The 57,671-nt window shown below is 55.5% G+C and carries 43 protein-coding genes (2 of these 43 cut by a window edge); 28 read left to right on the plus strand and 15 right to left on the minus strand.

Going from position 1 to position 57,671, the window contains the following annotated elements; translation table 11 throughout:
• The 18 genes from VO84_RS15860 to VO84_RS15950 form a co-directional block, all read left to right on the plus strand.
• Positions 1-431, plus strand: the final stretch of a protein-coding gene (locus VO84_RS15860) for a hypothetical protein (RefSeq protein WP_157439919.1). Its footprint begins 850 nt before the window's first position; the window shows 431 of its 1,281 coding nt (coding positions 851-1,281); its start codon lies beyond the left edge, outside the window; its stop codon occupies positions 429-431.
• 8 nt (positions 432-439) lie between these two features.
• Positions 440-2,320: an asparagine synthase (glutamine-hydrolyzing) gene (gene asnB / locus VO84_RS15865; RefSeq protein WP_058188534.1), complete on the plus strand. Its 1,881-nt coding sequence runs from the start codon at positions 440-442 to the stop codon at positions 2,318-2,320.
• Between the two features lie 188 nt (positions 2,321-2,508).
• Entirely contained in the window at positions 2,509-3,750 is a 1,242-nt protein-coding gene (locus VO84_RS15870) for a glycosyltransferase family 4 protein (protein WP_058188535.1), read from the plus strand.
• Positions 3,751-3,804: 54 nt separating this feature from the next.
• Entirely contained in the window at positions 3,805-5,145 is a 1,341-nt protein-coding gene (locus VO84_RS15875) for a nucleotide sugar dehydrogenase (RefSeq protein WP_231737986.1), read from the plus strand.
• A 225-nt stretch (positions 5,146-5,370) separates the two neighbouring features.
• Positions 5,371-6,597 carry a glycosyltransferase family 4 protein gene (locus VO84_RS15885; protein WP_058188537.1) on the plus strand — a complete coding sequence of 409 codons (1,227 nt, stop codon included), beginning with the start codon at positions 5,371-5,373 and terminating at the stop codon, positions 6,595-6,597.
• A 171-nt stretch (positions 6,598-6,768) separates the two neighbouring features.
• Positions 6,769-8,229 (plus strand): polysaccharide deacetylase family protein, encoded by a 1,461-nt coding sequence (locus VO84_RS15890; protein ID WP_157439920.1) that lies wholly within the window; start codon positions 6,769-6,771, stop codon positions 8,227-8,229.
• A gap of 111 nt (positions 8,230-8,340) precedes the next feature.
• Positions 8,341-9,522 (plus strand): FAD-dependent oxidoreductase, encoded by a 1,182-nt coding sequence (locus VO84_RS15895; protein ID WP_197414055.1) that lies wholly within the window; start codon positions 8,341-8,343, stop codon positions 9,520-9,522.
• An 87-nt stretch (positions 9,523-9,609) separates the two neighbouring features.
• A complete protein-coding gene (locus tag VO84_RS15900; protein WP_197414056.1) occupies positions 9,610-10,743 on the plus strand; it encodes a carboxylate--amine ligase in 1,134 nt (377 codons plus the stop codon).
• A gap of 429 nt (positions 10,744-11,172) precedes the next feature.
• Positions 11,173-11,847 (plus strand): iron-containing redox enzyme family protein, encoded by a 675-nt coding sequence (locus tag VO84_RS15905; RefSeq protein ID WP_058188541.1) that lies wholly within the window; start codon positions 11,173-11,175, stop codon positions 11,845-11,847.
• Between the two features lie 261 nt (positions 11,848-12,108).
• Positions 12,109-12,351, plus strand: a complete 243-nt coding sequence (locus tag VO84_RS15910) for a phosphopantetheine-binding protein (RefSeq protein ID WP_058188542.1) — start codon at positions 12,109-12,111, stop codon at positions 12,349-12,351.
• A gap of 29 nt (positions 12,352-12,380) precedes the next feature.
• Positions 12,381-13,049, plus strand: a complete 669-nt coding sequence (locus VO84_RS15915; protein WP_197414057.1) for an acyltransferase — start codon at positions 12,381-12,383, stop codon at positions 13,047-13,049.
• 69 nt (positions 13,050-13,118) lie between these two features.
• A complete protein-coding gene (locus tag VO84_RS15920; RefSeq protein ID WP_058188544.1) occupies positions 13,119-14,528 on the plus strand; it encodes a class I adenylate-forming enzyme family protein in 1,410 nt (469 codons plus the stop codon).
• Positions 14,521-15,249, plus strand: coding sequence for an SDR family NAD(P)-dependent oxidoreductase (locus VO84_RS15925; RefSeq protein WP_058188545.1), 729 nt, complete (start codon positions 14,521-14,523; stop codon positions 15,247-15,249). Before VO84_RS15920 ends, VO84_RS15925 begins: the two co-directional genes overlap by 8 nt.
• Positions 15,246-17,051, plus strand: a complete 1,806-nt coding sequence (locus VO84_RS15930) for a long-chain-acyl-CoA synthetase (protein WP_058188546.1) — start codon at positions 15,246-15,248, stop codon at positions 17,049-17,051. The genes VO84_RS15925 and VO84_RS15930 overlap by 4 nt, the downstream gene beginning before the upstream one ends.
• Before the next feature lie 130 nt (positions 17,052-17,181).
• On the plus strand, positions 17,182-18,564 hold the full coding sequence (locus VO84_RS15935; RefSeq protein ID WP_058188547.1) for a pyridoxal phosphate-dependent decarboxylase family protein: 1,383 nt from the start codon (positions 17,182-17,184) through the stop codon (positions 18,562-18,564).
• Between the two features lie 71 nt (positions 18,565-18,635).
• Positions 18,636-19,916 carry an O-acetylhomoserine aminocarboxypropyltransferase/cysteine synthase family protein gene (locus VO84_RS15940; RefSeq protein WP_058188548.1) on the plus strand — a complete coding sequence of 427 codons (1,281 nt, stop codon included), beginning with the start codon at positions 18,636-18,638 and terminating at the stop codon, positions 19,914-19,916.
• 34 nt (positions 19,917-19,950) lie between these two features.
• Positions 19,951-21,042, plus strand: a complete 1,092-nt coding sequence (metA, locus tag VO84_RS15945; protein ID WP_058188549.1) for a homoserine O-succinyltransferase MetA — start codon at positions 19,951-19,953, stop codon at positions 21,040-21,042.
• Positions 21,043-21,154: 112 nt separating this feature from the next.
• Entirely contained in the window at positions 21,155-22,414 is a 1,260-nt protein-coding gene (locus VO84_RS15950) for a prenyltransferase/squalene oxidase repeat-containing protein (protein ID WP_058188550.1), read from the plus strand.
• 21 nt (positions 22,415-22,435) lie between these two features.
• Here the strand turns inward: VO84_RS15950 and VO84_RS15955 are convergent, their stop codons facing one another.
• Together VO84_RS15955 and VO84_RS15960 are read right to left on the minus strand one after the other, a co-directional pair.
• Positions 22,436-23,809: an aminotransferase family protein gene (locus tag VO84_RS15955; protein ID WP_058188551.1), complete on the minus strand. Its 1,374-nt coding sequence runs from the start codon at positions 23,807-23,809 to the stop codon at positions 22,436-22,438.
• A gap of 219 nt (positions 23,810-24,028) precedes the next feature.
• The gene (locus tag VO84_RS15960) at positions 24,029-27,244 is read right to left on the minus strand and encodes a choice-of-anchor D domain-containing protein (protein ID WP_058188552.1); all 3,216 of its coding nucleotides are present in this window, start codon (positions 27,242-27,244) and stop codon (positions 24,029-24,031) included.
• A gap of 1,870 nt (positions 27,245-29,114) precedes the next feature.
• Here VO84_RS15960 and VO84_RS15965 point away from each other — a divergent pair.
• Together VO84_RS15965 and VO84_RS22900 are read left to right on the plus strand one after the other, a co-directional pair.
• Positions 29,115-29,585 carry a type II secretion system protein gene (locus tag VO84_RS15965; protein WP_058188553.1) on the plus strand — a complete coding sequence of 157 codons (471 nt, stop codon included), beginning with the start codon at positions 29,115-29,117 and terminating at the stop codon, positions 29,583-29,585.
• Positions 29,586-29,587: 2 nt separating this feature from the next.
• Entirely contained in the window at positions 29,588-31,927 is a 2,340-nt protein-coding gene (locus VO84_RS22900; RefSeq protein ID WP_197414059.1) for an SDR family NAD(P)-dependent oxidoreductase, read from the plus strand.
• Here VO84_RS22900 and VO84_RS15975 read toward each other — a convergent pair.
• Both VO84_RS15975 and VO84_RS15980 read right to left on the minus strand, forming a co-directional pair.
• Positions 31,885-32,571 carry an urea amidolyase associated protein UAAP2 gene (locus VO84_RS15975; protein ID WP_231737988.1) on the minus strand — a complete coding sequence of 229 codons (687 nt, stop codon included), beginning with the start codon at positions 32,569-32,571 and terminating at the stop codon, positions 31,885-31,887. The genes VO84_RS22900 and VO84_RS15975 overlap by 43 nt on opposite strands.
• Before the next feature lie 83 nt (positions 32,572-32,654).
• Entirely contained in the window at positions 32,655-33,680 is a 1,026-nt protein-coding gene (locus tag VO84_RS15980; protein ID WP_058188554.1) for a Vgb family protein, read from the minus strand.
• A gap of 542 nt (positions 33,681-34,222) precedes the next feature.
• On the opposite strand from VO84_RS15980, the gene VO84_RS15985 reads away from it, so the two are divergent.
• From VO84_RS15985 to VO84_RS15995, 3 genes are all read left to right on the plus strand, one after another.
• Positions 34,223-36,088, plus strand: a complete 1,866-nt coding sequence (locus tag VO84_RS15985) for a CRTAC1 family protein (protein ID WP_408033309.1) — start codon at positions 34,223-34,225, stop codon at positions 36,086-36,088.
• A gap of 61 nt (positions 36,089-36,149) precedes the next feature.
• The gene (locus VO84_RS15990; RefSeq protein WP_058188556.1) at positions 36,150-38,525 is read left to right on the plus strand and encodes a tetratricopeptide repeat protein; all 2,376 of its coding nucleotides are present in this window, start codon (positions 36,150-36,152) and stop codon (positions 38,523-38,525) included.
• Positions 38,512-39,075 (plus strand): hypothetical protein, encoded by a 564-nt coding sequence (locus VO84_RS15995; protein ID WP_058188557.1) that lies wholly within the window; start codon positions 38,512-38,514, stop codon positions 39,073-39,075. Before VO84_RS15990 ends, VO84_RS15995 begins: the two co-directional genes overlap by 14 nt.
• 22 nt (positions 39,076-39,097) lie before the next feature.
• Here the strand turns inward: VO84_RS15995 and holA are convergent, their stop codons facing one another.
• The 3 genes from holA to VO84_RS16010 form a co-directional block, all read right to left on the minus strand.
• Entirely contained in the window at positions 39,098-40,261 is a 1,164-nt protein-coding gene (holA, locus tag VO84_RS16000; RefSeq protein WP_058188558.1) for a DNA polymerase III subunit delta, read from the minus strand.
• 101 nt (positions 40,262-40,362) lie between these two features.
• A complete protein-coding gene (locus tag VO84_RS16005; protein WP_058188559.1) occupies positions 40,363-41,982 on the minus strand; it encodes an ArnT family glycosyltransferase in 1,620 nt (539 codons plus the stop codon).
• Between the two features lie 110 nt (positions 41,983-42,092).
• Positions 42,093-43,196: an ABC transporter permease gene (locus tag VO84_RS16010; RefSeq protein WP_058188560.1), complete on the minus strand. Its 1,104-nt coding sequence runs from the start codon at positions 43,194-43,196 to the stop codon at positions 42,093-42,095.
• Between the two features lie 283 nt (positions 43,197-43,479).
• On the opposite strand from VO84_RS16010, the gene VO84_RS16015 reads away from it, so the two are divergent.
• From VO84_RS16015 to VO84_RS16025, 3 genes are all read left to right on the plus strand, one after another.
• Positions 43,480-44,001 (plus strand): helix-turn-helix domain-containing protein, encoded by a 522-nt coding sequence (locus VO84_RS16015; RefSeq protein ID WP_058188561.1) that lies wholly within the window; start codon positions 43,480-43,482, stop codon positions 43,999-44,001.
• A 195-nt stretch (positions 44,002-44,196) separates the two neighbouring features.
• Positions 44,197-45,363, plus strand: coding sequence for a methionine adenosyltransferase (gene metK, locus VO84_RS16020; protein ID WP_058188562.1), 1,167 nt, complete (start codon positions 44,197-44,199; stop codon positions 45,361-45,363).
• Positions 45,364-45,486: 123 nt separating this feature from the next.
• Positions 45,487-46,239, plus strand: a complete 753-nt coding sequence (locus VO84_RS16025; protein ID WP_058188563.1) for a carbonic anhydrase — start codon at positions 45,487-45,489, stop codon at positions 46,237-46,239.
• Between the two features lie 128 nt (positions 46,240-46,367).
• Here VO84_RS16025 and VO84_RS22595 read toward each other — a convergent pair whose 3' ends face one another.
• The 7 genes from VO84_RS22595 to rnc form a co-directional block, all read right to left on the minus strand.
• On the minus strand, positions 46,368-46,526 hold the full coding sequence (locus tag VO84_RS22595; RefSeq protein WP_157439922.1) for a hypothetical protein: 159 nt from the start codon (positions 46,524-46,526) through the stop codon (positions 46,368-46,370).
• A gap of 41 nt (positions 46,527-46,567) precedes the next feature.
• Positions 46,568-46,960, minus strand: a complete 393-nt coding sequence (locus VO84_RS16030) for a hypothetical protein (RefSeq protein WP_058188564.1) — start codon at positions 46,958-46,960, stop codon at positions 46,568-46,570.
• Between the two features lie 496 nt (positions 46,961-47,456).
• Positions 47,457-48,158: an HAD family hydrolase gene (locus VO84_RS16035; RefSeq protein ID WP_058188565.1), complete on the minus strand. Its 702-nt coding sequence runs from the start codon at positions 48,156-48,158 to the stop codon at positions 47,457-47,459.
• A 299-nt stretch (positions 48,159-48,457) separates the two neighbouring features.
• Positions 48,458-51,052, minus strand: a complete 2,595-nt coding sequence (locus VO84_RS16040) for an AsmA family protein (RefSeq protein WP_058188566.1) — start codon at positions 51,050-51,052, stop codon at positions 48,458-48,460.
• An 89-nt stretch (positions 51,053-51,141) separates the two neighbouring features.
• The gene (gene lepB, locus VO84_RS16045; RefSeq protein WP_058188567.1) at positions 51,142-51,960 is read right to left on the minus strand and encodes a signal peptidase I; all 819 of its coding nucleotides are present in this window, start codon (positions 51,958-51,960) and stop codon (positions 51,142-51,144) included.
• A gap of 52 nt (positions 51,961-52,012) precedes the next feature.
• A complete protein-coding gene (gene lepB, locus VO84_RS16050) occupies positions 52,013-52,792 on the minus strand; it encodes a signal peptidase I (protein WP_058188568.1) in 780 nt (259 codons plus the stop codon).
• Positions 52,789-53,637 (minus strand): ribonuclease III, encoded by an 849-nt coding sequence (gene rnc / locus VO84_RS16055; protein WP_058188569.1) that lies wholly within the window; start codon positions 53,635-53,637, stop codon positions 52,789-52,791. The genes lepB (VO84_RS16050) and rnc overlap by 4 nt, the downstream gene beginning before the upstream one ends.
• A gap of 142 nt (positions 53,638-53,779) precedes the next feature.
• Between rnc and VO84_RS16060 the strand changes: the two genes are divergently transcribed.
• Positions 53,780-54,130, plus strand: a complete 351-nt coding sequence (locus tag VO84_RS16060; protein ID WP_058188570.1) for a PadR family transcriptional regulator — start codon at positions 53,780-53,782, stop codon at positions 54,128-54,130.
• Positions 54,127-56,796 carry an ABC transporter permease gene (locus VO84_RS16065; protein WP_058188571.1) on the plus strand — a complete coding sequence of 890 codons (2,670 nt, stop codon included), beginning with the start codon at positions 54,127-54,129 and terminating at the stop codon, positions 56,794-56,796. The genes VO84_RS16060 and VO84_RS16065 overlap by 4 nt, the downstream gene beginning before the upstream one ends.
• Before the next feature lie 60 nt (positions 56,797-56,856).
• Here VO84_RS16065 and VO84_RS16070 read toward each other — a convergent pair whose 3' ends face one another.
• Positions 56,857-57,671 carry the end of a hypothetical protein gene (locus VO84_RS16070; RefSeq protein ID WP_058188572.1) on the minus strand. Its footprint extends 964 nt past the window's final position, so 815 of the gene's 1,779 nt are visible here — the last part of the coding sequence; its start codon lies off the right edge, out of view; its stop codon occupies positions 56,857-56,859.

Below are 57,671 nucleotides of genomic sequence, written 5' to 3' on the forward strand. Positions count from 1 at the left end.
GCTTTGTCATGAAAGCCCTTGCCAAAATCGAAGCGCTGACCGGCAATGCGGAATGCACGCAAGCAATCGAGCGCGGCGTCGATTTTTATGTGCGTAACCTCTTTGATGAACACGGTGTGCCTAAGCCTTTCGCAAAACCACCTCGGCTAATTGTGTATCGCCGTGAGTTGTACGACTATGCCGAGTGCATCAATCTCGGTATGTTGCTCAGGGGTCGTTTCGAAAAACTGGATCTGCTGGTTGACGGCGTTGTGAACCAAGTTCTGACGATTTGGCAACGTCCAAATGGCTCGTTCCGATCGCGACAACTGCTGTTCGGATGGGATAACGTTCCGATGCATCGCTGGGCGCAGGCTCAGCTGTTTCGTAGTCTGTCTCTGCTCCTGCTGAAAAGTGATCAGCACAAAAATATTTCAGGCGCGAGGGCATAAGTTTAGATATGTGCGGAATATGCGGACAATTTAATTATGGCCGGCAAGCTCCGGTCCTGCTGCGCGAGGTACAACAGATGGCGCGCAGTATTATTCATCGCGGCCCCGACGACGAAGGCTACTACGTTAACGACCGGATTGGATTAGGCTTCCGCCGTCTCTCGATTATCGATATTGAGGGCGGCCATCAGCCAATGTCCGATGCTGAGGAAACAGTGCGCGTAGTCTTCAACGGGGAGATATACAACTTCCCAGAGTTGCGCCGCGAACTTGAAAGCTTTGGCCATGTCTTCCGCACTCGCTCTGATACCGAGGTGATCGTTCTCGGCTACAAACAATGGGGCGACGATGTTCTCAATCATCTGAATGGAATGTTCGGGCTCGCGATCTGGGATGAACGCAAACGCCGACTGCTGATTGCACGCGATCCCTTCGGCATCAAGCCAATCTATTACAAGATTAAAGATGGCAGCGTATGGTTTGGTTCGGAGATTCGAACTATTCTGGCCACGGCAAAGGATAATCCTGAACCAGACCCTACCGCGCTGAATCTTTTTCTTAGGTATCGCTTTACTCCCTCGCCTTATACGGTTTTCAAGGGGATAAGCAAGCTCGCCGCCGGAACGATGCTGATTTTCGAGGATGGCAAGTCGAGTCAGCGCCGCTGGTACCGCAACAATCCCCACCCATTCTCTCCGATGAAATCCGAAGCTGAGGCTCGCGAGGAGTTACTGGAGATTTACAAGCGTTCCGTCAAGAGACATCTGCTCAGTGACGTGCCGGTAGGATTGCTACTGAGTGGCGGCATAGATTCCTCGTTACTTCTGGCGCTCATGAACCTATATGGGAAGTCGTGGCGTACATTCACAGTTGGGTACGGTAAAACTTTTGCGGATGACGAACTGAGCGATGCGGCGCAGACTGCCGCTGAGTTCAACGCCATGCATACAGAGGTTTTGCTCGACCGGAAGACCTTCGAGGATTCATTGCCACGGGTGGTGGAGTTCATGGAAGAGCCTGTTGCCACTCCCTCGGTTTTGCCGATGTTTTTTGTCTGTGAGCGGGCCCGGCGCGATGTGAAGGTAGCACTGATCGGGCAAGGCCCCGACGAACTGTTTGGCGGATATCGCCGGCATCTGGGAACTCGTTATGGCCAGATCTGGGGCACTATGCCTAAATGGGTACGAGGACCGATTTCTTCCATGGTTGAGGCGCTACCCAGGAATGAAACCTTGAAGCGTGGCGTGCGCTCACTGGATACGCCGGATCGCCTGCGGCGATATCAGCAGGTTCTTTCACTCCTGCCTGATGGACAGATCGATGGCCTCTTCAAATCGAATATTCTGCCCCCTGCGCCAGGAGACGAAATTCTGAAGTCGTGGGGCGACTTCTCCGATCTGATGGACCACACCGATGAACTGGGTGGCCTGCAGTTCATTGAAATGCGCTCTACTCTGCCGGATGAACTACTAATGTATGGCGATAAGCTGTCCATGGCTCACAGCCTGGAAGTGCGTGTACCTTATCTCGACAAGGAGGTCGTCGAGTTTGGCGAAAGGCTGTCTGCGGGCTTTAAAGTGCGCAATGGCGTGGGCAAATGGATTCACCGGGAAGTCTGCAAGTCCTTCCTTCCTGCATCGATTATGCGCCGCAAAAAACGTGGCTTCGCCATGAATGTTGTGGACGAATGGTTCCGGGCTGAGCAGTCGAAGAAAATGGAAGGAATGCTGCTGGATCCCCAGTCACATATATTCGACTATCTGCAGTCTGCAGCCGTTCGGGCACTTCTGGATCAACATCGCTCCGGCGCGAGCGATCATCACAAAATTCTCTTCAGTTTGGTTGTTTTGGAAGAGTGGCTCCGTGGTAGCGTGGTGCCTGCGGTTTGAGAAGTGCATCGATAGTGGAATTGAATCTAGACAATTAGTTCACTTAACATTGTCTGAAGCTATCCGGTGTTCGGTGTTGGCTGATCCAGCGACTTCAAAATGAAGAACGCAAGGGTTGGTTATTCGACGACCTCCATTGTGTGGTTATGCACCATTGATCTCCTAACAGATACAGACTTATGAGTGGTATGCCAACTCTAGTTGAAGACATTTCGGTTCCTGCTAATCTGTCCGTCCGACAGGCCCCATTAGAGGTCTCCTTGCTGACGGGCGGAGTCGATCGGCCGTATGCCCAAGGTCTGGCGATGGCTCTGATTGCTAAAGGCGTTCGTCTGGACGTTATTGGCAGCGATTATGTTGATAGTCCGGAAATGCAAACTACGTCCGGGCTGCATTTTTTCAATCTATGGCCGCCCCAGTCGGCGAATCGCACAGCGGTCGGCAAGCTTTCGAGAGTGCTGCGGCATTATGCCAGCCTTATTCGGTACACCGCAGCGGCAAAGCCGAAAGTCTTTCACATCCTCTGGAACAGCAAGGTCCAGTTTTTTGATAGAACTCTTCTGATGCTCTACTACAAAGCTATGGGTAAGAAGGTTGCACTCACAGCGCATAATGTCAATGAAGCTAAGAGAGACGGAAAAGATTCATTTCTAAATCGTCTGACGCTGCGGATGCAGTACTGGCTGACGGACCACATATTCGTGCATACACAAAAGATGAAGGATGAACTTATCTCCGACTTCGGAGTACGCGACCGTGTAATCACTGTGATTCGGCATCCCATCAACGATGCTTTTCCCGATACAAGTATGACTCCTGCTGAGGCAAAGAAAAAACTGGGCTTGCAGAGTCACGACAAGGCGTTACTTTGCTTTGGCAGAATCAAGCCGTATAAAGGCATTGAGCACATGTTGGAGACATTTAGGATCCTGGCCAAACAAGACAGGAGCTACCGTCTCATCATTGCGGGCGAGGCCGAAAAAAGAAACGAGGACTATCTCAACGAAATCAAGCGGCTGATTCCGTCAGAGCTGATGCACGACGAGCGGATCCTTCTTAAGGCCCAGTTCATTCCCGATGAAGATGTCGAGCTTTATCTGAAAGCCGCCGACGTGATGGTTCTACCCTACAACCAAATCTTTCAAAGTGGCGTGCTTTTCCTCGGCTACAGTTTCGGATTGCCAGTAGTTGCGACGGATGTTGGCTCATTCAAAGAAGAAGTTATTGAGGCTAGAACAGGATTCATGGCTCAACCGGGCGATCCGGCAGATCTGGCTAGAGCGATCAACGACTACTTCTCTAGTGATCTCTATAAGGATCTAGGGAAGACGCGGACGGAAATCAAGGAACACGCCGACACGCATCACTCATGGACCGCCGTCGCCGAACTGACACGGAATGCCTATAGTAGTAGCCTGAAGAAAAACTAGAAAAGCGGAAGACTTCTTTGCATCGGTTGATAAGGTGTATGCAAAGAAAAACGAATGATTGAGCATACGGGGAAGGAAGATACGTTGAGAATCAGTGTGTTTGGTTTGGGATATGTTGGCACGGTTTCTGCTGGCTGCCTTGCGTACGACGGTCATGAAGTAATCGGTGTGGATCCAGTCCAAGGCAAAGTTGACATCATAAATGCCGGACAATCACCGATCATCGAAACGGAAATCGGAGAAGTTATCTCTGAGACCGTTCGCACCGGTCGGCTCCGCGCAACAAATGATGTGAACGAAGCTATCAATAACACAGATTTGTCGTTTATTTGCGTAGGAACTCCAAGTCTGCCGAACGGCAATCTCGATCTCGCCTATGTTCTGCGAGTTTGCGAAATGATCGGCGAGGTCCTGAAGAAGAAGGCAGGGAATCACACAGTCGTTATTCGTAGCACAATTCTTCCGGGGACAATGCGGCGGATTGTAATCCCCACATTGGAAGAGCACTCAGGCAAACAGGCCGGCGTCGACTTCTATGTCTGCAATAACCCTGAGTTTTTGCGGGAAGGCTCGGCAGTAAAGGATTTTCGCAGCCCACCGAAGACGGTCATTGGCCAGCTTAATGAAGCTGGTGGCGAACTCCTGGCAAGCCTGTACTCAGGACTTGATGCGCCACTCATTCGGACCGATCTGGAAACCGCTGAGATGGTGAAATATGTGGACAATAGCTGGCACGCGCTCAAGATTGGCTTCGCGAATGAAATCGGAAACCTCAGCAAAGTTCTCGCGATTGATGCGCACGAAGTAATGAAGATTTTTTGTCAAGACCAAAAACTGAATATCTCTCCGGCTTATCTCACTCCTGGTTTTGCGTTTGGGGGATCCTGTCTTCCAAAAGACCTGCGCGCGCTGAACTACAAAGCAAAGGTAAGTGATCTGGAACTTCCAATTATCTCTTCGATACTGCCAAGCAATGAAATGCAGGTGAATCGGGGGCTGCAAATCATCCTAGGGAAGGGGAAAAAGAGAATCGGAGTTCTCGGTTTCAGCTTTAAGGCTGGAACAGATGACCTGCGCGAAAGTCCAATGATTGAAATCATTGAGCGGCTGCTGGGCAAAGGGTATGAGCTGCGCATTTACGACAAGAATGTCAGTGTCGCAAGCCTGGTTGGAGCCAACCGAGATTTCATCCTGAATAAGATTCCCCATATATCACGTCTGATGGTTGATAAAATCGAAGATGTGCTGGATTTTGCGGAGACCATTGTTGTAGGAAACCGAGCTCAGGAATTCGTTGGCGTAACTGAAAGAGTTCGGCCGGGCCAAACGGTTGTGGATTTTGTGCGAATAGCCGAACAGAGGAGTGAGAACGGCTACGATGGTATTTGCTGGTGAATTCCTTGACTGTTACTCAAGGAATGCAGACTTGATATTCACATGCATATTCAAGCTTTTGATCTGATCAAACTTGCCGCAGCAAATGAGACCTACATCGTAAGTGGTCAGCACTGTAGCCAAGACAAGCATAGGCAGCAGATTCTGCAATCTACCGCGGTGGCCAATAATATATCGCGTCTCTGCAGGACTCGACATGAAATTTCATAAACAGACGAGGTATATGTGAGAGAGAAGGTTCTCATCATCGTTGAAAACGCACCCGTTCCGCTGGACCCACGTGTCTGGAAGGAAGCGCTTGCGTTAAACGAGGCAAACTATGATGTAACGGTTTTGTCTCCCAAGTACAAAGGCTATACGAAGGGCTATGAGTTAATAGATGGAATTCATATCTACCGTCACCCTATGCCGAAAGAAGGAAATGGGGCATTTGCATATATATGGGAATATTGCTGTGCTCTGTTCTGGGAATTCTTGCTCTCGTGGTGGATTTATTTCCGACGCGGATTCAATGTGATACAGGCGTGCAATCCGCCAGACACTATTTTCCTGATTGCCCTGCCGTTCAAGCTTTTTGGCGTTAAGTTTATTTTTGATCACCATGATGTCAATCCAGAATTGTATCTGGCGAAATACGAAAGAAAAGACTTTCTGTATAAGGTTCTAGTGTGGCTGGAGAAAATGACCTTCCTAGCCAGCGATGTCGTTATCGCAACAAACGATACCTACAAGGAGATCGCGGTGACACGGGGCCGTAAAGCACCCGAGCGCGTGTTTGTTGTTCGCAATGGACCGAACCTGACAACGTTTCGACCGGTCGCCCCAAATCCCTCGCTAAAGTACGGGAAACCTTACCTAGTTGGATATGTTGGCGTTATGAGTGCTCAGGATGGCCTGGACATCCTTTTAGGCGTGGCGGAGTATATCAAGGCACTGGGAAGGCTAGACGTTCACTTCACTTGTGTAGGCAGTGGTCCAGCTTTCGTGGAACTACAGCAAATGGTCATCGAAAAGAACATTGCTGATATTGTGAACTTCACAGGGAGGATTCCAGATAAAGATCTCCTTGAAATTCTTTCCACAGCGGATATCTGTGTCAATCCCGATAAACCATGCCGTATGAATGATATTTCAACCATGATCAAGATCATGGAATACATGGCTATGGGGAAGCCGATTGTCCAGTTTGACCTTAAGGAAGGAAGAATAAGCGCACAGGACGCGTCACTGTATTGCGACAAAGAGAACCAAGTCGCGGATTTTGCAGACAAGATACTATGGTTAGTTGATCATCCGGAAGAGAGGCAACGGATGGGAAAATTTGGCTATACGCGCGTCCAGACGGAGCTTGCGTGGAGCTACTCCGTCGGGAATTTGCTTGCTGCCTATGAGAAGGTTTTTAGCGAAAAACGCAGGAAAAGTACGCTGCAGAGCAGCCCCTCGGAGCTATGAATAGAGATTCGAAGCGCGACTGGAGTACAAATTGGACATGGGAACATTTTATTACTGAAGAAACGCGGAATATAAAGTCTGGAACTGATTAGGTCTGCTTTCGTTTAAGCAGGCATCGGTCTGTGATCGTGTCAATTGTCATTCAAGTTAATGATGTAACGCTCTGATGCATTGCGCAACTATAACCACGATGTCTATCCGAAGTCGTCATTCAATTTTGCTAACGAGATGAACAATTACTTAACTGATTATTACCGCTGCCCGGAACAATATGCGCACCTTGCATTGAAAGAGAGTCCCCTTGTGTCACGCGGGTACTTTCGCTTCGGAGACTGCGGCACATACTTTGGAAAATATCATGGGCGGCAACTTGCGTCACGTGCCACAGAGACGCTTCACGATGGCCTCAGCGATGCTGTGATCGAAGAGGGCTCAGTCTCTCTTTGTTTCGATCCCGCCGAGGTTATCGAAAATCTTCGGCAGGAACTCTATGCAGAGGATGACAGCGAGGGATTATCCTCTTTAGTAGCTCAGGCCTACTATTTTGTGCGACCGTTGCTCCCTGTAAGCGTGCGAAGCAAGCTTCAAAAGTTCCGTTTGAGAGGATGGAACAAGCTGAAGTTTCCGCAGTGGCCGGTAGATTGCTCGGTGGATCTTTTGCTTGAGCGCTTATTGCTGTTATCTTTACGGGCCAACAAAATCGAGCGAATCCCTTTTATCTGGTTCTGGCCTGAAGGGAAATCAAGCTGTGCCATCGTGACGCACGACGTCGAAACGAAGGTCGGAAGAGACTTCTGCCGAGTGCTGATGGATATCAATGACTCATTTGGAATCAAGGCATCGTTTCAGGTTGTTCCAGAGGAACGTTACGACGTCCCGATGGAATATTTGGATTCCATCCGCCAGCGTGGATTCGAAGTTGTTGTGCATGATCTGAACCACGACGGTCGCTTGTATAAGAACCGCAAGCAGTTCCTGGAGCGCGTAGCAAAGATTAATTCCTATGGCAGACAGTTTGGGGCAAAAGGATTTCGCGCAGGAGTTCTTTACCGGAAGCAACCGTGGTACGACGCGTTCGAGTTCTCCTACGATATGTCTGTTCCGAATGTGGCACACCTTGATCCGCAGCGAGGAGGCTGTTGCACGGTGATGCCATATTTTCTTGGAAATATCCTGGAGATACCTGTAACTACAATTCAGGATTACACACTGTTCAACATCCTGCATGATTATTCAATCGATATATGGAGAGAGCAAATTAGCCTTATTATGGCGCGTCATGGGCTGATGAGCTTCATCGTGCATCCAGACTATGTTATGGGGCAGCAAGAGAACGGGACATACCAATCCTTGTTAAAGCATTTGGCAACGTTGAGAGACGAAAAATCTCTGTGGATTACTACACCTGGGGAAGTTGACAGTTGGTGGAGGCAGAGAACGCAGATGCGAGTAGTCGAAAAGCAAGATGGTTGGGGTATCGAGGGTCCAGGCAAGGAACGTGCCGTCCTCGCGTGGGCAAGTGAAAGAGATGGACGACTTGTAGTGAGCCTGGAAGGAGCAAATGAACCCGATTTGCAATATCCTTCGAAGGCTGCAGAGCAGAACTGGCAGTCGGAAACCACTTCAAGATAAAAAATCTATTGTTTATAGATGTTTTTCCTCATCCGACCTAACGAAAGTAGTCTTAGCTCAGATCCGGCTATATATCTCGTACGAAGCAGAGAGGGAGAGAAGGACAGGGAGATGGCAGGTAGTTCACCAGACATTGACATAGCTATTATTGGTGCGGGTCCCTATGGATTATCTGCGGCAGCTCACCTGCGTGAGGCGGGGATAGAGGCCCGGATATTCGGCAAACCCATGGAATTTTGGGCCGACAAAATGCCGGCAGGAATGCTTCTGCGGTCACCGAGGCCGGCTTCAACGATTTCAGACCCCAGGTCCAAATTCACTCTGGAAGCATATGAATCGGCGAATAATATAACGCCGGCTCAGCGCACTTCATTGGAGACATTTGTAGGTTACGGAAAATGGTTCGTGCAACAGATAGGCTCTGAGCTTGACCAACGAAATATAGGCACGGTCAAAAAAGAGAATTCCACGTTCAAGCTTGTGCTTGAGGACGGTGCTCAACTCACGGCCCGCTGTGTGGTGGTGGCAGCAGGTGTCGGAAATTTCCGCAGGACTCCTGCGACGTATGCGAAGTTATCTGAAAAGGCTTGCTCGCATTGTTACGACGGTCGCAAGTTAGTCGGCTTAGGGAAGCGCGTAGCGATAATCGGTGCAGGGCAGAGTGCCTTGGAATGCGCGGCGTTGCTTGGGGAGGCTGGTGCGGAGGTGGAAGTGATTGCCCGAATTCCCATGCTTCGCTGGATTGGAATGCATCCTAAGCTACATCGACTCGGACCGATCTCCAAGATGCTCTATTCGAAGCATGACATTGGTCCAATCGGGATTAGTCGGCTAGTTGCTTACCCGAATATGCTTTATCATTTTCCATTGGGGTGGAGAGATCGCATCCGAACTCGTGCGGTGCGTTCAGCAGGTGCTCCGTGGTTAATTCCAAGGCTTGGTAATGCAAAGATTACGACTGGGCGCAATATCGTTTCTGTTACCGAAATAGGGGACGAGGTCAAGCTCGTGCTTGATGACGGCAGCGAAAGGCGGGTAGATCACGTGCTGCTGGGTACCGGATATAGCGTGGATATTACGAAATATAGGTTTCTCGCCACAGACCTGATACAGGCGATCGAACAGTTCAACGGATATCCTAAGGTTAGACGGGGATTACTTAGTTCGGTGCCGGGACTGCACTTCCTCGGAGCACCAGCAGCGCGGAGTTTTGGTCCACTACTTAACTTTGTTACCGGGACGGAATTTGCATCGAATGAACTGGTCTCCAATTTATCCCGGAAGCTGAACTGAGGAGCGCACATTCAGAACGCGGATAAAACGGAGATTTCAGCAGGAAAGGCCGTGGGGGCGGTTGTTGTCGGTGGAGATCATTCCGGCTTGGCAATTGCGCGCAGCTTGGGCCGACGTGGGATTCCTGTATACATTTTGGACAGCCAATACTGCATCGCGTCGTGTTCGAAATATGCCACGCGCGTAGAGAAGGCGCCCAATATCTTGAATGAGCGCGAAACTCTTGATGCTGTGTTGGAGTTGGGATGGAAATTCCAGCTCCAGGGCTGGGTTCTGTTCCCGACGCGAGACGAAACTGTCGCTGCATTTTCACGACATCGGGACGAGCTCGCCGAGTTCTTCAGGGTTACGACCGGAGAATGGGCGAGTGTGGAATGGGCCTGGGACAAAGCGAAAACTTACGAGTTGGCGGAGAGACTTGATATTCCCTGTCCGAAGACCTTCGTTCTGAATGGGATCAGTGAATTGCAATCGCTCCATTCGCGATTGCCGCTGGCGATTAAACCGGCCATCAAGGAGAACTTTTTTTATGCGACGGGCGCAAAGGCATGGCGAGCAAATACCGCGAAGGAGCTTGAGCAGCTCTACGAAAATGCTAGCCGCCATATCTCGACACAAGAGATACTGGTGCAAGAGATTATTCCCGGGGATGGGCGCGAACAGTATTCCTACTGCGCCTTCTATCAGAATGGACGCCCACATAGTACGCTGATTGCGCGTAGGGCACGGCAGCATCCGCGCGAGTTCGGCCGGGCCGCGACGTACGTGGAGACTGTTGAAAAGCCGATAATTGAGGACCTCTCCGAAAGATTCCTGGGCGCGATTAAATACCATGGCTTAGTGGAGATCGAGTATAAGCGGGATCCGCGGGACGGAAAGTACAAACTTCTGGACGTGAATGCGCGACCATGGGGATTTCACGGCCTTGGGGCTGCATGTGGAGTAGATTTCCCCTATTTGGCATATGCAGATCAGATGGGCTTGCCGATTGAACCGGCGCGAGCGAAGTCCGGGGTAGGCTGGGTGAGGATGCTTACTGACGTACCGACGGCGCTAGCTGACCTTGCGCATGGCTGCCTTAATCTACGCACATATATCCAGTCGATGCGTGCTGCACGTATAGAATCAGTATTTAGCTGGGATGATCCATTGCCGTGGCTGGCGGAGATCGTTATGCTTCCGTATTTTGTGTCCAGGAAGTACGCACAGACAGCTCGTTGATTTTTCAGAGTGCACACGATATTTTCCACGCATTCGGTGGCGACTATAGAACGTTCTTACCACTCCAAGCTGCGCTGTACATCTAAGCCGCGTTAATACCGAATCTGCCGCAAGCCGGGACGATGCGCGCTCTGCTGTCCGCATTTTCTAGGTTACGCTCGGTCGCCCGATACCGGCTAACATGCGGTAGTTCGATTCGGGATCCAGATCGAGAATGCATAACACTTTTTGGTACTTGGGTTTTTTACCTAAACGGGTTCATCATAGATAAGGTTCTGTCAGCACATTCTGAGACGAGGGCATAGCTGCTGTTTTCAATTTCAGCCCTTGTCAGGTTTCTGACGCAGGAAAGTCTGCACCGGCTATTGCATGGTTCATCGCGATGGCTTTTTATCCATAAGTTTCAACCAAGCCAAGGAGGCTTTGCGTATGAGCACCGTTGCAACACCAGATCAGCTACAGGTTCAGGGACTTGAACTCGAAGTTCAGCAGAAGAGTGAGAGCATTATTGATGAGATGATCGCTTCTCTGCCCGATGTCCACAAGTTAACCAGTTCTGAGCGGCGCGGAATCATTGCCCGCTATAGCTCTGTTCTCGAGGGCAACTTCATCTATTGGATGACAGCTACTCTCATGGCAGCCAAGGCCACAGAAGTAGGGCCCATCCTTCTTGACAACCTTCTCGAAGAAGTACGCGATGCTCATCCAAACATGTTGCGGAAATTCGCGATAGGCGCGAACGCTTTTCCGAACGACCAGGATGCGCTCTCCGCGAATGAAGAGCTGATGGATGTTCGTGTCTTCCTTGGCCGCCTGAATGGAGTTCAGTCACTGGTGACGATGGGCTTCTTTGAAGGATTTATCCAGAAATTCATGCCATTTCTCGCCAGTCTTGCAGCGGCAAACGGATCCACCGAGATGGAATATACGGATGTGCATGGAGTTTGTGACATTGAGCACACCGCAGGGCTTTTCCGGGCGCTCGGCCTAGAAATGGCAGCCAATCCGGCTGCCCCAGGGACGGATCTGTATGAGGGAGTCTATCTTCTTCGCACACTGATTGAACGTACCATCGATCCTAAGTCAGCACCGGTTTCTGCTTAATTAGCAGATCAGAGCAGATGATGTAGTTAGCAACGGCGTAAAGTAGCCTCCGAACGAGAGAACGGGTATTTTGCAAGGGCTGTGCAAAGCTGATAAAGCGGATAACCTTGTCAAGTACCCTCTCTGCGCGTTGCCACATAGGTCTGATACAGTCAGATTTCTGCCCGATAATGCTTAATTGTTCTCAAACATAACTTATGAATTGCTGTATCATAGGTTTCCTTGAGCAAATCAAATCTAAAACGAAGAGGACATTAGCCCGTGAGCACACGCGCTGAAATTGTTGAGCAGTTCGAAAAAGTTGCGCAAGAGCACAGCCGTTCAATACCTCCTCTGACTGACGATCTGCCGCTTGTCGGATGCGGACTGGACTCTCTCTGTTTCGCCATTCTTGTCACCCGCCTGGAAGACAAGTTAGGCGTAGACCCATTCGCTGCTGAAGATACTCTCTTTCCGGTAACCTTTGGCGAGTTCATTCAGCTATATGAAACTTCTGCGAGATAGCGATGAGTGCTTCTACCGGGGAGTCAGTATTGTCGAAGACTCATGCTGTTGAGCCGGATAGTGAGGCCAATGACGCGTCGTCGACACGCCGCGCCGACGTAGAGAATAGTGCCCAAGTCGGCCCCAACGTGGATGCGCTGCAAGAAATCAGTGGCGATTGGCAGGAACCTGAAGAAGGCTCGCTACGAGGGTCATTTGGGCGGATACTCCAGATTCTGGCTAGAAGCATGCCAGGAGCAAAGACTTTGCGCGTAATGCTGCACCGCGCCCGCGGAGTAAAAATCGGAAAAGGGGTATGGATCGGATACGATGTGGTTCTGGATACAGCACGTCCCGACCTCATTACCATCGAAGATGGTGTGGCCATTAGTATGCGTGCGACTATTATTGCGCACTTCAAGGAATTTCGAGGCGTCCGGATTGAGCGAGAGGCATTTATCGGTCCAGGTGTAATTATTCTTCCCAACGTCGTAATTGGCCGTGGAGCTGTTGTTGCAGCGGGAAGTGTAGTGTCTCAATCGGTGCCTCCGATGACTGTGGTTCAAGGAAATCCAGCGGTGCCAATTGCCCGTTGCGGGGTTGCATTCAGGCAGGATATCTCGCTAAAAAAATTTTCCAGAAATCTCAAGCCACTGTCGGTGTCAAAGTCGGTCCCATCGAAGGATGCAGGCAGCATTCAATCCACTCCTGTAAAGTGAAGCAGTTGGAGAGTTTTCCTCGATTCATCTGTGCTTGATTTCCTCTATTTCCAGGTTTTGGAGAAATCTATGTCTGTGACAACACCGCAAGGTAGAGTTATAAGCTTATCCGGCCTTCTGCGAGATTCGGGCTGTGCGCCTGGCAACTTCATCCAAGACCCTGAACAGCGTATTGAATGGCTAGACCTGCTCGAAGGGTCTGTCCTGTATAGCCGTGGCGATGAGCTTCAGGGTCGTTCTGTGCTGATTGCGGTCCAGAGCCAACTGGCAACTATTGCTGCGTTGATGGAATTGGATGGCATTGCGCAGCGGGTCGTTTTATGCCCACCGGATCTACAATTCGAACACCTTCCCTATGTGATTGATACCGCACAGGTGGACGGAATAGTGACAGACCAGGTAATGGCGCAACTGGGTAAGCCGCGTTCTTTGCTTTTCAGTGCGCTCAGCCGAAGCATCCAGCCTCGCGAAAATTATGAACGGGAAGAAAAAGAGACGGAATGGGTCCTGATGACATCAGGAACCACGGGCTTGCCGAAACTTGTTGCTCATACTCTCGGGAGTCTGACGGCTGCAATTCAACCTCGAGGTGCGATGAGCACACAGGTGGTTTGGAGCACTTTCTATGACATTCGTAGATATGGTGGCCTCCAGATCCTACTCCGTGCGGCTCGAACTGGAGCATCATTGGTTCTTCCCGGAACAGCTGAATCCACTGCCGATTTCCTGACACGCGCCGCTTCCTTAGGGGTAACTCATATATCCGGAACGCCTTCGCATTGGCGGCGTGCACTGATGTCTCCCGCAGCCCATCAGCTCAAGCCCAAATATGTTCGTCTCTCAGGCGAGGCCATCGATCAGGCCATTCTCAACAATTTGCGATCCGCATATCCTGAAGCACGGATCGTGCATGCGTTCGCCTCCACAGAGGCGGGAGTGGCCTTTGAAGTGACGGATGGAGCTCCCGGATTCCCGGAAGACATTCTGGAGGCGAATCCAAGCGTAGACATGCATGTGCAGGATGGCACACTGAGAATTCGCTCGGCAGGAACCGCAAGTCGCTATCTTGGGGACAATGCACCGGTGCTGAAGAATCAAGATGGATTTGTGGATACCAACGATCTTCTTGAATTGCGGGAAGGCCGATACTATTTCGCCGGTCGACGTGACGGCGTGATTAATGTGGGCGGCCTCAAGGTCTACCCTGAGCAGGTAGAAGCAGTCATCTCCAGGCACCCTGATGTGCAAATGTGTGTCGTCCGTGCGCAGAAAAGCCGCATCACGGGCGCACTGGTTGTTGCGGATGTGGTTTTGCGAAAAGACTGCACGCCGATAGAGCATGACGAGTCCCTGATTCAAGCGGATATCTTGCAGCTTTGCCGAGAGCAGTTACCCGCCTACAAGGTGCCTGCAACCATCAATATTGTTCCGATGCTGGGACTGGGTGGGGCTGGGAAGGTTTTGCGCCGGAATGCGTAATGTACTGGTGACGGGCGCGAGTCGAGGTTTGGGGCTTGGGATTGCCCGCCTGCTCACTTCCGCAGGATATCGAGTCATTGGCGTTGCGCGCAATGACAATAGCGAGTTTGCTGAGGCACGAGCAGAAGCTGTCAATCCCGGTTCCTTTGTCTTTCATTGCCTTGATCTTGCCGAAATTGAAAAGATTCCATCCTTCGTATCTCAGTTGCGCAAGGACCATGGGCCAATCTATGGGCTCGTAAACAATGCAGGCATCAGCTTTGAGGGGGCGTTAGCCATGATGCCGACGGCACAGATAGAACGGCTTGTGCGCCTGAATACTCTTTCGCCGATGGTTCTCACGAAATATGTAGTCCGAAGCATGATGAGTCAGGGTGAAGGCCGCATTGTGAATCTGTCATCGATTATCGCGTCCACCGGCTACAAGGGACTCTCTGTTTACGGTGCAACAAAATCTTCTCTCCTCGGCTTTTCCCGATCGCTGGCGCGTGAGGTAGGCGAGATGGGCATCAATGTCAATTCTGTAGCACCTGGTTTTGTTGATACCGAACTCACGCACAGCCTTGACGAAGAAAGTCGGAACAAGATTGCGCGGCGCAGCGCTCTTCGCCGGTTGACTGAAGTGAAAGATGTGGCGAACGCCGTGGAGTATCTTCTGAGCGATAAAGCGAAGAACATTACCGGAACTGTGATCACGGTGGATGCTGGGAGCACGGCGTGACTCAAAGCGTTTTGGCTGCATCCGAACAAGCAGAGAAGCCAGCACGGGCATGGTTGCGGGCCCTTGAGCGGACGGCGGACATTTCTCGGAATCCCCATCGCCTGCTCTCGTCGATGCTGGAAGAACTAGCCGACAGATTCGGGGGTGCTCCTGCCCTGCTGTCAGATCGGGAGTGTTTCACTTACTCGGAAGTCCTTGCAAGGGCAAACCAGTACACGCGATGGGCACTCGAGCAGGGTCTGAAAAAGGGCGAAGCCGTAGGTCTGTTGATGACGAACCGGCCCGAATATTTTGCCTGCTGGCTTGGAGTTGCGGCGGCAGGTGGCGTAGTAGCCTTGCTTAACACCAACCTTGTCGGCCCATCGTTGTCCCATTGCATCAACGTTGCGCAGCCTAAGCATTTGATCGTATCGGGTGAATTCGTTGATTCCCTAACGACAGCGCTGACGGGCCTTTCATGTGAACCGCAAATCTGGATGCACGGAGCTAGCTACGGATCACTCCCGCGCATCGATCACTACATTCAGGAGCTGCCGGCCAACAATCTGACGGATACAGAGAAGCCAAAGCTCTCTATCGATGATGTAGCGCTCTATATCTATACGTCTGGCACAACCGGCTTGCCAAAGGCGGCTAATGTCAGTCATGCGCGCATTCTGCAGTGGTCCCAATGGTTTGCTGGAATGCTCCACGTTCAGCCAGATGACCGAATATATAACTGCTTACCGATGTATCACAGCATTGGCGGGGTACTTGTTCCCGGCGCTGCGTTGGCGAGCGGAGGCAGCGTTGTGGTTCGTGAGTCCTTTTCGGTCAGCCAGTTTTGGAATGATGTAGTCCGTTGGGATTGCACGATGTTTCAATACATCGGGGAATTCTGCCGGTACCTGCTTCACGCACCGCAGGGATCAAACGATCTGAATCATCGCATCCGGATAGCCTGCGGTAATGGCATGTCAGCAGATACCTGGCGTTTGTTTCAGGAACGGTTTCACATTCCGAGAATTCTCGAATTTTATGCCTCCACTGAAGGCGCGTTGTCCTTATTCAATGTAGAGGGAGAACCGGGTGCAATTGGCCGCGTCCCGCCCTACCTGGCGCATCGATTTTCGCCGGTTCTGACAAAGTTTGATCCTGAGCGTGCGGAGTTGGTGCGCAATGCGCAGGGGTTTTGCATTCCGTGTGCGACCAATGAAGCAGGAGAAGCTCTTGCTCGGATAGTCAAAGATCCATCGCAGGTAGGCAGCCGGTTTGAAGGCTACACGGACACAGGGGCATCTGAAAGCAAGTTGTTACGGGACGTTTTTGAGCCTGGCGATGTATGGTTTCGCACTGGCGATCTGATGCGAAGGAACGAAAAGGGATTTTTCTACTTTGTCGATCGCATCGGCGAGACGTTTCGATGGAAGGGCGAGAATGTTGCAACTACTGAAGTCGCCGAAGTCCTTCGTGCATTTCCGGGCGTCAAGCATGCAATTGTTTATGGTGTAAAAATTGCGGGCGCAGAGGGTAGGATCGGCATGGCTGCACTCACTGTCGACGGCGTTCCGGACCTGGAAGCACTTCGGCAACACTGGGTACAGCGTCTCCCATCGTACGCGCGTCCAGCATTCATTCGCCTTCAGGATGACTTCGAGACAACCGGAACATTTAAGTATTCAAAGAACGAATTGATACGCCAGGGATACAATCCGGATCTGACAGCCGATGCTGTCTATTTCGTTAATCCGGCGATGCAAGCGCTACACCTGCTCAACCGGGATCTGTACGAGCGGATACAAGCCGGGCAGATCCGCTTGTGACTGAAGCCGCTTTCTTAGCTTTGCGGTAGCTTTAGAAAAATCCGCGCAGATGAGTATGCGCACAAAAAAGAATGAAGCTGCATATTCATTCGCATAAGACACCCGCAAGAACTGTCAGCCTAACTAATCCATGTTTATTGATCCAATCCGGCATGAGTTTGAAACAACGCAGGCCCTCATCGATGAAGGGCCGGTTTGGCCGAATGTTTCTCCTGAAGAAGTTCGAGAGCATCTTGTGGCCCGATACGATTTCAGCCGGGCGATTCCTCTGGAAGATGTTGCCGCTGATGTAGAAGAAATGCTGCGCCGCTGGCAAGTGCAGATCACGCATCCTCGTTACTTGGGCTTATTCAACCCCAGCATTAGCTTTGCTTCCGTCATTGCGGACGCATTGGTTGCTACCTATAATCCACAGCTTGCGGCTTGGCGGACTGCGCCGGCACCTAACGAAATTGAGCGGCATACGCTTGGCTGGCTTGCAACCAAGTTTGGTCTGCCTTCTAATGCACTCGCCACTTTCACCAGCGGCGGGGCGGAGGCAAACCTCTCTGCTGTCGTCACCGCCTTAACTCATGCGTTTCCCGACTACAGTGATAATGGTCTCAGAAGCCTAGCTGCTACTCCTGTCATTTATCTCTCAGCGGAAGCGCATCATTCCTTTAGCAAAATTGTCCACATGGTGGGTCTCGGGCGCAAATCCCTGCGAGCGTTGCCGACTGACCTCGATCTAAGGATGAACCCTCGCGCTCTTGCTCGTGAGATCAGCGAAGATCGTGCAAATGGATTTGCTCCCCTGATGGTAGTTGGAACCGCCGGTACGACTGCCGCCGGCGCAATTGATCCCTTGCAGGAACTTGCTCAGCTCTGTCGGGATGAGGGGATGTGGTTTCATGTAGATGCTGCATGGGGTGGAGCGGCGATTCTCGCGCCTTCGCTGCGAAACCATATTGCCGGCATTGAGTTCGCAGATTCGATTACTTGCGATGCTCACAAGTGGTTCTCTGTCTCTATGGCCTGCGGAATGTTCTTCTGCCGTTATCCAGAGACAGTGGCGCGTGCCTTTCGAGCGACCGCCTCTTATATGCCGGGCAGCGCTGGCACCACAACCTTCGATCCATATACAAATTCAGTTCAGTGGTCGCGCAGATTCACGGGGCTGAAACTCTTTATGAGCCTCGCTGAACGTGGTGAATCTGGTCAGGCAGCCATGATCGAGCACCAGGCTCGAATGGGCGAAGTTCTGAGAGAATCGCTTTCCGCCGCCGGCTGGCGAATCGTAAACAAAACACCCTTGCCGGTGGTCTGTTTCACAAGGGATGGCCTTGATATTCCAGGTTTTCTATCAGATCTTCGCAATGAACAGACTGCCTGGATGTCTGAGGCCCATATCAATGGTACGTCCGCTGTACGCGCATGTATTTCCAGTTTCAAAACCACAGAAGGCGACATACATGATGTTGTTCGTGATATCACTCGCCTCGCGGCGAAACAGGGCATTCATGCCGCCGGGTAATCTCCTGCGCATTGGCAGAAGACAACGACACGCTATAAACGATGCCCTCGTTTTTTGCGTGCAGGAATAAGATGAAACCAGAGACTATCGCTATTCACAGCGGCTATCAGGTGGATCCGACAACAAAGTCTGTCGCCGTCCCAATCTATCAAACCGTGGCGTATGCATTTGACAGCGCTGAGCACGCTGCGGCACTTTTCAACCTGGAAGCAGAAGGCTATCGATACACCAGAATCGGAAATCCGACGACAGATGTTCTGGAGCGGCGCATTACCGCCCTGGAAGGAGGCGTGGCAGCACAGTGTCTCGCCAGTGGGCAGGCAGCTGTCTCGTACGCACTCTTCAACGTTAGCTCGCTCGGCAGCAACATTGTCTCTGTTCCCCAGTTGTATGGCACCACGCACACGCTGCTTGCCCATCTGCTTCCACAGCAGGGAACTCAGGTGCGCTTTGCGAGTTCCGATCAGCCGGAAGCTATCGAATCTCTGATCGATGAGCAAACGCGTGCCGTCTACTGTGAGAGCGTCGGTAATCCCGCGGGGAATGTCTGCGACATAGAGGCGCTAGCTGAAGTGGCTCACGCGCACGGCGTGCCGCTGATCGTCGATAACACCGTGGCAACGCCCATCCTTCTTCGTCCGATTGATTACGGCGCTGATATCGTAGTGCACTCACTTACGAAATTTCTTGGCGGCCACGGAACGACACTCGGGGGTGCGATTGTCGACAGTGGCAACTTCCCCTGGAAAGAATATGCAGCACGGTTTCCGATGTTCACTCAGCCCGACGCCTCTTATCACGGCCTGGTTTACACCGAGCACTACGGAAAGGCCGCCTTCATTGGGCGCTGCAAGAGTCTTTATCAACGGACTACAGGGGCAGTACTCTCGCCCTTTAGTGCATTTTTGCTGTTGCAGGGGATAGAGACGGTTGCGCTGAGAGTAGAACGCCACGTGGAAAACGGGCGGCGTGTTGCAGAATTTCTGCGCGACCATCCGCAGGTCGAATGGGTCAATTATCCAGGCTTCGCTGAAAACAGATATCACCTTCTGGCGAAAAAATATCTGGGAGGACGTGCTTGCTCGCTTATATCCTTCGGGATCAAGGGCGGCTTTCCTGCTGCAGTCAAATTTCATGACGCGCTCAACCTGGTCACCAGGCTGGTGAATCTCGGCGATGCCAAGTCTCTCGCTTGCCATCCAGCTTCCACAACGCACCGTCAGATGTCGCCGGAAGAGCAGCGCAGTGCGGGCGTCACTCCGGAAATGCTTCGCCTGAGTGTAGGCATTGAGCACATAGACGATATCGTTGCCGATCTCGAGCAGGCGCTCGAAGCTGCAGCGCGCAGCTAATTTACACGCCTCTCTGCAGCCTCAGGAGAACTTCATGCCAGTTACGATGGCTCTGCCTTCTTCGAACACGAATTATTCACGCTGTAGTGTAGGTTGTGCCAGCCCGTCGGCTGAGTGCATTGACCGCAAGAGCAGAAATCTGGCAATTGGGCTGGTGAATAATATGCCGGATGGAGCTCTTCTTGCCACGGAGCAGCAGTTTTTCTCTCTGCTGAATGCTGCCTCTGGCGAGTTATCTGTCAGTCTTTCGCTCTACTCTCTGCCGAGTATCCCCCGCAGTCCATCGGCACAGAGCCATATCGACCAAAGTTACAAGAGCGTTGAATCGCTATGGGACACGGAACTGGATGGCCTGATTGTCACGGGAAGAGAACCAATCGCCGCCAATCTGTCCGATGAACCTTACTGGCAGAGTTTTGTCAGTCTTCTAGAGTGGGCTCGCGAGAAGACCTATTCCACAGTCTGGTCATGTCTGGCAGCACATGCTGCTGTTCTGCATATGGACGGTATTCAGCGCGTAAGAAGCGCTCAAAAGCACAGTGGGATTCTCGATAGCACCGGAGTCGCAGGGCACCCGATCACAGCAAATCTTCCCGCGCAGTTTCGACTGCCGCACTCCCGCTGGAATGGCTTGCGGGAGACAGATCTTACTAATTCCGGCTACCAGGTGCTTATCCGGACTGACGGATCGGGCGCTGACTCCTTCATCAAGCAGGAGCAGAGCCTGTTCCTTTTCTTTCAAAGTCATCCTGAGTATCAATTAGATAGTCTTCTAATGGAATATCGTCGCGATGCAATCCGGTTTATTCGTGGGGAAACGGGTAACTATCCGAATGTTCCTCAAGCCTACTTCGATCTTCAGACTGAGCAGGCGTTAGTGGATTTGCAACGCGAGGTCACTGCGCGACCGCTTGACGGAAGCTTTGCGCGTCTTGAAAGAATACTGTCCTCGGTTGAAGTGAAGAACAGCTGGCACGGGATTGCCGAGACCCTTTACAGTAACTGGCTGCAATATATGTCCGCTGAGAAAAGGGCATGTATGCAGAAAAAATATGCCGAAATAGAGACACCCTTGAGTTCGTCGCAGCAGTCAATGCAAGATCCAGCGGCGCTCATTTCGCGATAGTAGAGAATTTCTTTTAGCAAGTAATAGTATGGAGTCACGGGCCTCATGATTTTCGCTGCCATACAGGCGAAGATCATGGGGCATTGATTTTTGGGGTTCACGCGAGGAAAGCATGAAGCGAATACTCCTTTATACAATTTCGATCGTAGTCCTTGGCACTTTGGGCTTAGTGCTTTGGGCCGCTTTCCGCGTTCGCGCTTCGTCAACACAGGCTGACGGCTCCGGCCGTAGCGAATGGAGCCCCGCTGCAGCAGCAAGCTATCTCGATGATCGAGAAGCCTGGTGGCAGGGATGGAAGCCGGCGCAACTGGAAAAGGGAACTGTCTGTATTTCCTGTCATACAGTTGTTCCGTATGCCTTCGTCCGTCCGATGCTTCGTCGGCAGTTGGGCGAAGCCGCGTTAACGCCTTATGAAACGAAGATGCTTGGAAGCATTGAGACTCGGGTGAATGAGTGGTCTCGAATGAAACCGTACTACACCGATGCCGCTCATGCTATGCCCTCGCATTCCACGGAAGCAGTACTCAATGCAGTGATTCTGGCAGCATATGGCGGCGGGAATCAGCAGTCTGACCCGTTGGTTCACCGGGCCTTTGACAATGCATGGGCGTTGCAAAAAACAGATGGTGAAAACATTGGTGCCTGGGACTGGCAGAATTTTCATGAAGCGCCCTGGGAGTCGTCCGAATCCGGATACCAGGGAGCCGCGATGATGGCAATTGCTGTGGGAATGGCGTCCGGGCAGAGTGGCAACGACACTGCGACACGCGAACACGTCCAGCACCTGCGCGAGTACTTGCTCAAGAACTATTCCGTTCAGCCTGCATTGAATCAAATCTATGTTTTGTGGGCCTCCGCTGAGATGCCTGGACTCCTCAGCGATGTTCAGCGCAAAGACTTGGTGCAAAAGATCACTGGTCTGCAAAATGAGGACGGTGGATGGTCATTGTCGGCTCTGGACAGGCAGGAGGCCCTGAAGTCTGCAGTGCTGGGCCTGTTCAAGCGCGCTGATCGTGTGGATGGCAGCGACGGATGTGCCACAGGACTTGCTGTCCTTGGTATGAAAAAAGCCGGCGTCAGTTCGACGTATCCTGCTTTACAGCGCGGGTTGGAGTGGCTCAGAACACATCAATCGCAGAAGGGCAGTTGGTGGGCATCATCCATGAATGGATTTCGTGATCCTGCCAGCGGGATGGGGCATTTCATGAGCGACGCCGCAACCGGATATGCAGTTCTGGCGCTGGAAGAGGCCGAAGACCAGGTGATTAAGCCGGATTCCATTCACAGCGGAGATGCCGCGAATATGGGAACGACTGCAATCTTGCGGCAGGCCGCACCTTTACCAAAGCATGTTTTAAGGCTGCCTATGTAAGGGAGGTCCCTGACTCGGCTGCTAGCGGCGAAGCACGGTTTCTACCGACTCCTTTGTCACTTCTACCATCTGATGGATCTGCTCTTCATTGATAATCAGCGGCGGCGCAAAGAGTACCTCGTCGCCCGGTAGGGGATGCTCGCCAATAACTGGGCGGGTGCGTGTGATGACCCCTCGATTTATCATCTCTATCCTTAACTGCGCGCCAAAATCTTTTTGGGCAGAGAAATTCTTCCGAGTCTTGCGATCCTCCACAAACTCCACCGCGGCGAGCAGTCCTTTCCCTCCGCGAATATCACCTGCATTTGGATGATCTTCGAACGCATCTTTGAGTAGTGTCAGCAGAAGGTCGCCCATTCTTGCTGTGTTTTCGAGCAGGCCTTCGCGGTCGATGATTTCGATGTTCCGGAGAGCGACGGCACAGCAAGGCGGATGACCTGAATTTGTATAGCCGTGCATCCAGCGGTTTGCCGGCTCGACGGAATCGAGCGCGTCCTTGATCTTCTGATGGACGATAATTCCGCTGAGCGGCAGATATCCAGAGGTCACGCCCTTCGCGAAGGACAGAATGTCTGGCCTGACGTCCCAGTGTTCCAGACCAAACCAGCGCCCCGTTCGCCCAAAGCCCGTAATAATTTCATCAGCAATCATCAGCACGTCGTAGCGTGTGCATATTTCGCGTATGCGCGGCCAGTAATCGTCTGTGGGATAAATTGCGCCACCTGCGCCATGAATCGGCTCGCCGATGAACGCAGCGATTGTATCGGGCCCCTCCCGCAGGATCGCTTCCTCCAACTCGCGAGCTGCCGCCTCGCCAACCGTTATGCCCGTTTTAACTTCTTCGGAACGGAATGGATAACAGGTTGGGATATGAATGAAGCCGGGCACCAGAGGGCTAAACATCTTTTTGTATCCTGCCATGCCCGTAGCGGTCATCGCCTGTAAGGTCACTCCGTGATACCCATGGATGCGGGAGATGATCTTGACCTTATCGGGCTTGCCAGATACTTTCCAGTAATAGCGAGCCGTTTTGAATGCCGATTCATTTGCTTCGGCTCCGCCCGAGCTAAAGAATACTGCTCCCATTGAGGGCGCTAATTTAATCAGGCGTTCTGCCAGTTCGATCGAAGGTATTGTTGTCGATCCTGCGTACCCTGAGTAGTATGCCAATCGTTTCATCTGGTCAGCGGCAACCTCTGCCAACTCGCCCCGTCCATGACCTACATTTACGTTCCAGAGTCCTGACAGGCCGTCGATATATTCCCGGCCTTCCGTGTCTCGGACATATATTCCGTTTCCACTCTCAAAAATCAAGCTGTCAGTGGTTTCAACCGGATGATGTAGTGAGTGAATCTGATGCTGCCGATCCAACCTTGCCAGGTCCTTGGTAAGCATTCAGAAAATCCCTTCTTCTACCTTGTACTGTGGCGATAATACTAGGCTAATCGCTATCCGGTGGGCAATTATTTGAGCCGTTGTAGAAGTTGTAAGTGGAGTTGTCAATTCTGTCGAAAAGGAGGAATTCTTTTTTGGAATTGCCGGGCAGATGTCCAGAGCAAAAAAATGGCAGGGACTGTTCGTGAGAACCATCCCTGCCGTGAGTGAAATCAGCGTTTACGGAATTATCGCGTTGAATGTGCCGGAAGGCGCGCTCTGATTGCCTATTGAATCGACACTCACAACGTAATACATGTAAGAACTTCCATTTACTACTGTGGTATCTGTGTAGTTGGTTGAGGCATCCAGAGAGGGATTCACAATAGAGTACGAGGAAGTGCCGGAGACTGCGCGGTAGACGTTATAGCCAACCACTGCGACGGAAGTGCTTTCCGGCGCCACCCAGTTAAGACTTACTTCGAAAGGTACCGCCTGACCTGTCCCGCTCAAGGCAACGGTCGAGGATGTTCCCGTCGAAGAGTTGCTGGTCAGAATTACCGAGCCGCTTGTCGCGCCTGCAACGGTGGGATCAAAGCCGACCGTGAGAACGGCCGTTTGTCCGGCAGTGAGCGTTAACGGAAAGCTTGCCCCGGAGAGAGTGAAGCCGGTGCCGCTTATGGTTGCGGCGCTTATCGTCAGCGAAGCCGTACCCGATGAGGTGAGCGTCACTGACTGAGAAGCAGTGGAAGCTACGTTTACTGCTCCGAAGCTCACGCTGGTCGAGCTCAAGGTCAGCTTGGCTACTCCCGCGCCCAGGCTGAGCGAAAAACTCTTCGCCGTACCGGCGACAGTGGCCGCCAGCGTTGCCGTTTGGGCCGAGCTTACCGAGGAGATCGCCGCCTGGAAGCTGGCGCTGGTCGTGCCGGCTGCAACGGTCACCGAGGTCGGCACCGTTACCGCCGTCGAGCTACTCGACAAGCCGACTACCTGACCGCCTGTCGGGGCGGCCGCGTTGAGGGCCACCGTGCAGCTATCCGTTGCCGCGCCTGTTTCCGAAGCGCTGGCACAGCTCAGGCTACTCGGTATCGCTTGTCCCGTTCCGCTCAGAGCAATGGTCGAAGTTGTTCCCGTGGAAGAGTTGCTGGTTAAGGTTAATGTGCCGCTCGCTGTGCCGGCTGTGGTGGGCTTATAGCCGATTGCGAGGGTGGCCGACTGTCCGGCAGTGAGCGTCAATGGAAAGGTTGCTCCGGAGACAGTGAAGCCTGTGCCGCTCACGGATTCTGCGCTTACCGTCACCGAGCCTGTGCCTGATGAGGTCAGCGTGACTGATTGGGAAGCCGCCGCCGCCACGTTTACTGTTCCGAAGCTTACGCTGGTTGCGCCTACGGTAAGTGTGGGTTTCGTTGTTGCGCCCAGGCTGATCGAATAACTCTTCACCGTCGTGCCTTCGGTGGCCGAAAGCGTTGCCGTTTGCGCGGTGCTCACTGCCGCGATGGTCGCTGTGAAGCTGGCCTTGGCGTAGCCGGCAGGGACGGTCATCGAAGATGGCACCGTTGCTGCTGTCGAACTACTCGACAGGTTGACTACCTGACCGCCGGTCGGCGCAGATGCATTGAGTGTAATCGAGCAGCTATCCGTCGTTGCGGTTGTTTCCGAAGCACTGCTGCAGCTCAGGCTGCTCAGTGCCGCCAGTCCGGTTCCGCTCAGAGCAATGGTCGAAGTTGTTCCCGTGGAAGAGTTGCTGGTTAAAGTTATCGAGCCGCTTGCTGCGCCGGCCGTGGTGGGACTAAATTTGATTGCGAGGGTGGCTGACTGTCCGGAAGTGAGCGTCAATGGGAAGCTTGCTCCGGAAAGAGTGAAACCAGTGCCTTTCAAAGATTCAGCGCTTATTGTTACCGAGCCTGTGCCCGATGAGGTCAGCGTGACCGATTTCGAAGCAGTCGCCCATACATTGATCGTTCCGAAGGTTACGCTAGTCGCGCTTACGGCCAGTGTGGATGTCGCTACCTTGCTCAGGTTGATCGAATAACTCTGCGTCGTCGTACCTGAGGTGGCCTTGAGCGTTGCCGTCTGCGTGGTGCTTACTGCTGCGACAGTAGCCGAGAAACTGGCGCTGGTGGCGCCTGCGGCGACGGTCACGGAAGACGGCACCGTCACAGCTGAGGTACTGCTCGATAAGCTTACTGCCTGACCACCGGCGCCTGCGGCTCCATTGAGCATTACCGTGCAGATGTCCGTCGTTGCTTTCGTCTCCGAGGCGGTGGCACAGCTCAGGCTGCTTAGGAGCGCTTGTCCGGTCCCGTTCAGACTGATAGCCGAGGTTGTTCCTGTAGAAGAATTGCTGGTCAGGGCGAGCTTTCCGCTCGCAGCCCCGGCACTCGCAGGACTAAACTGAATACCCAGTGTTGCCGTCTGACCTGCACTCAGTGTGAATGGCAGTTTGGGTCCGGAGAAGATGAAGCCGGCACCACTTATCGAGATAGCGCTCACCGTCACCGAACCTGTGCCCGCTGAGGTCAGCGTGACGTGCTGATCGCCGCCCCCCCCAACATTCACTGTACCGAAGCTGAGGCTGGTTGCGCTTAGCGACAGCGTAGACGGCGCTGCTGGGCCAAGAGCGATCGAATAAGTCTGCGTCGTCGCGCCTAAACTTGCCTTGAGCGTTGCCGTCTGAACGGTGCTCACGGCGGCGATGGCAGCTGAAAAGCTGGCGCTGGTGGCCCCTGCTGGAACGATCACCGAAGATGGCACAGCCACTGCGGATATGCTGCTAGCCAGGCTTACGGCCTGGCCGCCGACCGGTGCGGGTACGTTGAGCGTCACCGAGCAGGTATCCGTTGCAGCTTTCGTCATCGAAGAGCTGGCACAACTCAGGCTGCGCAGTAGTGCCTGTCCTGTCCCGCTCACATTTATGCTCGAGGTGGTCCCCGTGGCGGAATCGCTGGTCAGGGTGAGCGCCCCGTTCACTACACCGGCGCTCGTAGGACTAAACTGAATGCCCAGTGTTGCCGTCTGACCTGCACTCAGTGTGAATGGCAGCTTAGGTCCGGAGAAGACGAAGCCGGCGCCACTCATTGATGCCGCGCTCACCGTCACCGAGCCTGTGCCCGAGGCGCCCACCGTAAGGGACTGATCGGCACCTCCCCCAACACTCACTGTTCCGAAGTTGAGGCTGGTGGAACTCAGCGTCAGCGTAGATGTCGCCGCGTCACTGGTTCCAGATGGATTGCCCGTCGCGGTGCTCTTCGGGAGGGCCGCGCAACCCGTTACCGTCAGGTTTGCCAGGACAAGACTGCACAGGAGAGCCAGGAATGTAATCCTGGAGCATTTAATGGAACAGAAACTTGTACGGGCCAGCGCATTATTGCGCAGTGCAGAAAAGTTTCGAATATACGATGCGGCCAAATTGGAGCCATAACCGCACAAAAAGGGAAAATCGGATCTCTCTAACATAAGTTTCTCCTGAAGACGATGTCCGCCAAGACAGAACAGCAAACCGTGAAACGCTGTAATTAGGCATATCGAACGATTGGGTCACACTCATCAGCTTTTTGTTACTTCAGTCATCAACTATTTATTACCAACTCCCCAATAGTACCACAAAAAATAGCACTACAGTTCTACCTCAAGGTAACTTGGGTAATTTTTGGAGCTGCATGATGAGTTAAAACGAGTTAAAACCAAGGAGGGGGATTATTTTTTTTCTTTTAACGTCATTTCGCCGTGGATTTCTGGACCTGTCTCTTCGAAAACCATGGTTACTTCAGGAAAGTGACTTGAAAATTATGACCAAAGAGCTGTGTTTCCGGACATTCGCATAGGTATTAAAACCAAGTAATAAAGCGCTGAACAATTGCCAGGTATGGCAACATTTGCGCGGCCCACTCAAACTGCTTGAACCTGCAAACTAGGAATATGAGCGACAGGTGTTTATGAAGTATGTGTACAACTAAAGGGGAGTACAACGCAAGCGAATTTTAGGTTAAGACTGTTCGCATTTGATTCGCATAGACATAAGGGGATAAACGAGTCCTCCGACACGCAGAAGAGGCAGCCGGTTTTTACCGGGCTGCCTTTTGTTTTTTGTGCGGTATTTCGAGGCTATATTCCTGCTGCATGAGCAAAGCTTTCATTTTCAGATAGACACCGTTCGTTCAGCCGAAGCAACTACATTCTCTGAGTAGCCTGCGGCGATTACGTGAACTTCATACGAGCGATTCGGCACGCTGTATTTTCTCGAATGGTGTGATCGCGGGCGAAATTTGTGCGAACCACATCAGTAAACTTTCCGGAGATACGCTGTGCGTCCCTTATGTCACCGCATCTGGCAAGTCCATCCGTGATGAGCCACAGTCCCGTGTTTCCAGCGCGATGTTCCGCGGTCATCCAGAGATGGAGGTCTGGACGGAGGCGCCTGGATTGGATTTCTGCTGGTGAGACTGACATGCGACGAGCAGACATGTTGCGCAGAATGCGATTTGAAGGGCAAGAGCCTGCAGCTTCGACATATTCTCATGGCCTCAGAACTATGTGACGGAACGCATTGCTTTACAAAGTCAGATGCCGCCGAGGCTTTGAATCATAGACCTTGTGAAAAATTGAACTGTCTCATATTGAGAGACGCAATAATTTCACTTTTTATCATTAAGCCTTTTATTATCATTCAGATAGATAATTTTTGGATCTCGGGGTATGTCCGCTGTGCGCGGTGAAAATTCGTGTTTTATGTGAGTCTAATTCTTGTAACCCGTTCTGAATCAATGTATTGCGGGTGATTTTTGTGAAAAACGGAGTGTCTTAATGTCACCTTAGTGTGGTCTTAATGCGGCTTATTGCAGTCGGTTGCGATTTCTGAGCTGTTTACTATTTAAATATAGGAAGTTGGTTGCCAAATTTATAAAAAAATTTGCACTTTTGCCTGTAAGCGATTGTTTCTGAGATGGTTAGGAGCAATTTTCTGTGCGCCCCGGTGTGTTCGCCTTTTGTGCGTTTTTGATGGGAGCTGATCGATAAAAACTTCATTGAAAACTGAAAACGAAACGGCCCGAATCCAAGGATCGGGCCGCTATTTTTGTCTACTGATTTCAAGTATGACAGATTCCGCGAAATAATATGCAAATTGGGCGAAGTTTTTGGGGCTTTGAAATCAATGGCTTAGAAAGTATCTTTCGCTTGAGGGCTTGACAGGGAAATGAGTGGCTGCGGTTTCGCTCCGGAGCGCAAAGCGGAATGGGTCTAATTTTCGTCAGTTATAAAGGGTCATTCGGCACTGGAGCACTACGATGCGCGTACAGTGGCTTCCTGCCGATCGGGGAATGAGCACATGCCAAAGAAGCTTCACAACAAGACCAATGGACAGATGGGCCTGACCCTGGTGGAACTGGTGGTCACGGCCGGGATTCTTGCCATTCTGGCGACGTGCGCGGTGCCGATTACCCGGTATGCAATCAAGCGGGAGCAGGAGCGCGAGCTCAAATACGCCCTTGTGCAGATGCGCGCTGCGATTGACGAATATAAGAGGGCCGCGGATGCCGGAGCCTTCCAGATCAAATTAGATAGCCTGGGTTATCCGCCCGATCTCGATACGCTTGTGACGGGCGTTGAGATACAGAATAAAAAGGTGAAGTTCCTGAAGCGGATTCCGGTCGACCCCATCACGCATCAAGCGGAGTGGGGCATGCGATCCATGCAGGATGAGCCGACGACTGATTCCTGGGGCGGCCAGAATGTCTTCGATGTGCATTCCAAGTCGGACGGTGTGGGCCTGAATGGAATTCACTACCGGGAGTGGTGAAGATGGGCTTTGCCGATCCGTTCCCCTCATGGCCGCACTTTGATGAAGAACTTGTTGCGGCGGCTGAGTCTGTTCTGCGCTCGGGCAGGGTGAATTACTGGACGGGGCAGGAGGGCATGCAGTTTGAGCGCGAGTTTGCAGACTTTACAGGCTGCGCTCATGCACTGGCTGTAGCGAATGGCACGGTGGCGCTTGAGGTTGCGCTGCGTGCGCTTGGGATCGGTCCAGGCGATGAAGTGATCACTACTTCTCGAACCTTTATTGCCAGCGCGGGGGCAGTTGTGGCTGTGGGCGCGCGTCCGGTGTTTGTGGATGTGGACCCGTGGTCGCAGACCCTTTTGGTTGAGGCGATCGGCAACGCAGTTACAGCGGCGACACGGGCGATTCTTGCGGTGCATCTGAGCGGATGGCCCTGCGATATGCCGGCCATTACTGCCGTTGCGCGGAAGCATGGCCTGCGGGTGGTGGAAGACTGCGCGCAGGCGCAGGGAGCAACGCTCGATGGCAGACAGGTCGGGTCCTTTGGCGACGTTGCGGCATTTTCGTTCTGCCAGGACAAGATCATGACCACAGCCGGCGAAGGCGGCATGGTCTGCACCTCAGATGAGGGGCTGTGGAAGAAGATTTGGGCTTACCGCGATCATGGCAAGGACTTTGATGCGGTGCATTCGGAACCTAAGTCCGCGAGCTTTCGCTGGGTGCATGAGTCCTTTGGCAGCAACTTGCGGATGACGGAAGTGCAGTCGGCCGTTGGGCGGGTGGCTCTGCGGAAGGTGCCGGAGTGGATTGAGCGTCGACGGGCGAATGCGGCTTACCTGGCGGAGCGGCTGGGCGGAATTGCTGGTTTGCGCGTTCCGGCAGTGCCCAGACATGTGGGCCATGCGTATTACCGGTTCTATGCGTTTGTGCGCAGCGAAATGCTGGCTGAGGGCTATAGCCGCGACCGCATTCTCGAAGAGCTTGGGGCAGAGGGCATTCCATGCGGCAGCGGAAGCTGCAGCGAGGTTTATCTTGAAAAGGCATTTCCGGTGGAGTGGCGTCCGCCCGAGCGTCTTGCCATTGCACGGGAGCTTGGCGAAAGCAGCATTGCGTTTCCTGTTCATCCGACGCTTGGCCAGCGGCATATGGAGCGCATTTGCGATGCAGTGGAGCTGATGCTGGGACGGGCTGCGAAACACCGGCCCGGGAGTGATGGAGTTGTGCCGCGCGAGGCTTCGATTCAGCGGGCTATGAAGCTGGACGAGCTATCTAGCCTCGATACTGTGCCTGCGGAGTTGAATTGGGAGTACACAGGGGAGCACACAGGCCTGCGTGACCGCGTTGTGATGGTGACTGGAGCGGCCGGATCCATCGGCTCTGAGCTGTGTGCGCAGATTCTTCGCTCGGGGCCGGCGAAGCTTGTATGTCTCGATCAGGCCGAGACGCCGCTTTTTCATCTGCAGGAGAGACTGCGGGATCATGCGGGAGTTGAAAAGACTTTTGTTGTGGCTGACATTACTGACCGCGAGACCATGCGGCATCATCTGGTGCAGCATGGCGTTGGTGTGATCTTTCATGCCGCGGCGTACAAACATGTGTCGCTCTGCGAGGAGAATCCATATGAGGCGTTGAAGAACAATGTCTTTGGGTTGATGGATCTGCTTACATGCGCGGATGAGTGCGGATGCGATGATTTTGTGCTCATCTCCACGGATAAGGCTGTGAAGCCAGGTGGCGTGATGGGCTGTACGAAGCGCCTGGGAGAGATGGTGCTGGGGTCGAGGCCGTTTGCGCACATGCGGTGCATCTCTGTGCGCTTTGGCAATGTATTTGGATCGCAGGGAAGCGTGGTTCCGATCTTTCAGGAGCAGATTCGCCGCGGGATGCCGGTCACGGTTACGCATCGGGAGATGACGCGTTACTTCATGACGATTCCGGAGGCGGCGCACCTGCTTGTGCAGGCATATGGCGTGGGAGATCACGGCGACATTCTTGTGCTCGACATGGGCGAGCCTGTGCGCATTGTGGATCTGGCGGGAAGGCTGATTCGCGGTTTCGGCAAGAGTGAAAACGAAGTGGAGATTGAATACATTGGCATGAGGCCCGGAGAAAAGCTGCATGAAGAGCTGTTCTACGACTCAGAGACGGCGGAGCCTACTTCTGCTGTCAAGATTCAACGCGCAAAGTGCTTTCCAGCTGCGTGGCAGCAGTTGTCCGGAGAGTTGCGCGAACTGCGCGCGTGCTCGCTGACGCGGGATCACGATCGCGTTCGAGAGAAGCTGAAGCAGATCATTCCTGAGTACATGTGGGTTGCGCCGGATTATTTGGACCAGACGACGATTTCTGCCGGAGTGGGATTGTAGGCGTTGCAGGGATTGTTCAACTGCGGGCAGTTGGAGATGAGCATCAACACATCGATCTCGGCGCGCAGCTCGACGTACTTGCCTGCTTCCGAGACGCCGTCCTCAAAGGCGAGGCCGCCGTCGGGCGTGACGGGGACGTTCATGAAGAAGTTGATGTTCGCTGTTATGTCGTGTTTGCTGAACTCGATTCCTGTGGATTCAGCCCACTGAAATGCGCCCATCATGAAACTTTGGCGGCAGGCGTGCATGGGCTTTTTTTCGATGGCGTAACGAACCTGGTTCGACTCCTGGGCGCATGCGCCGCCGAGAGTGTCGTGACGGCCGCAGGTGTCGTCCACGATCGTGAGGAGTGCGTTGCCGTTGGTGGAAAGCAGCTTTGTTCCAGTTGTGAGATAGATGTTCTGCTGTTCGCGGATGGTGTCCTGTGCGCTGTAGCGGTCTGCCGTGTCATGTGCGTTGTAAAACAGGGTGTCGACGGCCTGGTTTCCTTCAAGGTCCACAATCCGCACCCGCTGACCCTTCTCAATGACGCGCGCAAAGTAGTCGCCGGCTTCCACGATGGCGCGAAAGACGGGTTCGGCCTGCTGTGTGATCTGCAGAGATGCGGCTGATTCGGTGATGGAAAGACTTATGGGGTTGGGCAAGGCCTACTCCTTCTTTATGGAAGGGAATTGAACAAACCGTGCGGGGTGGGGCAAATCTCCACGCAAAGATGGCAGTGTAGCAGCTACTTCTGGTCTGGCGGAATCCTCCATACATTTTGCTGCATGAGGTTGGAGAGCCACACGGAGCCGTGGCCGAATCGAACGCCGTCTCCTCCCTTGCCTGCCCATTGCTTTACGACCGCATTGGTCTTTGGATCTACCTGCGTTAGTGGAAAATCGAAGAGCGCGGCCCAGATAGAGCCAGCGCCGAAGGTGATCTCGCCGCCTTCGCCCTGCAGGCCGCACGGAATGCTGGCTACAACCTTGGCGGACTTTTCATCGACGCGGGTGATGGTTCCGTCGCCCTGGTTGAGCGTCCAGATGGAGCCGGCTCCGGAGGTGAGGAAACGCGGCTTGGGACCGACGGGGATGGTGGCTACGATCTTGTTCGCCCTGGGGTCTACCTTGATCAGCGAATCGTGCTCAAAGGAGGAGACCCAGATGAAGCCGTCCGCGAAGAGCGGGTTTTCCGAGCCGGAAGGGAGTTCGATGGATGCTGCAACCTTGTTTGTTGCGGGATCGATGCGGACGAGCGTGGAGGGTTTGGAGACGATCCAGACGGAGCCTTCGCCAACCGTGATGCCGCCTTCGGAGTTGGCGGGGACGACGGAGATGGTGGCTACGGGCTTGGCGGTGGCGGGATCGATGCGAAGAAGGACGTGATCTCCGCAGCTTGGAACCCAGATGGAGTCGAATCCGTCCGCCAATCCGGAGCAGGGGCGCTTTACGTCGGCGGTCAGGCCTACGGTATTGGTGGCGGGCACGAGCTGGACGACGTGGTTCAGGCGCGCGGAAGAGACCCAGACGGCATCCTTGGTGACTACGCTCCAGTCGGGGCTGCCTGCGACGGGAAAGACAGCGCCGGCGTGCAGATCGGCGAGTGGCCGCGAGACGCCGGGCTTATTGACGCCGGTTGCTACGACTCGCGGGGGACGGTTTGCCGGTGCGGCAGCCGGGGGCGATGCGGGCGTTTGAGCGGCGCTGATAGCGCAGACGGCAAGCGCCATCATGCAGGCGGGTCTGAGATAAGTGGCTTTCGACAACGGCATACGTGCGAGATCTCCACGAAAAATTGGGCGAAAGAGAACCAGATAACTGACTGAGTGCACAAAAATATCACGCGATGGCTATAGACCGCCGGGAAAGGGAATTGCTTTTTCTACTTAACCAACCAGGCCAAAAGGATCGCGTAAATATGGATATTTTCTATTGGCGGGATAGAGGAAAGAGAGCCGATAGCGATTATCTATGTTCCTCATTAGCCTTATTCATGCGAGTTTTGCTGCAGCGGAGCGGTTTGGCAGCCACCTTTCGGCTATTCCTGCCTGTATGTCTGGAGGGGTAGAATGCAATCGGCTTAAAGTCGACTCAAAGCATGCTTTTTCGCCGGTTTCTTATGCCGCGCGGTGTTTTGCTGTTGCGTTTTCTCCATCCATCGGATGAATGCGTTATCCGTCAAAGAGATGGTGACAGTGCAAGTGCGCATCAGGAAGAATCCGAAGCTAGAGACTCCCCAGCTCGTGAGGTCATTTGAATGAGGTTGTGTGCCGCAAGGTTTTCTCTGCAAGTTCTGGCTGTAGCCGGGGCGCTCGTGACGTTGTATCCACTGTGCGCTCGGGCGCAGCAGACTGAGCCGCCTGCGCAGGCGCCGCTTTATGGCGGAAAAGGCAATACCACATCTCCGCCGCAGGGCGGGTCTGCCACGGCAGGTGTCTTTGCTCCGGTGCTGGACTCAGAGAAGCGGCCGATTACCGCCGGCGGATTCGTGAAGACGGGCCCGGTTGTTTTCGAGGATATTTCGCAGAAATCCGGGCTTGCCAGCTGGAAGCACAAGATGGGAACGCCGGAGAAGCCTTACATCCTGGAAGCTATCGGCTCAGGTGTGGCACTCCTTGATTACGATCACGATGGCTGGCTGGACATTTACATTGTCAACGGCTCCACGCGCGACGCGCTCGACGGCAAAGAAGCTGCGCCCAAGGCCGCGCTCTTCCATAACAATCATGACGGTACGTTTACGAACGTTGCCGACAAGGCCGGCGTAACGAACGAGCGCTGGGGCTTTGGCGTGGCTGTGGGCGACTACGACAACGACGGCTGGCCTGATCTGTACGTGGCCAACTACGGCAAGAACCGGCTTTATCACAACAACCACGACGGCACGTTTACGGATGTGGCGGAGCAGGCCGGAGTTACGCTTGGCAACTGGTCTACCGGGCCAAGCTTTGGCGACTACGACGGTGACGGACGTTTGGATATCTTCGTCCCAGGCTATGTTCACTGGGATATGAACCGCCTGCCGATGGCTGGATCTGCCGCGGTCGGCTTTGCTAACTGTTCTTTCCGTGGTGCAACTACCATGTGCGGGCCGCGCGGCTTGCCTGGCGAGCCGGATCATCTCTTCCACAACAATGGGGACGGTACCTTTACCGACGTGAGCGAAAAGGCGGGTGTGAGCGACAAGCGCAAGTATTACGGCTTCTCGTCCACCTTTGTGGATATCAACAATGATGGCAAGGTGGATCTGATTGTCACTGATGATTCCTCGCCTAACTATCTTTACCTCAATAAGGGTGACGGAACATTTCAGGATTCAAGCTTCTTTTCGGGCTTTGCGTTGAACCAGGACGCGCGCGAGACGGCGGGCATGGGCATTGCTGTAGGCGACTACATGAATAATGGCCGGCTCGACATTTATACGACTACCTTCTCGGATGACTACAAGGCTCTTTATCGTAATGACGGCGATGCAAACTTCGTGGACATTACTCCACAGATGGGCATGGCTGAGCCCACCTATCCGTTTCTGAGCTGGGGCGATGCGTTCTTTGACTTCGACAACGACGGATGGAAGGATCTGATGTTTGTCAGCGGGCACGTATATCCGCAGGTGGACCAGCACAACTGGGGCACCTCATGGGCGGAGCGGCCCATGCTCTTCCATAACGTGAATCAAGGCAAGAAGTTTGAGATGATGCCTCCGGTCGAGGGCTCCGGTCTTGCCGATGTGATTCCCGCGCGCGGCGCTGCCTTTGGCGATCTCTTTAACGACGGCAAGATCGACGTGGTCATCAACTGCATCGACCACACGCCGGTGCTGCTGCGGAATGTGTATAAGGACAACAATCACTGGGTCGGATTTCAGCTCATCGGCGGGCCGAAGAGTCCGCGTGATGCCATTGGCACAAAGGTTTATCTCACAGTGAACGGCCAGCGCCAGCGCAGCGATGTGATGAGCGGCGGCAGCTTTGAATCCTCGAATGATTTCCGGCTTCACTTTGGTCTCGGCCAGTCCACAAAGGTGGACAAGGTTGAGATCGAGTGGTCAGACGGCAACAAGGAAACCGTAAGCCCTGCCTCGGTGGACCGCTATTTCACGGTGGAAGAAGGCAAGGGAATTGTTCCAAGCGTCTACGATAATCCGGCTACGTATAAAGCCTTCGGAAAGACGATGTGAGCGGTGGACTTGTGAAGGTAATGCGCTCAAAAAGGTCACAGAAGCACAGGACACGAAGTTCATGACCAAACATTTTTTTTCGAGGCTTATTCTGTCCGCACTGGCGTTCTCGGCGGCGTTTGCTGCCTGCGCCCAGGCGCAGGCACCACAAAGTGTGAACCCGGCTGATCCCGGTACCAGTGAGCTTGCGTCGCCGCCTGCATATTCGGCGAAGCCCAAGGACGCGCAGCCGACACCGGATACGGATGCGCAGCTGGCCGCGATGGCGCGCTTCAAAGCCCGTGCGGACGAGAAATTTACCACCGACCGCAAAGCTTTCAATGAACTCGCTTCGCCGTCCTACAACTTCCATTACGGCAAGGGCAACCCCTATACACCGGGCAACATTGCGGCGCAGGGAGTGGGTTTTATTCAGCCAGGCGCGTATCCCACTGCTGAGTATTGCGGTACGTGCCATCAGGAGGCTTATTCCCAGTGGCGGCAGGCTCTGCACTCGAATTCCTTCCGCACGCCCTTTTACCGCACCAGCGTCAATCTGCTGATTCGCGACAATATCCGCGGTATCGCGTTCGCACGCTTCTGCGATAGCTGCCACAATCCGATCGGTGTGCTTGGCGCGGCTCTTACCGAAGATGGCAAGGTTGATCGCGCCAAGTTCGATTCCGATGGCCTTACCTGCATGACCTGCCACTCGGTCACCAGCATTGGTGACGCGATGCAGGGCGGATCAGTGAACGGCAATGCCGCTGTGGTCATTGGCGTGCCCTCAGTCATAGTGGATGAAAAGGGCAACCGTATTCCAGGGCAGGTGCCCTTCGACATGATTCTGCAGCATCCGGAGCGGCATTCCGCGGCTGTGATGCACGACTTTCTGCACAAGCCGGAGTTCTGCGCCGCCTGCCACAAGGCAAACCTGCCTGCGCCGCTGAACGACTACAAGTTCATTCGTGCCTTTACCGCTTACGACGAGTGGCAGCAGTCGAAGTTCTCGCAGCGCAATCCGCTGACTTTCTACACGGCGGACTTCAAGACCTGCCAGACCTGCCACATGATGCGCAATGCCATCTCGCATCCTGACTACGGCGCGAAGAACGGGACGCTTGCTTCGCATCGCTGGCTCGCTGGTAACACGGCTGTTCCTTTCTACTATGGCTTCAAGGACCAGCTCGACAAAACCATCGAGTTCCTCAAAACGGGCAATTATCTGAATGTCGACATCCTGGCCATCAAGCGCAATCACGACGAGAAACTCATCGCGCCGCTCGGTAAAGTCTCCTATAAGCTGGATCCTAGCGATGTGGTGGAAGCGTATGTGGTTGTTCAGAACAAGAACATCGGTCACTCGCTTATCCCTGAGGTGCGCGACCTTTATGAAAGCTGGCTCGAGTTCAGCGTCAAGGATGCGAACGGTAAGGAGATTTATCATTCCGGTTTCCTGAAACCCGACGGAATGATCGATCCTCGCGCGCACAGCTTCACGAATCGCCCGGTTACGGATGAAGGCGATTTTGTGGACAACCATAAGGTGTGGACCATCCACTCCGTGGCATACGACAACACTGTGCAGGCCGGGCGCTCGGTGCTGGTGCGGTATCAGTTCCGCATGCCGGCCGATATCACGGGCGCGGTCAGCGTTACGGCAAAGGTCAACTATCGCCACCTGCGCCAGAGCTATCTCGACAACATCTTCGGCAAGGATGACCATCCGGCGTATCCGGTCGTCGAGATCGCCTCGCGCACGCGCGTGCTGAAGATCGGCGAGAACAGCCCTGAAGCCCCTGGACCAAACGACAACGAAGACTGGATGCGCTGGAATAATCTCGGCATTGCAATGCTCGATCAGTTCCAGTACAAGGAGGCCGTTGACGCCTTTAACGAGGTTGTGAAGCTGCGCCCCGACTATGCTGAGGGTTACACCAGCATCGGTCTGACGGAGATTGTGTGGGAGAAGTACGACTCTGCGCGCGGGGCCATCAATCATGCGTTGAAGCTTGATCCCGAGAGCGCACGCGCGCACTACTATGATGGGCTTCTACAGCGCCGCGCAGGCAACACGCCAGCTGAGATCGCCGACTTCCAATATGTCGTCGAGAAGTTCCCGCAGTCACGCGATGCGCGGCGCGAACTCGGCATTACTTACTACCAGCAGAAGCGCGAGAAGGATGCCGTGGAGCAGTTCGAGGCTCTGCAAGTGATCGATCCTGATGATCTGGTGGCGCATTACAACCTATCCCTCCTATATCGCCGCGAGGGCAAGATGCAGGAGGCGCGCGATCAGCAGGCCATGTTCGCCGACAAGAAAGTGGATCCGGGCGCGCCTACTTATTCGCTGAACTTTCTGCGTGCTCATCCGGAGATCTCCGCGGAGAGCATTCCGTGGCATGTTCACTCTGACATGAAGGAAGAGACCGGGGGCATGCACGATGGCGGCAAATAAATGGACCCTGGGGATCGTACTGGCCGTGGTTGCGTTGCTGATTCCTGCCAGCGCGCATGCCGCAAACAATTGCCCCTGGCTGACGGAGGCGACGGTTGGCGGGCTGCTGGGGGGCAATGCCGCGGGAGCTTATACTGCCGGGCCGGCGGTGACCACCTCAACGTCGGCTACCATCAATCCGGAGGCTGGGCCGACGGTACGGATGGATCAGCCTGGGACGTGCGTCTTTACAGATAAGGAAGGCGCGGCGACGCGCGAGCTTACCGTAACGATGGAAGTGAGCCCTGATGCGCATACCAAGCTGGCGGGTATGATGCAGGCCTGTGGCGCGAGTTCGCAGCTTCTGCAGGCGATTGGTAATGAGGCAGCCGTGTGCACGATGGATGTGCACAAAAAATCTGTCAGTGAGCGCGTTGTGGGGCGCGTACGCAATCAGATCTTCACTATCACAATATCCACGACGCTCAAGGACGATCCTGTGCTGAATACTTCTTCGCTGATGACCAGGATCTATACGGCATCTGAGCAAGTGGCTGGAAATTTATTCTGAGCGGCTGTACTCAGGATTCGATTCACGATTCAAGAGTGAGCTGGCCTGCGGCCCATGCGGATTGCGGCTTTGGCTCGGTGGCGAGATCGTAGACCAGCCGTTCCAGCACCAGCCGCTTGTCCGGCGGTGAGGAACGCAGCTCCAGATCAGCACGCGCAATCAGCCGCAGGGCGCGTGTCAGCTCTCGGCGTGATTTGTAGCGGCGCGCCTGGCGGATCAGGTCGTCTGCCGCGAAGGGCGGAATGCGGAAGCCCTGCCATAGCGCCTGCCAGATGGCGCGCGAGTCACGAACGTTTTTCTTAAGGATGACGAGCATCTGGCGGAAGGTGCGCGCCAGCATGTAGAGGTGCCCGATGGCGGCATCTTCGCCCGCTTCCGACGAGTTCAGCAGACCATGCAATAGCGCCAGTGCGCGCTTCGGCTGGCGGGCGCTGATGGCATCGGTCAGCTCATAGAGGGACCGCTGTTTTGCGCCGAGCACCATGGTTTCTACATCGCCGAGGGTAATGCGGCCGCGGCCTTGCGTGTAGAGCAGCAGCTTTTCGAGCTCGGAAGCTATCAGCATCATGTCCGCACCCAGCGCGTCCACCAGCTCACGTGCTGCATCTGGGTCGAGCTTTGTCTCGCTCTCCTGCGCGGTTGCAACGGCCCAGTGCATGGCGTCTTCTTCCGAGACGCGCGTCAACTCCACCATGGCGCAGTGCTCACCCAGCGTTTCCGTGAGGCGCTCGTAGCGGGTTTTGTCTTCCATCTCCATGCGGCGGGTGTCTGCCGGGATGCGGATAAAATCCGCGACGAAGATCAGAAGTGCCTGCGGATTTGGTGAGCGGAAATAGCGGTCGAGCGCGGCGAATTCATCCTTCTTTGCGCCGCGGTTATAAAGCTGCCGCACGTTGCGGATGAAGATCACCTGGAACGGGGCCATGAGAGAAGGCGTCTGCGCGCGGTCCAACGCTTCGAAGATGGATGTCGAGGCAAGATCGATGTCGGAGAGGCAGAAGTCCCTGAGATCGGCGGGGACAAATGCGCGCAGCACTGCGGCGCGGCAGCGTTCCTGCAGAAAGAGCTCATCGCCGGCCAGCACATAGGCCGGCTTCAGAGGATTGTTATCCTTTGCGGCGGCTTCGATTTCAGAGACGAAGCGTCCCGTGGCGGAAAAACCTGCGCCCCAGCGAGACCCGCTCAAAGTGTGAGCCTCCGGGAACTCCGACTCCGGTTGAGGATGTGCTTCATGCGTCTACAGAATAGCAGCGATTGAAGTTGTGGACGATGTGGGAATTGGTACGCTTATTCGTCTTCAGCATCGACAGAGACTGTGAACTTGTCGTCCGGCAGCTTGACCCGCAGGCTGAGTCCGATGTTTTCGCGTATCTTGCCGCCGGGCAGCGGATGGAGCTTGAAGAGCACGAGGACGTTGCGGTCCGGGTCGTCGAAGGCGGGGAAGCTGGCCACCTGTTCGAGCGAGTAATGCGTGTGCAGGTCTTCCAGCGTACCGGGGTCGAGGGAGTTCCAGCCGGCCCACCAGCCTGGTTGATATTTGCCGAGCCTGTCGGAGAAGTCCATGGTGCCGAAGTCGTCGCACATTGTGGGCAGATGCGTGATCATGGTCATCTCATCGCCGCTGATCGAGACTACGAGTCGCTTGCCGTTGGGGTGCTCATTGACGTACTGGGTGAGATTCTGCGCGGCGGTCACCCAAGTGTATTCCGGATGCGTCGCGTAGGTGAGCGTGGTTGCTGCATTCGACCCGGCTGCCAGCGCCGCAACCGCAATTGCGCTGCTGCCCAGCCACAGCACCCAACGATGTGAGCTGCTCTTGCTCGCATTTACTAGAGCCTCTGCGCCTTGGACCAGCACGAAGATGGAGAACACGCCGACCACGGTGAAATACCTAGGTTGCGGGTGGTTCTGATAGGTCATGAAGAGGATGTAGCCCGCCGCTGCGAGCACAGAAGCGCCAAAGACGGGCTCGGCCAGCAGTTTCCGTCCCCAATTGGTGCGCCATGCGGCCAGAGCTATCAAAAAGACCACGCCGGCGAGGGGAATCAGGATGTGATCGACCCACAGACCGCCGTGGAATGACCACCACAGGCTTACCAGTGGCCAGTAAAACTCCTTTGGCTTGATGTACTTGTTGATGAAGAAGAGATAGCGGTAATCGGTGAGGAGGCCGCTTGCGATCACAATCGCCATCCACAGGCCGAAGGAGACTGCGGCGGCCAGTCCCGTCGCAATTGTGCAGCGGATGGCGGCCTGCGAAGGCTTCCACCACTTTGCGCCTCTGCCGAATGAAGCCAGAATAGCCCATCCCAACGCAGGCAGCAGAAATGCTGCCGAGGTCTTGGAGAGCAGCATGAGCGTGTACAGCAGCCCGATCCCAATCGAGGCGATAATCGGGCGTTTCAGCCGCGGCAGCCGCACTGCCAGGTTCAATGCTGCCAGGAAGAATGCCACCAGCATGGGTTCGAGAATCGCCAGCCGGCTGAAGGCGTAGAGAAACGGGCTTGTCGCGATCAGCGTCAGTGCCAGAAGCGCCATCCACCGCGCGCCGCGCACGCGCAGCAGCGTATAACTCAGCAGCAGATTGATTACAAAGAAGCTGACGGCCAGTGCGCGCGCCGCCTCAATGTTGACGCCGGTAAAGAAGAACAGCAACCACTCGAGAAACGGCCATACAGGCACCGCAGGCGCGGGATTAAAGTCGCCCGTCATGTACCAGTTGCCGAAGAGATGCGCGCGGACTGCGGCGTTGCCGTACCAGCCCTCGTCGGTGTATTTGGCCCAGTCCATGAACCACGGGGTGTGGTTGGGAAAGTCCGCGCTCAGGTGCGCGAAGTGCACCAGCGCGAATGCCGCAATGAATAGGATCCACGCCGCCTCTGCCAGGCGCTTGAGGGAAACACTCAATCTAGCTACTCCCAAGGGTCTTAAAAGGATGGGGTCAGTATATAGGGGCGAATCAGGCGTCTTTCGAGAAGCTGCCGTTGATTTCTGTTCCCGGCCCGCTGATTCTTGCCTTACTCATAGGCCAGCGCGTCGATGGGGTCTTTGCGTGCGGCCATCCATGCGGGATAGAGAGCGCCCCACAGAGCGCCTATAAAGGCGATCAACATTCCGCGTCCGATCCATCCTGTTGTGATCTCAAAGTTCAGCGTGGGGAATACGTGCGCCAGCAGAAGCTTGACGCCGAAGGCCCCCACGATACCGAGAATGACGCCGGCAATGGCGACAAGCGCGGTCTCGCGCAGTACGAGTGAGACAATGTCCAGTTTTGATGCGCCCATCGATTTGAGAATGCCGATCTCGCGCGTGCGCTCGAGAACTGCCGTGTACATGGACTGGAAGATTACGAGGAAGCCGACGATGACGGCGATACCGGTGACGGTGGTGAGGGCGATGTTGAAGCCGGGAAGCTTATCGGGCGTCATTGTGGCCAGCCACTCGTCAATGCTCTGAATTGGATAATCTTCGAGACCCTTGGTGGAATGAATCTCGTTTCTCACGGCTTCAAGGTTAGCTTTGTCATCCACCTTGATATAGAAGACCGACGCCCGGCCCACGGAGCCCGTCATCTCACCCATTGTCTCAATCGGAATCAACTTACGGCTACCCTTGCCGTGCTCGACAATTCCGGAGATGCGGAAGGGATGATCCATAATCTTGATCGTGTCGCCTACGTGCAGCGCCGGTGTTGAATTGGCCTGGATATCGTCCACGATCGCATCGTATGTCTCCTGGAACGGCCCCCCGGAGATAAAGGTGAAGGGCTTGAGGGCATCAAAGCTCGCGTAATCGATGCCATAGATGAGCTCAATCTTGCCGGCTGTGTTGAGCTTTTGAATGACGGGCGAGGCGGCGGTCACATGAGGCAGCTTTCGCAGCACATCGGCAATTTTGGAAGACATGGGCGCGCCGCCTACGCCGTTCATATAGCTTGAATTGGAAGGCCAGAGCATCAAGTCTGCGCCCGTGCCGTTGGTGCGCGTCTTCTGGTCATTCAGCATGCCCATGAAGACGCCTGCAATGGAAAGAATCATCACGACTTCAATGGCGACGGCGAACACGCTGATGATGGAGCGTAGCGGGCGATGGAGCAGATTGGCGAAGACAAGCTTGTTCATTGCTGAATACAGGTTACAGGCTGCGGGTGGTGGTGACCAGAAGATAGAGTGCCGCGAATGATCGGAAAGCAGGCAGCTGCAAGTTGTATCTGTATCTCTCATGCGCTTGTCGAACCAAACGGGTTCCTTCTCGGTTCCAATCTGGTAAAGAACGAGAAAAATCGCCCGATGTATCCATATAAGGAACTAGACCGCCTTGAATCGATGGAGGATAATCCATTTGAGGCGTAAACCTCGATTGAGCGGGCAGGCTCCATGAGACTGCGCCGCACGAGGGCAGCGAATGGGGAGCTTCGGTGACGACCTGCGCAAGGAGCGAGTGACTCGCGGCGTTGCGCTGGAGGACATCACGGCGGTAACCAAGATCAGCCGGCACCATCTTCTGGCGCTGGAGCAGGAGAGTTTTCGCCAGCTTCCGGGCGGAATCCTGAACAAGGGCATTGTGCGCGGTTATGCCGGTGCGATCGGGTTGGATCAGGAGGATTGGACGCAGCGTTTTCTGCTTGCTTATTCCGCCTCCGGCCAGATTATCGACGACGACCGCAACTGGACAGAGTTTGCCTCTAACGTGGGACGGGCCAGGCTGCTAAGGCGTGACCAGCAGGAGATTCGTGTGCGCTGGCTTGGCGCACTGCTCCTTTTGGCAGCCGTTTCTGCAGGAGCTTTTCTTGTCGTACGCTATTACGGCATCCGTGCCGGCTGGTGGCCTCATGTTCTTCCGTTTACTCACGTGCCGGCGCAGACCAGCCCCTCGGAATCGCGCGAGTCTCGCTTTGTCGCGTCCTCCGGTAGTTTTTCCGCTTAACCTCTGCTTTACTCCTTTCAACTACCCGAATTAGCTTTCCAATGACATGCTTTGCTCCTGAGGCGGGCCTCCAATTACCATAGTCAGCAGAGCGGTATCGGCAAAGCTAAAGCTCTCCGTCCGGCGCGGGCTACCTGTCCGTCCTTCCGAAGTGCTGGCCACTCCAAATACATCCCCACAAGGGAGGATCCTAAATTGAGCGACCGTTTCTTGTTCACCTCAGAATCCGTGACCGAAGGTCATCCGGACAAGATTGCAGACCAGGTCTCCGACGCCATTCTCGACGCGTGTCTTGAGCAGGACCCCTATAGCCGCGTGGCCGCGGAAACGCTGACCGCCACGGGCTTTGTCGTCATTGCAGGCGAAATCACCACCAAGGCCTATGTCGATTTCCAGGCGCTGGTGCGCGGCGTGGTGGCCTCGATTGGCTATAACAATGCGCTCTACGGCTTTGACTCGAACACCTGCGCGGTGATCTCGTCGATCAACAAGCAGTCGGGCGATATTGCCCAGGGCGTAGATACAGGCGGAGCCGGCGACCAGGGCATGATGTTTGGCTATGCCTCGAACGAGACTCCTGAGCTGATGCCAATGCCGATCGCGCTTGCGCACAAGCTCGCGAGGCGCCTCACCGAGGTTCGCAAGAGCGGCAAGATGTCGTATCTGCGGCCGGACGGCAAGAGCCAGGTGACGGTGGAATATGACGAGAACCGCAAACCGGTCCGCATTGATGCCGTTGTCGTGAGCAGTCAGCACTCCGAGAATGTTTCAAATGAAGAACTGCACGCGGACATTCTCAAGCATGTGATTCAGGCTGTGCTGCCTGCCGAGCTGTTGGACGAGCATACCAAGTACCACATCAATCCGACGGGCCGCTTTGTCATCGGCGGACCGATGGGCGATTCCGGCCTGACGGGCCGCAAGATCATCGTCGATACTTACGGCGGCGCGGGCCGTCACGGCGGCGGCGCTTTCTCCGGCAAGGACCCGACAAAGGTGGACCGCTCGGCTGCTTACATGGCGCGCTACATTGCGAAGAACATTGTGGCAGCGGGCCTGGCTGACCGCGTGGAAGTGCAGCTTGCTTACGCGATTGGCGTGGTGGACCCGGTTTCGGTTCTCGTTGATACGTTCGGCACGGGCAAGCTCAGCGGACCGCAGCTCACAGAGCTGGTTCGCAAGAACTTCACGCTGACTCCGAAGGGCATTATCGAGAGCCTGAACCTGCGTCGGCCCATCTACCAGAAGACAGCTGCTTACGGACACTTTGGCCGCAACGAGCCCGAGTTCACCTGGGAAGCGACGGACAAGGCCGCGGTTCTCAAGGAACAGGCCGAGGCTGTGCTGGCTGCGGCGAAGTAGGGACTGGAAACCTACACAAAGTTTATGGGGAGCCCGAGTGGCTCCCCATTTTCTTTTGTGGCAGTCCACAACCTTGTCACTACTGTAAAATTTTTCCAGTTACTCATTGTTTCGGAGCAAACTATGCGTCTTCCTGCTGTTGCACTGCTTCTGGCCGGCCTTGCGTGTGCCGCGTCCGCGCAAACGACTACCACCACCAAATGGGATTACCTTGGCAAGTACGGTCCTCTCAACTGGGGCAAGCTGGACCCTGATTGGAAGGTCTGCTCGGAGGGGAAGGAACAGTCGCCTGTCGATATTCGCAATGCAAAGCTGAACAAGGCTCTGCAGCCGATTGAATTTCATTACATGGCGGGACCCGTGGAGATGGTGAATAACGGCCATACCATCCAGGTGAATGTGGCGCCGGGCAGCTACATCGTGTCCGAGGGCGTTCGCTATGATCTGGTGCAGTTCCACTTTCATCATCCGAGCGATGAGGTCGTGAAGGGCAAGCTCTCTGACATGGTGGTACACCTGGTGCACAAGAGCTCCGATGGGAAGCTGGCCGTGGTTGCGGTGCGGCTAATTGAAAACCGCGACGCGCCGAATGCATTGCTTTCCACGCTGTGGCCGAGTATGCCGAAGACCGTGGGGCAGACGGCGAAGGTCAGTGATATCGTGAACCCCGGCGGGTTTCTTCCTGCGGATCGCGGCTACTGGACCTATACCGGCTCGCTGACTGCGCCGCCGTGCACGGAGGGCGTGAAGTGGCTGATCTTTCAGCAGCAGATGCCGGTGAGCCGAGACCAGATTCGAGCCTTTTCGGCGATCTATCCGGTGAATTCGCGGCCGCTGCAGGATCTTCACGGACGGAAGATTGAGGCCAGCGAGTAGGGCTGGGTGGTCAGTCGCAGATTCACAACTGCTTGAATTACCCTGTGTTGGGCCTTATTGCAAGTTGCTTATTTTCAGGGATATACTGGTTGGGATCCTTTCACGGATTCACAGCTTGACCGGGCTGGTCACAGTTTTGAGCTTTCAAGCCAGGAAACCGCAATAAAAAGACCGCCAATCCCATCCGGGTTGGCGGTCTTTTTGCAGCTATTCTTGCTGAACCTTTCGCGGGATCCAGGCTTAGGGATCGCCGTCGTGACGATAATCCGCAGCTTTTCGAAAGCCATTTGGCGCGAATCCTAGTGTCTCTTCGACAAGCGGCGAGTCATCATTTGGCGACCTTTACATTGAAGGTCACCGTGTTGGTCCCGCCGGAGTTCTTGATGACAAACTTGTACTGGCCGTCCTTCTCGGGCGTGAACTTAACCGAACACTTCGGTCCGGACGAGTCGTCCTTAGCGACCTCCGTGCCTGTGGAGTCGTTGACGAAAAGGTGCACGTCGGTATTCTTCAGGCCGTCTGTGGTGGCCTCGAACTCTTTCCCCGCCGTGAAAGACAGGAGGTAAGCGACCTCTCCATTGTCCTTCATCTCGAGCTTCTTGCCATTAAACGCCGACCCCTTGCCCAGGTCCTTCGGCTTGGCGTCCTGCGCGGGACACAGTACGGCAACAGTTAACATAACTGCCACCAATGCTGTGACAAAACGGGTAATCGATTTCATTGGTATTTCCTCCAGAGTCGGATCAGATCCGCACTTCTCATCCCAGTAAACTCTGAAACATGTAAAGAAGGTGTCATGTGTTGCTTAGAGAATTATTGGGGGTCTTCGTCACTTTTGGTGAAGATGGCCGAAAAATTACTGAAAAGGCACAAGCTACAGTGCCCGCCGTCAGAACTGGATGTCTGCGACCTTAGACCTTATAAGACGTCAGACGTCGGTCGGGCTGGCCGCGTCCTTCGCCTTGCCTTTTCAGATGGCCAAGGATAGAAAAGTGGGATTGGCTGTTGTGGTATCCGAGGTCTCAAAAACCGGGATATATCCACTCCACGCGACAAAAATCATCGCGTGGGGGTCCGGACCCTCGGGCACACATCGTTGTCTTGGAACCCACGAAAGCAAAGCAGGTCCTTCGACTCACGACCCCCAAACTGAAAAACGTTTGGGGCCCCTTTCGCTCAGGATGACACATCTGTTGTGGAGCTGGGATGTGTGCTGCTCAAGCCCTGATCTTTAAATTAGCGTTCTCGAGTGCGACGAAGCGCAGCTCGAGGCCTGCGTTGGTCTCGGTGGCTTCGAGGCCGGTGAGGTCGTGGACGAGGTAGTGGGCTGCGGAGAGCTCTGCCGGGGTGTGGGAGAAGGTGGTGCCGATTACTGTGCAGCCTGCGGCTTCGCCTGCTTTGACACCTGAATAAGAGTCTTCGATGACGACACAATCTTCAGGCCGGAAGCCGAGGAGCTTTGCGCCCTCTAGATAAGGCGCTGGATGCGGCTTGCCCTGCGATACGGAGCTGGCGGTGATGAGGCGCTCGGGAACGGGCAGGCCGATCATGGCGAGACGGGTGCGGGCCAGCTTTTCTGTGGCGGAGGTTACGACGGTCCAGCGATGCGGGGGCAGTGCGGCGAGCAGCTGCTGGACGCCGGGAAGGATTTCGATTCCTTCGCCGTCTGCGCATTCGATCTCTTCAAGCAGCTTTAGTTCGACGTCAGCGTCGAGGTCGGGGCGCAGTTCGGCGGCGGATTCGATGGCGCGACGGCCATGGATGACGGTGAGGACGTAGGCCGGGTCGAGGCCGCGCATGTTGGACCACTTGGTCCAGCTCCGCTCTACGGAGCCGAGGGACGAGATAAGGATTCCGTCCATGTCGAAGAGGATTCCCTGGCAGTGGAGGGTGACGGGGGATGAGATGGAAGAGGGCATGGGTTTATTTTAGCGGGCGCGATGGGTGAGTGAGGGACTGAGGAATCAGGGGCTAGAAAGCAAAAGCAGGTCCTTCGACTCACCACCCCCAAACTGAAGAACGTTTGGGGCCCCGTTCGCTCAGGATGACACGATATTTTGGCGGGTTAAAGGGAGTGCTATCCCAGGTCTCAAGAGCGAGACCTGGGGCACCCAGTGTTCTGGTGAATGGACGAAAGGCAAAAGCAAGAACAGCCGCAGGTCCATCGACTGCGCAAAGCGCATAGGATGCGCCTTGCTTGGCTCAGGATGACACTGCCTTACTGTTGTGGGTTGGTGGGGACAGTGATTAGAGTGAGCTTCGGTTTCTGGGCGAAGGTTAAGGAGCCTTCGGCTTGGGTGGGTTTGCTGCCGTTTTGCTGGAGCTTGTTTTCGCCGAGGGTGATGGCTGATTTGTCGATCTTTGCTGTGCCGGTCCAGCGGGTGAATTCTGTGGGAGACAGGGCATCTGTGGCCTGGACCGCCACCTGTTGTGTGATGCGTCCGTTGCGCCAGTCGAAGTTCAGGGTTCCCTGGGCGCTGGAGGCGAGGTCAGCGGGGGTGAAGCCGGAGAGCTTCAGCGTTCCGGAGCCGTTGATTGGGCTGCCGGTCCATGTTTCTCCCAGGACTTTGCTGAGAGACGTGGGATTGATGCCGGTGAAGGAGGCGTCGAGCGTGTAAATGGGCATGACGGGCTGGCTTGCGGGGACTGCGAATGAAGCTGTGCCATGGATCTGGCCGCCTAGCGTTTGTGCCTCAAAGCCAGTGATCTTTACGCCGTGCGATTCCACCTGGAGGCGCGCCGACGCGCCGGTGAAGGTGAAGAGGCCCGCGGTGAGGGAATCTACCTGTACGGTTCCCTGAGCCGCAGGCCATGCGAGCTGCGAGGGGGGGCGGAAGCGATCGATGAACGAAGAGATGATGGTTCCCGGTTCGTGTGCGCCGAGCAGCGCCTGCTGAAGCGTGGTGAGATCGAGTACGGAAAAACGGACGGTGAAATGCGGCGCGCAGGGTTCGCTGGATGCGCAGGGAAGTGGCATGGCAAGCGTGGCGGTTCCGCGAATGCGGCTGGCGGAAGGGCCGTAGGCGAAGCTGACGCCATCCCAGATGGCGAGGCCGTTTTCAAACCGCAGCGTGGCGGAGCCGAGATCTACGGGTGCGGAGAGAAAATCGGGCTTCCATGCGGCATTACGGAGGGCGATGGAGCCGGAGAGAGTCTTGGCGCCTTCATCCGGATTGGGCGTAACTGCCGCGAACGAGGTGGAAGTAAGCCAGGGGCCGGAGACGTGCAGATCGAGTGAGATGGGGGCGTTTGCAGAGCTTGTGATCTGGGTCAACGCGCCATCCTGAGCGACGCCGGTGGCGTGGGCCAGATCTCGCAGAGCAGGCAGCGACGAGGAGCCGCGTATGGCGAGATTGAAGCCCTGCTGGCTTAATTGTGCCGTGATGGCGAGCGGTGCGGGCGCTCCTGTGGGGATGGCGATGGCGGCTGTGAGCGAGGGGGACTGATTTGGTTGGGGCGGCGCTGGCGAAAGGATGAGATTCGTGATCGAGATGGGATTGGCGAGTCCCTGGCCGGTAAGGCGGAGGTCCTGGCCGGTGAAGCTGCCCTGTAGAGATGACGGTGGGAGCGTTTTTCCACCCATGGCGCGATGAAGTTGAGCCTTTGATTGGGCTGGCTGCTGGGTCACTGCGGCGCTTGCGAGCGCGTAGGTCATTTTGCCGCTGAAGGAGCCTTGCGCGGAGAGGCTCTGATTGAAGTTGCCGCGGAAGGTGCGGAGGATGTCGAGCGGAGCCTGTGCGGGAATTTTGTCCAGCTCCAACGTGAGTTGCGGGGTGGCGGGCGAGGCGGGCAAGCTGCCGGTGAGGTGTGCGCGGCCGTCGCCGATGGGTGAGTTGCACTCGATCTTTTCAAGGGAGCGGGCGGAGAAGTGATAGAGAAAGCTGCAGTTGGCGTCGAAGTCGAGTAAAGAGAGAGGTTCAAACTCCACGCGGTGGACGCCGGTGGCGCGGAGGCGGGTGGAGATGGTTAAGGCGTCTGCGGAGCCGTCTGCGTGCAGTTCGCCGGTGAGGTCGCCGCGCCAGTCCTGGTCTGAGCCGAGGATGAGGAGCGAGAGCTGGCCGAGTTGGGCTTTGCGCCAATCCATTTCAACGTGGAGCGGCATGTGGCTGAGATGAGAGGCGGGACTCAGGGTAGCTTCGAGGCGGACGATGCCGGTGTCTGCCTGATCGAGCGGAATGTCGGTGCGCGCGGGCTGACCGCGGAGGCGAATGTGCCAGCCGTCGTCCTCACGCCAGAGCGAGGCGTCTGTGTTGGTGAGCGAGAAGGGAATCTTTTCGGTGCCGAATTTGACATTGATGCGGGAGTTGGTTGCCTCCATATAAGGCAGCGGGCGGCGGGTGGCGGTGTCTGCTGTGTCGGCAGTGGGTTCGGCGGTGCGTAAGAGCGAGTCAGCGTTCCAGCGGCCATCTGCGTTGCGGACGAGGTTGACGCTGGCCTGGTCGACGCTGATGCGATCGAGAGCGAGGTGGCCGCGCCAGAGGGAGAAGAGCCGGACGGAGGCGACGACGGTATCGGCGTGGAGGACCGGCTCTGCGCCAAAGGCGGGGTCTTCCTCAACGTTGAGGTCGGTGATGACGAAGCCGGGGCGGGGAAGCATGCGGAGCTCGACGGCGGAAAGGTGCACGGGCCGGCCGAGAGAGGTGGAGACAAGCTGGGTGATGTGGCTTTTATAGCGGCTGATGCTTATATATGGCGGAACGAAGACGAGAAGCAGGATGAGAATAACAACGCTCAGACCGAGAGTTAAGCGAATGTGCCGCCGAAGCCAGGGTTTGGTGGCTGGCTCGATTTCTGGCTTGGGCTCGGAGGTCATTGTTTGTAATCGTAATTCCTGAGCCGTGCTATCCCACCCTAGCCGGAAAAACAAAGGCCCGGCGAGGGTGGGGCACCCAGAATGTGTGTTTAGCGCATGACTTTGAAGGTGCGGGACCAGCGGGTATCGGTGAAGAAGTGCACGACGACGTGGCCCATCCAGGAGATTTTGGCGGCGATGCCGGGCTGCTCGAGCTGGCCGTCGGGGGTCTGGAAAGACCAGTAGTTGAAGAGGGGACGGCCTACGATGTTTTCGCGCGGGACGAAACCCCAGAAGCGCGAGTCGGCGGAGTCGTGACGGTGATCGCCCATCATGAAGTACTTGCCGGGGGGAACGACGAGATCGCCGTTGACGATATGCGAGTTGATCTCCGTGGCCCACTGCTCGGTTTTGTAATTGCCAGGCTCGGGGACAACAGGGTACGAGGGGAATTCGTCGAGGAAGGGCTTCTCTGAGAAGTCGGCGGGGGTATCCGACCAGGTTTTTGGAAACTCCTGCGGGACTCCGTTGATGTAGACGACGCCTGCGTGGAGATGGATGTGGTCGCCGGGGACGCCGATGAGGCGCTTGACGAGGTAGTTATACTGCGGCGTGTCGGAGCCGGGGACATCGTCGGGCACGGGCTTGTAGAAGACGATGATGTCGCCGTGCTGCGGCTCGCGGTAATGGATGAGCGGGAACCAGTTGTGGCCGGGCGAGAGGGTGACGCGATCGACGAAGAGGTGATCGCCGACGAGGAGCGTGTTCTCCATGGAGCCGGAGGGGATGACGAAGTTCTGGCCGATGAAGCTGAAGATGAAGAGACCGACTACGAAGACCGCCGCGTAGCTGGCGATGGCCTCGAAGAAGGTTTCTCCGGTTTTCTGCCCGGCTGCGGGGATGGTGTCTGCGGCGTTTATTTTCGTCATTCGTGGCTCTAGGACGAGAGTGGCAAGGGCTTAACGGACTGGTCCCGGCGTTCTATCGAACGACGCGGAAGATGCGTTCCCAGCGGGCGAATCCGGTTAGCTTTGCCGTAAGTTCTCTATCGTGTCCGAGTTTATCATCCGACGGCTGCTCGACATCTGTGGATGAGGGACGGCGAACGGAGAAGTAAATGAGCATGGGGCGAGCGATGATCGCGTCGCGCGGGACGAGGCCCCAGAAGCGCGAATCTTCGCTGTGATTGCGGTTGTCGCCGAGGACGAAGTACTGGCCGGGAGGGACGACGAGCTCACCGTTCTGGACGAGGGTGGGGAGCTTGTGCCACCAGTCGGGGCTGACGTTTGGGTCAGAGTAGACGGTTCCGGGAAAGACGTCGCGGGCAGGATTGTAGGAGGTGGGCTCGAAGGCGGCCCAGGGCTCGAAGATGCGAAGGCCGTTGACGGAGAGATGGCCGTCGTCGACGCGGATGTGATCTCCGGGGATGCCGGCGACGCGCTTAATGAGCAGCGGCGGGCGGGGATGGTGGAAGACGACGATATCGCCGCGCTGGACTTCGCGGTAGGGAAGGAGGGTGCGGGAGAGCGCGTCGGATGGGGCGAGAATCTGCTTGTTGACGAGCAGAAAATCGCCGATGAGGAGGGTTCGCTCCATGCTTTCCGAGGGGATGAGGTAGGGCTGGAGCAGGAAGGTGAGGAGAAATAGTCCGACGACAAGAGTGCGGAGTAGCAGAGCGAACGCGTCAGACGGCGTGGGCAGAAGGAGGCGATGCGCGTGGGGCAGTGGAGGCTGAGTCCGGATGGAAGCGGGCGCGCTCATTCGGCGGCTGCCTCCTCTGGCGTGTCGAGTGGCGGGGTGTCGAGCGCTGCGCTGATTTTTGTGCCGGTGAGATGAGCTAGGGCGCGGCGGGCGGCATCCTGCTCGGCGTTCTTCTTGGTACTGCCGAGGCCCCGGGCGAGGGGTTTTCCGGGTCCAACGGGGTCAGGATTGGCATTGCCGTTTTCGGATGCGGAAGGCTTTAAGCGGACTTCGACGAGGAAGCGCTTCCTGTGGTCGGGGCCGGACTCGCTTTTGACGCGGTAGACGGGTGTGCCGGAGCGGGTGGACTGAAGATGCTCCTGCAGGGCGGATTTGTAGTTGCCGAGCGCTGCACCGGAACGCATTTCGCGGGCGAGCTGATCGGCGGCTTCTCCGAGGACGTGCCTGTGGACGAAGGCGCGGACGGGGTCGAGATCGCCGTTCGGGCCGCCGTCAAGAAAGAGCGCGCCGAGAACGGCTTCCATGGCGTTCGAGAGGACTGTGGTTTTGCGGCGAAGGCCGCTGCGGTCCTCGCCTTTGCTCAGGCGGAGGTGACGCCCGAGGTCGATTGCACCGGCGACGAGAGCCATGTTCTGGCGGCTGACGAGCTGGGCCCGCATGCGGGTGAGCTCGCCTTCGGTCCAGTCAGGATGCAGAAGGAAAAGGGCTTCTGCGACGACGAGGCCGAGGACGGCGTCTCCGAGGAATTCGAGGCGCTCGTTGTCGCCGGACGGGGCTTCCGCGCTGCCGTTGGAGCTGGTTTTGCCGTGGGCGAGGGATCGGTGCGTGAGTGCGCGCACCAAGAGCTCAGGCTGGGCAAATGTGTGTCCCAGCGCGGCTTCCAGTTCGCTCACAAGTGCTTCCATCGCTGATCCCCCAGCGAAAGCCAGTTTACATTCTTTGACGTTGAGGGGAGCGGGTTTGGTTTATGGGAAGCGTACTACTTCTTCATTGTCTGAGGCCTTGACCTTCTACATATCGCCATGTATATATGTAGAAGTGACAGGTATGAAGAAGCCAGCTCAGCTCGATCTCCCGCAAGGCACTCTCGACCTCCTGATTCTGCGCGTCGTCGCACTGGGCCCTATTCACGGATACGCAATCGCGCAGAGAATTCAGCAGATGTCGCAAGAGGCGCTCCAGGTTCAGCAAGGGTCGCTTTACCCCGCCTTGCATCGTCTCGAATACAAGAAGTTTCTTGCAGCGGACTGGAAGCCGTCGGATACCGGGCGCGAAGCAAAGTTCTATCGCCTGACGCACAAAGGGAAGCTCCAGCTTGAAAACGAGACTGCCAGCTGGACTCGGCTTACTGAAGTCGTCGGGCTGATTCTTCAAGGTCCGCAGGGAGAAACATCATGAACTGGTTTCAGCGGCTTTTCACAGGCAAGCGAATGGAAGAGAAACTCGACTCCGAGCTTCGGTTTCACCTTGAGCAGCAGGTTGCCGAAAAGGTGCACGCCGGCATGACCGAGGATGAAGCTCGCCGCACCACTCGCCTGGAGTTCGGCGGATTGGAGCAGATCAAGGAAGATTGCCGTGAAAGCCGTGGCACGTTGGGGGTTGCTTCCGTCCTGCAGGATCTCCGCTTTGCCTTGCGCCAGTTGAGCAACTCGCCCGGCTTCGCCATCACCGCCATAGTTACGCTTTCATTGGGTATCGGCGCATCTTCAGCCATCTTCAACGTGATTGATGCGGTGCTGTTGCAGCCACTGCCTTACGCCGATCAGGACCGCCTTGTCTCTCCGGTGATGATCGGGCGCACCGGAGATACATTGCCCTCGTCCTATCTCAGCTACCTCGACGAGCGCGCGCAACAGCGCAGCTTCGATGCGCTGGCCGGCTATTCCATGTTCGGCAGAGTCAACCTTGAAGGGCCCAGTGGCCCGGTAGCGCTTAGCGCCGTCAAGAGCACCGACAATCTTTTCGATGTGTTTGGAGTCAAGCCGCTCCTCGGACGCACCTATTTGCCGGGGGAAGACCAGCCCGGCAAAGATAACGTTGTCGTGCTCAGCAATGAGGTTTGGAAAAGCAGTTTTGCCGGACAAACCGATGTCGTCGGCAAGGATGTGCAACTTGATGGAACGCCGTACACCGTAATCGGAGTCATGCCCGCAGGGTTCCGCTTTCCGCTTGAAGCGCACGAGGCTGTCTACACGCCACTGCACTTGAATCCGTCCTGGGCCAAGGCACGCGGCATGCACTGGATGCAGACCGTAGGCCGCCTGAAGCCGGGCGTAACCAATGAACAGGCGCGCACCGATCTGAACCGCGTGATGACCAATCTCGCGCGTGCGTATCCTGAACAGGAGACGGGCCACACCGTTGCGCGGCTGTTGCCGTTGGACGTGGCGGTGAACAGTCTTGACCGGTTTGGAAAGCGAACGCTTGCCGGCCCGCTGGGCACGTTGGCCCTGGCTGTGCTCGCGCTGCTGGCCATTGCTTGCGTCAACGTTGCCGGACTGTTGATGGCGCGCGGAGTCAAGCGCGAGCGGGAGATGGCGCTGCGCTCTGCAGTGGGCGCCAGCCGCGGGCGTCTCATGCGGCAACTGGTCAACGAGAGTCTCGTGCTCTGTTTCGCGGGATTGCTGGGCGGCATATTGGTCGGCTGGACGGTCCTCAAAGCGATGAATGTCTTTCTGGTGAACGCCATGTCGCGTGGCGGCGACATTCACCTCAACTTCGCTGTGGTTGCTGTTGCGGCAGCACTTTCGCTGCTTGCCAGTATGCTGGCCTCGCTCTTCCCGGCCATTCGACTCTCTGGCGCCGATCCGAATCGCGCGCTGCGCGCCGGCAGCGCAGGCGCAGGCACGGGGCGCAGCCAGCACCGGCTTCGGTCCGCGTTCGTCATCACGCAGGTAGCGCTCTCGCTCGTTTTGCTGGTCATTTCCGGGCTCCTGCTCAAGAACCTGCAAGGCCTGCTCCACACCAATCTCGGTATCGACGCGGGCAAAATTCTAACCACCCGCCTCGACCTTTCCAAAGGCCATTACACTGGACGCGATCCCATCGCCAGCTTCTACAACCCGCTTCTGGAAAAGATTGTTCACTTGCCAGGAGTGCAGGGCGCGGGCGTCATCGATATGCTGCCCGTTCGGAGTTGGGGCGATGGTTATGGCATCCACATCACCGGGCAGCCGCCCTACCCACCGAATGTGGATATGGGCGCGGAAACGCGATATGTCTCCGCAGGATATTTCGATGCGATGGGCATTCAGCTCACGCGTGGGCGCCTGCTGTCGCCCTCGCTCGACAAGTCCGAAAATGCGGCTGGAACGATGGTCGTCAATCAGGCCTTTCAGCAGAAGTTCTTTCCCGCGGGCGCCGATCCGGTTGGCGCGCATATCGACGATGACCCCAAGCCGGAGTTGAAGAGCGGCATTGTGGGCGTCGTCAGCAACGTCCGGCAGGCCCTGCGCGAGCCGCAAATGGCGGAGATGGATTGGCTCATGGACGAGATCACGCCTAAGGACCGGATGCAATCCCTGAACAGCATGGCATTGATCGTCCGTTCCAATGGCGACCTCAATGCGCTGGTGCCTGCGCTCCGCAATGCAGTTCATGAGATCGATCCGACCGTTCCGTTCAAGACGCCGGAAACCATGAACGATGTGGTCAGCGACAGCCTCACGCTTGACCGGCTTGAAGGATGGCTCTTCGGTATCTTCGCGGCCCTTGCCCTGCTGCTGGCCGTCGTCGGGCTCTACGGGCTGGTCAATCATGAAGTCGAACTCCGTATCCGCGAGATAGGCATACGCATGGCTCTTGGCTCAACCCGCACGCAGGTTACAAAGCTGCTTCTGGGCAAGGTGGCGCTGCTTATGCTTTCGGGCCTTGCCATTGGATGGGCGCTCACGCTTGCCCTCAGAAAGGTGTTATCGGCGGTCGTCGAAATGCATGCCAGCCACGACTTTCTGCTGCTGGCAGGCGTAACGGCCGGCTTGGCCCTTGTTGGCATCCTGGCCAGCCTCATCCCCGCGCGCCGCGCCGCCTCCGTCGAGCCCGTTCAAGCCCTGCGAACCGAATAAGGCAGGGTCGACACGGAGGTTGGTGGATAGCAAGCGGGAAGGCTTTTTCCCTGCGCCAGGTTACTGCGGTTTGGTGGCTGGCGGTTTGGACGTGGGCGCGGCCTTTGGGTCTGCTTTGGGGTCTGGGTCGTCGGTGTCGTCGTCCTCGCAGGAGTGACCTTTGATGGGAGCGTAGGCGGTTTTGACTCCGCGCTCGGCGGCTACGCGGGTGTCCTGTTCGCCGTCGCGGGTTTCGAGGGCTTCCTTGTACTCGGCTACGGCTTCGTCGCGTTTGCAGGAGAGATCGAGCATGCGGGCCAGGTAGATGTGCGACCAGGCGAGCAGGCGAGGATCTTTGCTGCCATCAATCGTTGTCTTGAAACGGCCTGCGGCTTCTTCCGGATTTTTGTTGATGAGGGCGACACGTGCGAGGACGAAGTTAGCGCGGGCGGAGTCGGCTGCGGCCTGGAGGCTGTCCGCATTCCGATCGGAGAGGAATGGGCGCGCCAGAGATGCGGCTCCGGCGGGATCACCGGCCTGCAGTTTGGCTTCGGCCAGGTCCAGGCCTTCGAGCTTGCGTGGCTTGGGGCGGCTGAGGACGTCGGCGTCCGCTTCGGTATCGAACTGGATGCGCTTGGCGCGGCTCACCTGCTGGTCGACATCCATGGAGTAGACCATTTCACCCATGGTGTCACGCAGGCCGGCTGGGTCTTTCTCAAACTGGATGAGCGAGTCGTAAAAATACTGCGTGAGCACGAAACCCTGGGTCATGTCATGACGGACGGCGGTGAGGCGGACGGACTCCTGCTTGACCTCTACCTGGTGGCGTTCGCCTTCGTACTTTGGCAACTCGGAGCGGTCGACGCCTGCGGGAATTTTGTAATCGGCGACGCCGG

The sequence above is a fragment of the Occallatibacter gabretensis genome (assembly GCF_001449115.1).
In the GTDB taxonomy this organism is placed as follows: Bacteria; Acidobacteriota; Terriglobia; order Terriglobales; family Acidobacteriaceae; genus Telmatobacter; species Telmatobacter gabretensis.

Excerpts from the sequence above, each read along its gene's own strand:
- asnB (WP_058188534.1), top strand. The coding sequence starts at position 440 with ATGTGCGGAATATGCGGACAATTTAATTATGGCCGGCAAGCTCCGGTC.
- VO84_RS15870 (WP_058188535.1), top strand. The coding sequence starts at position 2,509 with ATGCCAACTCTAGTTGAAGACATTTCGGTTCCTGCTAATCTGTCCGTC.
- VO84_RS15875 (WP_231737986.1), top strand. The coding sequence starts at position 3,805 with ATGATTGAGCATACGGGGAAGGAAGATACGTTGAGAATCAGTGTGTTT.
- VO84_RS15895 (WP_197414055.1), top strand. The coding sequence starts at position 8,341 with ATGGCAGGTAGTTCACCAGACATTGACATAGCTATTATTGGTGCGGGT.
- VO84_RS15905 (WP_058188541.1), top strand. The coding sequence starts at position 11,173 with ATGAGCACCGTTGCAACACCAGATCAGCTACAGGTTCAGGGACTTGAA.
- VO84_RS15920 (WP_058188544.1), top strand. The coding sequence starts at position 13,119 with ATGTCTGTGACAACACCGCAAGGTAGAGTTATAAGCTTATCCGGCCTT.
- VO84_RS15925 (WP_058188545.1), top strand. The coding sequence starts at position 14,521 with ATGCGTAATGTACTGGTGACGGGCGCGAGTCGAGGTTTGGGGCTTGGG.
- VO84_RS15935 (WP_058188547.1), top strand. The coding sequence starts at position 17,182 with ATGTTTATTGATCCAATCCGGCATGAGTTTGAAACAACGCAGGCCCTC.
- VO84_RS15940 (WP_058188548.1), top strand. The coding sequence starts at position 18,636 with ATGAAACCAGAGACTATCGCTATTCACAGCGGCTATCAGGTGGATCCG.
- metA (WP_058188549.1), top strand. The coding sequence starts at position 19,951 with ATGCCAGTTACGATGGCTCTGCCTTCTTCGAACACGAATTATTCACGC.
- VO84_RS15950 (WP_058188550.1), top strand. The coding sequence starts at position 21,155 with ATGAAGCGAATACTCCTTTATACAATTTCGATCGTAGTCCTTGGCACT.
- VO84_RS15955 (WP_058188551.1), bottom strand. The coding sequence starts at position 23,809 with ATGCTTACCAAGGACCTGGCAAGGTTGGATCGGCAGCATCAGATTCAC.
- VO84_RS15960 (WP_058188552.1), bottom strand. The coding sequence starts at position 27,244 with ATGTTAGAGAGATCCGATTTTCCCTTTTTGTGCGGTTATGGCTCCAAT.
- VO84_RS15965 (WP_058188553.1), top strand. The coding sequence starts at position 29,115 with ATGCCAAAGAAGCTTCACAACAAGACCAATGGACAGATGGGCCTGACC.
- VO84_RS22900 (WP_197414059.1), top strand. The coding sequence starts at position 29,588 with ATGGGCTTTGCCGATCCGTTCCCCTCATGGCCGCACTTTGATGAAGAA.
- VO84_RS15980 (WP_058188554.1), bottom strand. The coding sequence starts at position 33,680 with ATGCCGTTGTCGAAAGCCACTTATCTCAGACCCGCCTGCATGATGGCG.
- VO84_RS15990 (WP_058188556.1), top strand. The coding sequence starts at position 36,150 with ATGACCAAACATTTTTTTTCGAGGCTTATTCTGTCCGCACTGGCGTTC.
- VO84_RS15995 (WP_058188557.1), top strand. The coding sequence starts at position 38,512 with ATGGCGGCAAATAAATGGACCCTGGGGATCGTACTGGCCGTGGTTGCG.
- VO84_RS16010 (WP_058188560.1), bottom strand. The coding sequence starts at position 43,196 with ATGAACAAGCTTGTCTTCGCCAATCTGCTCCATCGCCCGCTACGCTCC.
- VO84_RS16015 (WP_058188561.1), top strand. The coding sequence starts at position 43,480 with ATGGGGAGCTTCGGTGACGACCTGCGCAAGGAGCGAGTGACTCGCGGC.
- VO84_RS16025 (WP_058188563.1), top strand. The coding sequence starts at position 45,487 with ATGCGTCTTCCTGCTGTTGCACTGCTTCTGGCCGGCCTTGCGTGTGCC.
- VO84_RS22595 (WP_157439922.1), bottom strand. The coding sequence starts at position 46,526 with ATGGCTTTCGAAAAGCTGCGGATTATCGTCACGACGGCGATCCCTAAG.
- VO84_RS16030 (WP_058188564.1), bottom strand. The coding sequence starts at position 46,960 with ATGAAATCGATTACCCGTTTTGTCACAGCATTGGTGGCAGTTATGTTA.
- VO84_RS16035 (WP_058188565.1), bottom strand. The coding sequence starts at position 48,158 with ATGCCCTCTTCCATCTCATCCCCCGTCACCCTCCACTGCCAGGGAATC.
- VO84_RS16040 (WP_058188566.1), bottom strand. The coding sequence starts at position 51,052 with ATGACCTCCGAGCCCAAGCCAGAAATCGAGCCAGCCACCAAACCCTGG.
- lepB (WP_058188567.1), bottom strand. The coding sequence starts at position 51,960 with ATGACGAAAATAAACGCCGCAGACACCATCCCCGCAGCCGGGCAGAAA.
- lepB (WP_058188568.1), bottom strand. The coding sequence starts at position 52,792 with ATGAGCGCGCCCGCTTCCATCCGGACTCAGCCTCCACTGCCCCACGCG.
- rnc (WP_058188569.1), bottom strand. The coding sequence starts at position 53,637 with ATGGAAGCACTTGTGAGCGAACTGGAAGCCGCGCTGGGACACACATTT.
- VO84_RS16060 (WP_058188570.1), top strand. The coding sequence starts at position 53,780 with ATGAAGAAGCCAGCTCAGCTCGATCTCCCGCAAGGCACTCTCGACCTC.
- VO84_RS16065 (WP_058188571.1), top strand. The coding sequence starts at position 54,127 with ATGAACTGGTTTCAGCGGCTTTTCACAGGCAAGCGAATGGAAGAGAAA.